The sequence below is a fragment of the Streptomonospora halophila genome, from assembly GCF_039542725.1.
Taxonomy (GTDB): domain Bacteria; phylum Actinomycetota; class Actinomycetes; order Streptosporangiales; family Streptosporangiaceae; genus Streptomonospora; species Streptomonospora halophila.
Genome location: NZ_BAABIK010000034.1, coordinates 1 through 53,334, shown reverse-complemented (window position 1 = coordinate 53,334; position 53,334 = coordinate 1). Strand labels below are relative to the sequence as shown.

Annotated in this window: 48 protein-coding genes and 1 pseudogene; 24 read left to right on the top strand and 25 right to left on the bottom strand. The window is 73.4% G+C overall.

Features of this window, described 5'->3' with window-relative positions; all coding sequences use genetic code 11:
• Window positions 1-909, bottom strand: a 909-nt coding sequence (locus ABEA15_RS22405; RefSeq protein ID WP_345558822.1) for a DUF2637 domain-containing protein, incomplete at its 3' end; no start/stop codon positions are given.
• Between the two features lie 521 nt (window positions 910-1,430).
• Here ABEA15_RS22405 and ABEA15_RS22400 point away from each other — a divergent pair.
• From ABEA15_RS22400 to ABEA15_RS22315, 18 genes are all read left to right on the top strand, one after another.
• On the top strand, window positions 1,431-2,333 hold the full coding sequence (locus tag ABEA15_RS22400; RefSeq protein WP_344141367.1) for a LysR family transcriptional regulator: 903 nt from the start codon (window positions 1,431-1,433) through the stop codon (window positions 2,331-2,333).
• Between the two features lie 88 nt (window positions 2,334-2,421).
• A complete protein-coding gene (locus ABEA15_RS22395; protein WP_344141497.1) occupies window positions 2,422-3,393 on the top strand; it encodes a bile acid:sodium symporter family protein in 972 nt (323 codons plus the stop codon).
• Window positions 3,394-3,534: 141 nt separating this feature from the next.
• On the top strand, window positions 3,535-3,930 hold the full coding sequence (locus tag ABEA15_RS22390; RefSeq protein WP_344141366.1) for a hypothetical protein: 396 nt from the start codon (window positions 3,535-3,537) through the stop codon (window positions 3,928-3,930).
• A 704-nt stretch (window positions 3,931-4,634) separates the two neighbouring features.
• Window positions 4,635-7,340 (top strand): lantibiotic dehydratase, encoded by a 2,706-nt coding sequence (locus tag ABEA15_RS22385; RefSeq protein WP_345558819.1) that lies wholly within the window; start codon window positions 4,635-4,637, stop codon window positions 7,338-7,340.
• Complete coding sequence (locus tag ABEA15_RS22380; protein WP_344141362.1) at window positions 7,340-8,515, top strand: hypothetical protein; 1,176 nt, start codon at window positions 7,340-7,342, stop codon at window positions 8,513-8,515. The genes ABEA15_RS22385 and ABEA15_RS22380 overlap by 1 nt, the downstream gene beginning before the upstream one ends.
• Window positions 8,512-10,320, top strand: coding sequence for a hypothetical protein (locus ABEA15_RS22375; RefSeq protein WP_345558817.1), 1,809 nt, complete (start codon window positions 8,512-8,514; stop codon window positions 10,318-10,320). Before ABEA15_RS22380 ends, ABEA15_RS22375 begins: the two co-directional genes overlap by 4 nt.
• Entirely contained in the window at window positions 10,310-12,268 is a 1,959-nt protein-coding gene (locus ABEA15_RS22370; RefSeq protein ID WP_345558815.1) for a TOMM precursor leader peptide-binding protein, read from the top strand. The genes ABEA15_RS22375 and ABEA15_RS22370 overlap by 11 nt, the downstream gene beginning before the upstream one ends.
• 11 nt (window positions 12,269-12,279) lie before the next feature.
• Window positions 12,280-13,770 carry a hypothetical protein gene (locus ABEA15_RS22365; RefSeq protein ID WP_345558813.1) on the top strand — a complete coding sequence of 497 codons (1,491 nt, stop codon included), beginning with the start codon at window positions 12,280-12,282 and terminating at the stop codon, window positions 13,768-13,770.
• Window positions 13,767-15,608 carry a thiopeptide-type bacteriocin biosynthesis protein gene (locus ABEA15_RS22360; protein WP_345558811.1) on the top strand — a complete coding sequence of 614 codons (1,842 nt, stop codon included), beginning with the start codon at window positions 13,767-13,769 and terminating at the stop codon, window positions 15,606-15,608. Before ABEA15_RS22365 ends, ABEA15_RS22360 begins: the two co-directional genes overlap by 4 nt.
• The gene (locus ABEA15_RS22355; RefSeq protein WP_344141354.1) at window positions 15,605-16,603 is read left to right on the top strand and encodes an ABC transporter ATP-binding protein; all 999 of its coding nucleotides are present in this window, start codon (window positions 15,605-15,607) and stop codon (window positions 16,601-16,603) included. Before ABEA15_RS22360 ends, ABEA15_RS22355 begins: the two co-directional genes overlap by 4 nt.
• Window positions 16,604-16,607: 4 nt before the next feature.
• Entirely contained in the window at window positions 16,608-17,426 is an 819-nt protein-coding gene (locus ABEA15_RS22350) for an ABC transporter permease (protein WP_344141353.1), read from the top strand.
• Between the two features lie 99 nt (window positions 17,427-17,525).
• Entirely contained in the window at window positions 17,526-18,263 is a 738-nt protein-coding gene (locus ABEA15_RS22345) for a hypothetical protein (protein WP_345558809.1), read from the top strand.
• Window positions 18,260-20,275, top strand: a complete 2,016-nt coding sequence (locus ABEA15_RS22340; RefSeq protein WP_345558807.1) for a hypothetical protein — start codon at window positions 18,260-18,262, stop codon at window positions 20,273-20,275. The genes ABEA15_RS22345 and ABEA15_RS22340 overlap by 4 nt, the downstream gene beginning before the upstream one ends.
• Window positions 20,272-21,558, top strand: a complete 1,287-nt coding sequence (locus tag ABEA15_RS22335) for an aminotransferase family protein (RefSeq protein WP_344141348.1) — start codon at window positions 20,272-20,274, stop codon at window positions 21,556-21,558. The genes ABEA15_RS22340 and ABEA15_RS22335 overlap by 4 nt, the downstream gene beginning before the upstream one ends.
• Window positions 21,555-22,859, top strand: coding sequence for an iron-containing alcohol dehydrogenase (locus tag ABEA15_RS22330; protein ID WP_345558805.1), 1,305 nt, complete (start codon window positions 21,555-21,557; stop codon window positions 22,857-22,859). The genes ABEA15_RS22335 and ABEA15_RS22330 overlap by 4 nt, the downstream gene beginning before the upstream one ends.
• A gap of 5 nt (window positions 22,860-22,864) precedes the next feature.
• Complete coding sequence (locus tag ABEA15_RS22325) at window positions 22,865-23,053, top strand: thiazolylpeptide-type bacteriocin (protein WP_344141344.1); 189 nt, start codon at window positions 22,865-22,867, stop codon at window positions 23,051-23,053.
• A 96-nt stretch (window positions 23,054-23,149) separates the two neighbouring features.
• Window positions 23,150-23,338 (top strand): thiazolylpeptide-type bacteriocin, encoded by a 189-nt coding sequence (locus ABEA15_RS22320; protein WP_344141343.1) that lies wholly within the window; start codon window positions 23,150-23,152, stop codon window positions 23,336-23,338.
• Window positions 23,339-23,435: 97 nt separating this feature from the next.
• Window positions 23,436-23,624, top strand: coding sequence for a thiazolylpeptide-type bacteriocin (locus tag ABEA15_RS22315; protein WP_344141342.1), 189 nt, complete (start codon window positions 23,436-23,438; stop codon window positions 23,622-23,624).
• 119 nt (window positions 23,625-23,743) lie between these two features.
• Here ABEA15_RS22315 and ABEA15_RS22310 read toward each other — a convergent pair whose 3' ends face one another.
• From ABEA15_RS22310 to ABEA15_RS22290, 5 genes are all read right to left on the bottom strand, one after another.
• Window positions 23,744-24,391 (bottom strand): response regulator, encoded by a 648-nt coding sequence (locus tag ABEA15_RS22310; RefSeq protein WP_344141341.1) that lies wholly within the window; start codon window positions 24,389-24,391, stop codon window positions 23,744-23,746.
• 585 nt (window positions 24,392-24,976) lie between these two features.
• Window positions 24,977-25,723 (bottom strand): ABC transporter permease, encoded by a 747-nt coding sequence (locus ABEA15_RS22305; protein WP_345558803.1) that lies wholly within the window; start codon window positions 25,721-25,723, stop codon window positions 24,977-24,979.
• The gene (locus ABEA15_RS22300; protein WP_345558802.1) at window positions 25,720-26,661 is read right to left on the bottom strand and encodes an ABC transporter ATP-binding protein; all 942 of its coding nucleotides are present in this window, start codon (window positions 26,659-26,661) and stop codon (window positions 25,720-25,722) included. The genes ABEA15_RS22305 and ABEA15_RS22300 overlap by 4 nt, the downstream gene beginning before the upstream one ends.
• Entirely contained in the window at window positions 26,658-27,005 is a 348-nt protein-coding gene (locus ABEA15_RS22295) for a transcriptional regulator (protein WP_345558801.1), read from the bottom strand. Before ABEA15_RS22295 ends, ABEA15_RS22300 begins: the two co-directional genes overlap by 4 nt.
• 23 nt (window positions 27,006-27,028) lie before the next feature.
• Window positions 27,029-27,682, bottom strand: coding sequence for a hypothetical protein (locus ABEA15_RS22290; protein ID WP_344141335.1), 654 nt, complete (start codon window positions 27,680-27,682; stop codon window positions 27,029-27,031).
• A gap of 190 nt (window positions 27,683-27,872) precedes the next feature.
• Here ABEA15_RS22290 and ABEA15_RS22285 point away from each other — a divergent pair, with 190 nt between their 5' ends.
• On the top strand, window positions 27,873-28,043 hold the full coding sequence (locus ABEA15_RS22285) for a hypothetical protein (RefSeq protein ID WP_344141334.1): 171 nt from the start codon (window positions 27,873-27,875) through the stop codon (window positions 28,041-28,043).
• Window positions 28,044-28,134: 91 nt separating this feature from the next.
• Here the strand turns inward: ABEA15_RS22285 and ABEA15_RS22280 are convergent, their stop codons facing one another.
• From ABEA15_RS22280 to ABEA15_RS22270, 3 genes are all read right to left on the bottom strand, one after another.
• Entirely contained in the window at window positions 28,135-29,430 is a 1,296-nt protein-coding gene (locus tag ABEA15_RS22280; protein WP_345558800.1) for a glycoside hydrolase family 6 protein, read from the bottom strand.
• Between the two features lie 238 nt (window positions 29,431-29,668).
• Window positions 29,669-30,400 (bottom strand): nucleoside/nucleotide kinase family protein, encoded by a 732-nt coding sequence (locus ABEA15_RS22275; RefSeq protein ID WP_345558826.1) that lies wholly within the window; start codon window positions 30,398-30,400, stop codon window positions 29,669-29,671.
• Between the two features lie 62 nt (window positions 30,401-30,462).
• Window positions 30,463-31,152 (bottom strand): LysE family translocator, encoded by a 690-nt coding sequence (locus ABEA15_RS22270; RefSeq protein WP_345558799.1) that lies wholly within the window; start codon window positions 31,150-31,152, stop codon window positions 30,463-30,465.
• A 286-nt stretch (window positions 31,153-31,438) separates the two neighbouring features.
• Between ABEA15_RS22270 and ABEA15_RS22265 the strand changes: the two genes are divergently transcribed.
• The 3 genes from ABEA15_RS22265 (at window position 31,439) to ABEA15_RS22255 (ending at window position 35,032) form a co-directional block, all read left to right on the top strand.
• Window positions 31,439-32,488: a LacI family DNA-binding transcriptional regulator gene (locus ABEA15_RS22265; RefSeq protein WP_345558798.1), complete on the top strand. Its 1,050-nt coding sequence runs from the start codon at window positions 31,439-31,441 to the stop codon at window positions 32,486-32,488.
• A 562-nt stretch (window positions 32,489-33,050) separates the two neighbouring features.
• Window positions 33,051-33,962: a 5-dehydro-4-deoxyglucarate dehydratase gene (locus tag ABEA15_RS22260; protein ID WP_345558797.1), complete on the top strand. Its 912-nt coding sequence runs from the start codon at window positions 33,051-33,053 to the stop codon at window positions 33,960-33,962.
• Window positions 33,962-35,032 carry a mandelate racemase/muconate lactonizing enzyme family protein gene (locus ABEA15_RS22255; RefSeq protein ID WP_345558796.1) on the top strand — a complete coding sequence of 357 codons (1,071 nt, stop codon included), beginning with the start codon at window positions 33,962-33,964 and terminating at the stop codon, window positions 35,030-35,032. Before ABEA15_RS22260 ends, ABEA15_RS22255 begins: the two co-directional genes overlap by 1 nt.
• 88 nt (window positions 35,033-35,120) lie before the next feature.
• Here the strand turns inward: ABEA15_RS22255 and ABEA15_RS22250 are convergent, their stop codons facing one another.
• From ABEA15_RS22250 to ABEA15_RS22185, 14 genes and pseudogenes are all read right to left on the bottom strand, one after another.
• Window positions 35,121-35,612, bottom strand: coding sequence for an N-acetylmuramoyl-L-alanine amidase (locus ABEA15_RS22250; RefSeq protein WP_344141325.1), 492 nt, complete (start codon window positions 35,610-35,612; stop codon window positions 35,121-35,123).
• Window positions 35,613-35,845: 233 nt separating this feature from the next.
• Window positions 35,846-36,706, bottom strand: coding sequence for an SAM-dependent methyltransferase (locus tag ABEA15_RS22245; RefSeq protein ID WP_345558795.1), 861 nt, complete (start codon window positions 36,704-36,706; stop codon window positions 35,846-35,848).
• 592 nt (window positions 36,707-37,298) lie between these two features.
• A complete protein-coding gene (locus ABEA15_RS22240; RefSeq protein WP_345558794.1) occupies window positions 37,299-37,772 on the bottom strand; it encodes a nitroreductase family deazaflavin-dependent oxidoreductase in 474 nt (157 codons plus the stop codon).
• A gap of 73 nt (window positions 37,773-37,845) precedes the next feature.
• Window positions 37,846-38,256 carry a VOC family protein gene (locus tag ABEA15_RS22235; RefSeq protein ID WP_345558793.1) on the bottom strand — a complete coding sequence of 137 codons (411 nt, stop codon included), beginning with the start codon at window positions 38,254-38,256 and terminating at the stop codon, window positions 37,846-37,848.
• A gap of 91 nt (window positions 38,257-38,347) precedes the next feature.
• A complete protein-coding gene (locus ABEA15_RS22230) occupies window positions 38,348-38,632 on the bottom strand; it encodes a hypothetical protein (RefSeq protein ID WP_345558792.1) in 285 nt (94 codons plus the stop codon).
• Window positions 38,633-38,673: 41 nt separating this feature from the next.
• On the bottom strand, window positions 38,674-39,495 hold the full coding sequence (locus ABEA15_RS22225; RefSeq protein WP_345558790.1) for an SAM-dependent methyltransferase: 822 nt from the start codon (window positions 39,493-39,495) through the stop codon (window positions 38,674-38,676).
• A 258-nt stretch (window positions 39,496-39,753) separates the two neighbouring features.
• Entirely contained in the window at window positions 39,754-40,410 is a 657-nt protein-coding gene (locus ABEA15_RS22220; protein ID WP_345558788.1) for a hypothetical protein, read from the bottom strand.
• A gap of 270 nt (window positions 40,411-40,680) precedes the next feature.
• The gene (guaD, locus tag ABEA15_RS22215) at window positions 40,681-42,987 is read right to left on the bottom strand and encodes a guanine deaminase (protein ID WP_345558786.1); all 2,307 of its coding nucleotides are present in this window, start codon (window positions 42,985-42,987) and stop codon (window positions 40,681-40,683) included.
• A 346-nt stretch (window positions 42,988-43,333) separates the two neighbouring features.
• Window positions 43,334-43,996 (bottom strand): glycosyltransferase family 2 protein, encoded by a 663-nt coding sequence (locus ABEA15_RS22210; protein ID WP_345558784.1) that lies wholly within the window; start codon window positions 43,994-43,996, stop codon window positions 43,334-43,336.
• Entirely contained in the window at window positions 43,993-44,175 is a 183-nt protein-coding gene (locus ABEA15_RS22205; RefSeq protein ID WP_345558828.1) for a hypothetical protein, read from the bottom strand. The genes ABEA15_RS22210 and ABEA15_RS22205 overlap by 4 nt, the downstream gene beginning before the upstream one ends.
• A 1,106-nt stretch (window positions 44,176-45,281) precedes the next feature.
• Window positions 45,282-45,512, bottom strand: a pseudogene (locus tag ABEA15_RS22200) (PadR family transcriptional regulator); the annotation flags it as partial.
• A 113-nt stretch (window positions 45,513-45,625) separates the two neighbouring features.
• Window positions 45,626-46,666, bottom strand: coding sequence for a YihY/virulence factor BrkB family protein (locus ABEA15_RS22195; protein ID WP_345558782.1), 1,041 nt, complete (start codon window positions 46,664-46,666; stop codon window positions 45,626-45,628).
• 354 nt (window positions 46,667-47,020) lie between these two features.
• Window positions 47,021-47,281: an RDD family protein gene (locus ABEA15_RS22190; protein ID WP_345558824.1), complete on the bottom strand. Its 261-nt coding sequence runs from the start codon at window positions 47,279-47,281 to the stop codon at window positions 47,021-47,023.
• A 62-nt stretch (window positions 47,282-47,343) separates the two neighbouring features.
• Window positions 47,344-47,769 carry a VOC family protein gene (locus ABEA15_RS22185; protein WP_344141493.1) on the bottom strand — a complete coding sequence of 142 codons (426 nt, stop codon included), beginning with the start codon at window positions 47,767-47,769 and terminating at the stop codon, window positions 47,344-47,346.
• Window positions 47,770-49,092: 1,323 nt separating this feature from the next.
• On the opposite strand from ABEA15_RS22185, the gene ABEA15_RS22180 reads away from it, so the two are divergent.
• Entirely contained in the window at window positions 49,093-49,851 is a 759-nt protein-coding gene (locus ABEA15_RS22180; protein WP_425579435.1) for a DUF2637 domain-containing protein, read from the top strand.
• Window positions 49,852-50,018: 167 nt separating this feature from the next.
• Window positions 50,019-50,501 carry a hypothetical protein gene (locus tag ABEA15_RS22175; RefSeq protein ID WP_345558778.1) on the top strand — a complete coding sequence of 161 codons (483 nt, stop codon included), beginning with the start codon at window positions 50,019-50,021 and terminating at the stop codon, window positions 50,499-50,501.
• A 22-nt stretch (window positions 50,502-50,523) separates the two neighbouring features.
• Here ABEA15_RS22175 and ABEA15_RS22170 read toward each other — a convergent pair whose 3' ends face one another.
• Window positions 50,524-50,715 carry a hypothetical protein gene (locus ABEA15_RS22170; RefSeq protein WP_345558776.1) on the bottom strand — a complete coding sequence of 64 codons (192 nt, stop codon included), beginning with the start codon at window positions 50,713-50,715 and terminating at the stop codon, window positions 50,524-50,526.
• Between the two features lie 131 nt (window positions 50,716-50,846).
• Window positions 50,847-52,967, bottom strand: coding sequence for a hypothetical protein (locus ABEA15_RS22165; protein ID WP_345558774.1), 2,121 nt, complete (start codon window positions 52,965-52,967; stop codon window positions 50,847-50,849).
• Between the last annotated feature and the right edge of the window lie 367 nt (window positions 52,968-53,334).

Below are 53,334 nucleotides of genomic sequence, written 5' to 3'. Positions count from 1 at the left end.
CGACGGCGGCGCCGGCGCCGGCGCCGGCGCCGGCGCCGGCGCCGGCGGCTCGCCCAGCAGCGCGCGGGCCTCCTCGGCGGTCATGGCCACCCGCGAGGCCGTCATCGCGCGGATGATGCGGAAGGCGGTGGGCAGGTCGTAGCCGTTGTCCAGCATCCACTTCAGGTGGCGCGGGGTGGCGCGCCGCCACCGGCGCGCGTACTGCTCGCGCAGCATCGCGTAGGCGAGCTGGCGCTGCTGCTCCCGCTCCAGGGCGTCGGGGTAGGAGGTGATGCCCGACCCGAGCATGAGGCGGGCGACCTTGAGGGTCGAGAGGGGATGGGCGATCCAGCGCCCGGCGGGGATGCGGTCGGCGGCCTTGCCGTGGGCGAGCCCGGCCAGGTGGCGCACCCAGGCGGCCACGCCCTCGGCGATGAGGATGATGACCACCGGCGGCCCGGCGTGGCCCAGGTAGGAGGAGGTGGTCCCCTCGCCCTGCGAGACGTTGAGCACGATGGTGATCGCCGAGAGCCCGTAGGCCGACCAGCGGTTGAGCGGGTGGCGGCGGCCCTGCCACTCCATGACCAGGTCCATCGCCAGGAAGTAGACGATGACGGCGTCGATGCCCAGCGGGAACAGGAACCGCAGGTCGCCGTCGTTGATCGCGGTGAGCTGGGTGTCCTCCAGCCAGGTCGCCGACTCGTACAGCGCGGCGTAGCTCATCGTGAACGCGACGGTGATGAGCAGCAGTGCGGCGGTCGCGATGAGGGCGGTGGCCACGAGGTAGCCGGTGTGCAGGCCGGAGCTGGCGTCGGTGCGGGGGCCGCGCCGCGCGAGCAGGGCGCGCAGGCCGGAGATCGCGACGACCACCAGCACCAGCGCGGCCGCGGCGATCACCCACCACGGCACGTGGGATATCCACGCAGGCATCAGGTCTCAACTCCCGAATCAGGGCACACAGCACTGAACCCACGCGAGTCTGGCAGAGTCGAGTCTCGTTCACGTGACCGTGCGGCCACAGCGGGCCGTCCGCGCTGTGCGCGCGATGTGGTCGGGGCGGCCGATCCGGCGCCGTCCCCGGTGGTCTGCGGTGCGTGCGGCGGCGCTGCCTGCGAACCCGCCCGGAGCGCCGCGAGGGCGAGCGGAGGGCGCGCCGCGGAGGGGCCGGACGGGCCGCCGCCCGCTGCGTCGGGGCGCGTCCGCCCGGTTTCCGCGACAGCATAGCCAGCCCGCCCCGGCGGACCCGGCGGCGGGGCGGGTCCGCCGCACCTGTGCGGCCCGGACCCGGCGGTGAGCAGGACCGCCGCGAACCCGCCGTGCGCCGCCGCAGCGGTGGCGGCGCGTCCGAGCGGGGCGGGCGGGTCCCGCGGCAGGCGCGGGGCCGGGTCCGGACAGAATCCAGTCGTTAGGACGACTTCATCAGGGATGCTCGTCCTATTAGACTCGCTTACATGCTCAGTGTCGACCGCCTGCGCATCCTGCACGCGATCGCGGCTAACGGCTCCCTCAACGGCGCCGCCGAGGCCCTGCACGTCACGAGCTCGGCGGTCTCCCAGCAGCTGTCGAAGCTGGAGCGCGAGGTCGGCCAGTCGCTGGTGGAGCGCAACGGGCGCGGCGTGCGGCTCACCGAGGCCGCTCAGATCCTCGTCGAGCACACCGGCCGGATCCTCTCGCTGGTGCAGCAGGCCGAGGCGGCGGTGGAGTCCCACCGCGGCGAGATCAGCGGCGCGCTGGAGGTCTCCTCGTTCGCCTCGGGCGCCCGCGGACTGGTCACGCCGGCCCTGGGCATGCTGGGCCGGGAGCACCCGAAGCTGCGTGTGCATTTGAGCGAGCTCGAACCGGACGACAGCATCCCCGCGGTGGTGCGCGGCGACTCCGACCTCGCGCTGGCCGTCGACTGGGACGGCTCGCCCATCGCCCTCCCCAAGACCCTGGTCAAGACCCCGATCATGGTGGACACGGCCGACGTCGCACTGCCGGTGAACCACCCTCTGGCCCACCGCGACCTGCTGGAGCTGGACGAGGTCGTCGGCGAGCCGTGGATCAGCTGGGGCAAGGGCTCCATCTGCCACGACTGGCTGGACGGCATGCTGCGTGCCCGCGGCGCAGAGCCCACCATCGCCCACAGCGTCCAGGAGCACCAGACCAAGCTGGCCATGATCGCCTCCGGCCTGGGCACCGCGGTGATGCCGCGGCTCGGACTGGGCCCGGTGCCCGAAGGAGTGCGGCTGGTGCCCGTGCAGCCCGCGCTGGTCCGCCAGGTGTTCGCCTTCTGGCGCAAGGACGCCGCCCGGCGCCCCGCCATCACCGCCGCTGTGCGCACCCTGCGCGGGGTCGCCGCCGCCCACGGCTGAGGCCGCGGCCCCGTGGGACGCGCCCGCTGCGGCCGCCCGCGCCGCCCCGCCCGCGCACGCGCACGCCGGAGGTGCTGGAATGTCCGCCATGAGAACTCTGGCCAAGGCCGCCGCGTTCGCGGGACGCTGGTTCGGCCTGCTCATCCTCGCGAGCGCGCTGCTGGGCCTGCTCGTACCGGACCAGGCGGCCCGGCTCACCCCGTGGATCAGTGCGCTGCTCGGGATCATCATGTTCGGCATGGGCCTCACGCTGCGGCTCGCCGACTTCAAGGTCGTGCTCACCCGGCCGCGGGCGGTGGTCCTCGGCCTGGTCGCGCAGTTCACCGTGATGCCGGTGGTCGGCTGGGCACTGGCCGAGCTGCTGCAGCTGCCCCCGCTGCTGCTGGTCGGCATGGTACTCGTCGGCGCGGCGCCCGGGGGAACGGCCTCCAACGTCATCGTCTACCTGGCGCGCGGCGACGTCGCGCTGTCGGTGGCGATGACGTCGGTCTCCACCCTGCTCGCCCCCTTCGTGACTCCGCTGCTGGTGCTGTGGCTCGCCGGTTCGACGCTGCCCGTCGATGCGGGCGACCTGCTGGTCTCGATCCTGCAGGTGGTCCTCGTGCCCGTGGTGCTGGGCATCGTCGTGCGTGCGCTGTTCGCCCGGGCGGTGGGCAGGGTGCTGCCCGTGCTGCCGCTGGTCTCGGTTGCGGGGATCATGATCGTGGTGTTCGCGGTGGTGGGCGCCAACGCCCAGGCGCTGCTGTCCACCGGGGCTCTCGTCGTCCTCGCGGTGATCCTGCACAACCTGATCGGCCTGGCCCTGGGCTACGGGGCGGGCAAGGCGGTGCGGCTGCCCGAGTCGTCGCGGCGCGCCGCCTCGATCGAGGTCGGCATGCAGAACTCCGGCCTGTCCGCCGCGCTGGCCACGGCGCACTTCGAACCGCTGGCCGCCCTGCCGGCGGCGCTGTTCTCCGTGTGGCACAACATCTCCGGCGCCATGCTCGCCTCCTTCTGGGCGCGACGCGAAGCGGGCACCGGCGGATCCGCGCGAGCGGCCTCGGGCTCCAGCGGGGGATAGCCGCGTGCTGCGCGCGCGGCACCGCGCGCGCAGCACGCACGGTCCGCTCGGCCGCGCCGGCGCGCGCACGGGGTGAGTAGCATTCGCTGTTGTGCCGCCGGACGAGCCCGGCGGCGATCGCCCGGCCCGGGAGGCAGCAGCATGGTCCAGTCCCCGTCGGCTTCGCCCTACCTGTGGGCGCTGCGCGTCGCCGCCCTGGCGCAGATGGCGCTGATCGCGCTGGAGTTCGCCACGGCGGGGCAGTTGGTGATGGAGGAGATGTCCGCTCTCGGGCTGCACGCCGGCACGGCACTCGCGGTGCATGTCGCCGGGGGTGTGCAGCTTGCGGCAGCGGTACTGCTCGTTCGCCCGGGCGGCGGCCCCTCCTGGCCGGCGGTACTCAGCGCACTCGCCTTCGGCGCCGGGTTCGCCCAGGCCTATTTCGGCAGCCACATGATGCTGGGTCTGCACGTCCCCACGGCCCTGCTGCTGGTCGTCCTGGTGATGACCGTCGCGGTGGCCGCGTGGCTGCCTTCGCTGCGGTACGCCGGGAAGTGAGTTTCGGTCCGCGCATTCTCGTGTGCGGCGCCGTTCTCGTGAATTCCTGACCGATCGGTCGATAAAAGCGCGGCCGCGGTCGGACGAGCGTGTTTCCTGAGGGGCGGCGGGGAAGAGCGCCGGAGGACTCGCGTCCCGGAAGGCCGGACCGCCCGGCACGCCGCCGGAATGGCGGCCGCGTACGACCGCAGCCCCGCAGCCGACAGGCCGGGGCCGCGGGCTGCGCAGGAGCGGGCCGCGGTGCTCCACGCGGCGGGCGCGGGAGCGCGCGGGCGGCGCCGGCCACCCGCCGTTTTCGCGACTGCCTCTGAAAATGCACGTCGCATTCCGTCTCCAGATGTGTTCTAATATGCTTTCGCGGCCGAGTCGGCCCCTCGCCCGGTGCGGTTCGCCAGTGGAATCCGGATTCCTGAATCTGCCGAGCCGCCGCATTGTCCGCCGAATACGGGATTCGCCCCGAGCCCGTCGGAGCGACGGATGGGCCGGCCTTCCCGGGGTGTGTCTACGCAGCGTAACCGCCGAAGTGGCATCGCTTCAGCATGGAATCGATTGTGCACGCTGCGTGAGTCGGTTGCGGAGAACCCGCAACGGTGCTGCGGGGTATCCCGATGACTCCGGGCGCCCGCCGCCACAATGATTGAGAACGGCTGATCGCTTATCGACGAGAGGGCATCACCGTTGTGTCGGAACGGGCGCTAGACGTCGTGGCAGAAGAATTCCCACGATTCTCCGAATTCCATGGCTTCCATGTCGGGCCGCATCCGCTGCTCCGCGTCAACCTCACCGAGGCCGCGGACCTGTGGTCCCAGCGGGGCCGCGACGACAGCGGGCTCCTAGCGGAGCTCGACGGGCTCCATCGGGAGCAGGCCGCCGCGGCGCCCCTGCTGAGCGACCTGCTGTACGACATCGCCGGCAGGGTGGACCGCGCCCGGCGCCAGGCCGTGGTGCTTCCGCTGCGGCGGGCCATCCACAACGGTCGGATGCCCAAGGCCCCCGTCGACACCTCGGTGTTCGCCGAGGCCGCCGGCGGCGACGCGGTCCGGGAATGGCTGGACCGCCAGGAGCGGATCGAGAAGCTGCGCCGCGAACTGCACGCCGGCTACGAGGAGACGCTCGACGAGGAGCGCCGGCGGCTCGCCGCCGTGCTGCACGACGGCTACCTCGGCCGCTCGCTCGCCGTCTCCAGCCCGCTCCTGCCCGAGGTCGCCGACCGCTACCGCACGGGCGGATGGGCCCGGCCCGGCAAGAAGACGCGCAAGGCCGAGGCGAGCCTGCTGCGCTACGCCATGCGGGCGGCCGCCAAGACCAGCCCCTACAGCCAGTACACCGCCGTCGAGTTCCTCACCGCGGAGGCCGAGCCCGCCTCCGAGCTGCGGATCGCCTCGGCCGTGCAGACCAACCAGGCGTTCCTGCGGCGCGTCGAGGCCGGCATCGCGCGGCTGCCCTCCGCCCGCGACCGGCTGACGCTGCACCCCTCGGCCGGCCTGCGGCACGTCGACGGCCAGCTCGTGGCCGTCGGCGACCGCGACCAGCTCGGCGAGGAGGCCGCCGCCGTCGCCGAGCGCTACGGCGAGGCCCAGGTCACCACCCCCGCCAAGCCCGCCGTCATGGCGCTGCTGAGTTGGCTGGAGAAGCGCCCGGACGCGAGCGCCACGTTCGCCGAGCTGGCCGCGGTCATCGAGCAGGCGGTCCCCGGCGCCGACGCCGCCGCCGCGGCGTCGTTCATCGAGCGCCTGCGCGGCGGCGGCGTGCTCGCCGCGGCGCCGCTGGTGGACGAGCACGCGCCGGACCCGCTGGAGCGGCTGTGCTCCTGGCTGGCCGGATGCGACCGAGACGCCCCCGGCGGCGGGACGGCCGCGGACGTGGGCGACCACCTCGACCGGATCGTCCGCGCCCAGCGCGACTTCGCCACAGCCGAACCCGATCGGCGCGTCGCCCTGCTGCGCTCCTCCCGCGCCGACAGCGAGGCCGCGCTCGGCCTCCTCGGCGACGACGTGGCCCGGCGCGCCGCGCCCGAACCGCTCTGGTTCGAGGACTGCCGGCTGGCCGACCCCGTCACCGCGGGCACCGCGGACTTCTCCGCGGTCCTGCGGGAATGCCGCGACCTCATGGGCATCCTGGAGATCTTCGACGAGCAGCACGTCTTCAGCCGGGTACTCAGCAAGCGCTTCACCGCCCAGTACGGAACCGGCGGCGAGTGCCCCGACCTGGACGCCCTGGGCGAGCTGTACCTGCCCGCCTACGGCGACGCGCTGCAGATCACCGAGGGTTTCGAGCACGAGCTGATCGAGACCGACCCCGTCATCGGCGAGCTGGTGGCCCTGCGCCGCTCCGTGCTCACCCCGCTGGTCGCCGACCTGCGCGCGGCCTCCTCCGCCGGCACCGCCGCGCCCGTGGAGATCGCGCCGGAGGTGCTGGAGCGGGTGCGGCGCGAGGTCCCCGCGTGGGTGCGCGACTACTCCTCCTCCTACAGCGTCTTCCTGCAGCCCCTGGGCGGGCGCCCGGCCACCGGCGCGGTGCTGAACAAGATCTACAACGGCTGGGGCAACTACCTCTCCCGCTTCCTCACCCACGCCCCCGCCGAGATCGCCGACGCGGTGCGGGCCACCCTCCGCGCGCACTACCCCGACACCGACACGGTGGCCGAGCTGCGCCCCGTCCAGGGGTTCAACGCCAACGTGCACCCGCTGCTCGCCGAAACCGAGCTCGACTTCGACCGCCGCGGCGGCGGCGACCGCATCCCCCTGGAGCGGCTGAGCATCCGCCACGACCCCCGCAGCGACCGCGTCCAGCTCTGGGACACCGCCACGGGCCGCCGCGTCCACCCGCTGTACCTCGGCTTCCTCATCCCCTACTACCTGCCGTCGCGGCTGGTTCCCCTCACCGCCATCGCCGGAAGCGGGTCAGTGATGTTCGAACCCCAGGTCAGCGCCGACCGCGCCGCGGCCGCCGACCGCGGCGGCGTCCGCCACTACCCCCGCGTCGCCTTCGGCGGCCTGACGCTGGCGCGCGCCCGCTGGCACGTGCCCGCCGAGTCGATCCCCCGATCGAGGCCCGACGAGGGGGCCGCCGACTACTTCGTGCGGCTGAACGAGTGGCGCGCCGCGGCGGGCCTGCCCGACGAGGTCTTCCTGCACCCGCCCGCGCCCGAGCTCGACCCGGGCAAGGTCAACGACTACTTCAACTCCTACCTGGGCAACCGCAAGCCCCAGTACGTGGCCCTGCTCAGCCGCCTGCACGTGCGCCACCTGGAGCGGCTCCTCGTGGAGCAGCCCGGCGCCGAGATCGTGTTCGAGGAGGCGCTGCCCGCCCCCTCCCAGGCGCTCCCGATCGCCCAAGGCCGCCACACCGCCGAACTCGTCGCCGAGTTCTACCGCCCCGCCCGTCCCCCTCGGAAGGACGCCCACTGATGCCGCTGACCCGCGCCAGCCTGGCGATCGCCTACCACGCACCCGCCAAACGCGGTTTCGTGCGCGCGGTGCTGCTCCCGGCCGCGCGCCGCGTCCGCGCGGAGGAGGGGGTCAGCCACGTGCACCTGGCCCGGCACTGGCGCTTCGGCCCGCACATCCAGCTCGTCGCGACCGGCCCGGACCACGCGCGGCTGGTGGAGGCGCTGAACACCGAGCGGCCGCGTCTTGAGGCGGGCATCGCCGAGCACCCCTCCACCTACCGGCTGGACCACGAGCACTACCTGGCGCTGTCGGCGCACCTGGGCGAGACCGAGCTGGTGCCCCCGCCCTACGAGCCGATCTGGCCCGACAACAGCGTCCAGCTGTTCGACGAGCCGCTCGCGCCCGGGCTGATCGAGCACCCCGACGCGCTCGACCTGCGCGACGCGTTCTGCGAGGCCCTGCTGGAGCCGCTCGCGAGCGTGCTGGAGCGCGAGGCGGAGGACCCCGCCCAGCGGCTGGCGGGCGCCAGCGAGCTGATGGTGCTGCTGGCCGCCACCTACCCCGACGCCGGGCTCTCCCACGGCTACCTCTCCTACAAGTCGCACCTCGACGACTACATGCAGGACTACGACCGCGACGGCTCCACCCGCGCCGACTTCGCCGGCCGCTACGAGCGGGTCGCCCCCGCCTTCGAGAACCTGGTTGCCGACCTCGTCGCGGCGCCGACCCGGCCCTGCGCCTACAGCGGCGGCGATCCGGCGCTGGCCGCCTGGTCGAAGCGGCTGTCGCAGCTGTGGGAGAGGGCACTGGAGCTGGCCGCGACCAAGGCCGTCGACCCGCTGCTGCACGAGGGCTACACCCGGCGCGCCACCGAGATGAACGACCACCTGCGGCGCAAGTGGGAGGTGGGCGACGACCGCGAGTACAGCGAGTTCCACGCCGCCCTGCGCCGCTACACCTACGACGACCCCGCGGCAGGACGCGACTTCGCCTCCTACCGCTTCATGGTCAACCTGCTCTACACCCAGTTGCTGGTCGTCGACGTCTCGCCGGCCGAGCGGCTGTTCCTCTGCCACGCCGTGAGCGAGGCGGTGCAGTCCACCACCGGAGTCTCCTGGCGCGACGTGCTCAAGCCCGGCGAGGGCGGCGCCGGGCAGGACGCCTCCGCCGCGGCCGAGGCGGTGGCCGAATGAGCGCCGGCGGCACCGCCACCACCCGGCTGCGCCCGGCCGTGCACGTCGCGCCGGTCGGCGGCGGCCTGCTGTTCGTGGGCTGGCAGAAGAGCCTGGTCGTCCAGGGATCGGAGTCGCTGGGCGTGCTGTGGGAGGCGCTGTTCCCGCACCTGCACCGCGGCGTGGAGGTGGAGAGCCTGATCGCCGCGCTGCCGCAGAACGCCCGGCCGACCGCGCGCAAGCTGCTCGACGAATTGGAGGGCAACGGCTTCCTGCTCGACGAGGGCGCCGACGCCCCCGAGGAACGTGGCGTGCCGGAGCACCCCCACCACCGGCGCACCCTGGAGTTCCTCGGCTCGGCGGCCGCCGACCCCGTCGCGGCGCTGGCCCGGCTGCGCAGCGCGTCCGTGTGCGTGTCCGGCGGCGGACCGGTCGCGCTGGCCGCCGCCCGCGAGCTGGTGCGGCTGGGGGCGGGCCGAGTCCTCCTCGCCGGAGAGCGGGCCGACGCCGAGCTGACCGCGGCGGCCGAGGAGTACGGAACCGAGATCGCCTACGGCACCGGCGAGGAGGCGGCGGTCCGCATCCGCGTCGGCGTCCCCGGGGCCGGTGCGGACGACGCCTGGTCGGGGGTGCCCGAGGCGGGCGTGGCCGAGCTGGGCTCGTGCGCCGCCGTCAGTCCGCTGCGCACCGGCGCCGACGAGCCCGGCCTGGGCGTCCTGCTGCGCAGGCTCGCCGGGCACGGCACCCCGACCGCTCCCGCCCCGCTGCCGGAGGTCGCCGCGCGGCTGGCCGGCGGGCTCGCCGCCCTGCAGGCCTTCTACCACCTCACCGGGGTCTCCACCGAGTACGACGGCATGGCCTATGTGGTCGGCGCCGAACGGCTCCAGGTCACCACCCACCCGCTATGGCCCTCCGGCGGCCGCCGCGCCGAACCGCTCGCGAGCACCCCGCCGGTCGCGGCCGAGCCCGAGCGCCTGAACGACCTGTGCGACGAACGCACCGGAGTCTGCGCCCCCGCCCTGCCCGGCGACCTGGAGCAGACCCCCTTCGCGCTGGCCGAGGCGGCCGGCTCCGGCGCGGCGCCGCCCGCGCTCGGCTGGGCCCACACGGGCTCGGCGGCCCGCTACCGCGCCGTCCTGGAGTCCGCGCGCCACCTCGCCGGATCGGCGCCCGCCCTCCTGTGGGCGGTGGAGGCCGCCGACGCCGCGGCCCCGGCGCGCCCTGCGGCGCACGCCGTCAGCGCGGCCGGCGCCGACACCGCGGGCATGCTCGTGCACGGGCTCCAGCGCCTTCTGGCCCGGTTCGCCGCCGACACCGAGCAGCGCGGCGCCCGCCTGGTCGAGGACCGGCCGGCCGGCCCCGTCGAACGCGGATCCTCACCGGAGACCGACGCCGCGCTGGACCGGGCGGTCGTCCTCGGGCACACCGGGTTCACCGCCTGCGTCCTGCGGCCCGCCGGCGCACCCGGGCTGCTCGCTCTGGCCGAGGTCGCCGACACGGCGACCGGCCGCGTCCTCGCCTACGCCGCTCGCCCCGACAGCGGTGCCGCCGTCGCCGCGGCGCTCGACCACGCAGTGGCCGTGCTCCAGGCCGGCGGCGTGCGCGAGGCCGTGGGCCAGGAGGCCGAGACTCCGCCTTCCGGCGGCGGGGCGCCGCCCTCACCCCCGTTCGACGCCGAACCGGTGCTCGCCGCACTGTGCCTTCCCGGCGAGGCGCCGCTCGCCGGCCGGTGGCGCGGCGAGCCCGCGCTGGACGCGCTCGGCGCCATCGGCTGGCTGGCCATCGCGCCCGCCCACGACGACGAGGGGGTCCGCGATGACCGCTGAGCCCACCACCGCGCCCCCGACCGTCCGGCTGCTGGGCGAGGGCCTGCTCTACGACACGCTCTGCGCCCGGCTGGGCGGCCCCGCCGGCGGCGACGGCCCCGGCGGCCCGCTGGACGTGCCCGCCGAGCCCGGCGAGGTCGTGGTGCTGGGCCGCGAGGGCTGGGAGCCCGAGCGCGACCTGGCGGAGCAGACCGCCGTGCGCTCGCGCGGCGCCCTGCTGCTGCCCGTGCGGGTGATCGGCGACCTGGGCGTCGTGGGGCCGTGGGTGCGCCCGGGCACGCGCGGCTGCCAGGTCTGCGCCGAACGCCGCCGCCGGCTGTGGCGCAAGCAGGACTTCACCCGCGAACCCCTGGAGGGGGCGCTACCGGCGCTGCCGCTGACCGCGTCGCACCTGGACCACCTCGCCTCCCTGGCCTCCCACGCGCTGAGCACCGGCCTGCTCGGCGAGCACGAGCTGTACGCGGCCCGCGGCGACCTGGCGGGGCAGGTGCACCGCGCCAACCCGCTGCCGGGCTGCCCCGGCTGCTGCGACCTGCCCGACGACTCCGCCGAGGCCGCCCGCCTGGAGCTGCGCAGCCGCCCCCAGTCCGACCCGGAGGCCTTCCGCACCCGCCCCGACGGCCTGCCCGGCAGCGCGCTGCGCGCGAGGCTGCACGACTGGCGCTACGGCCCGGTCGGCCACGTCTTCCGCGCCGACAACTCCGCCGGGGCCCTGGTCAGCGCGGAGCTCGCGCTCACCGGCGGCGAGTCGGGCGAGGGCGGATACGGCCGCGCCGCCACCTACCCCGCCGCCGAGTCGGTCGCCCTCTACGAGGCCGCCGAGCGCCTCGCCTCGGCCACCCCGCACGGCAAGCGCACCGTCGTGCACGGCAGCCAGAACGCGCTCCCCGACGCCGTGGACCTGCGCGAGCTGGGGCTGCACGACCCCGCCTACTACGACCACCCGCTCTTCCGGTTCCAGCCCTACGACCCCGACGCCGCCACCGAGTGGGTGTGGGGCTGGCGGACGGGCGCCCAGCACCCCGTGCTGGTGCCCGAGCACGTCGCCTACTGGCACGTCGACCGGTGGCGGCGCACCTCCCGCGGCGCCCGGTTCCTCTACGAGAGCTCCAACGGCGCCGCGATCGGGAGCAACATCGAGGAGGCGGTCCTCTACGGGCTGCTGGAGGTCGTCGAGCGCGACTCCTTCCTGCTGTGCTGGTACACCCGCCGCCCCGCCCGCCGGCTGGAGGCCGACGACGAGGTGCCGCAGCTGCGCGGCATGCGGGCGACCCTGCGCAGCCTCGGCTACCGCCTGCACCTGTTCGACATCGCCAGCGAGATCGGCGTCCCCGCGGTGCTGAGCGTCGTGGTGCGCGACGACGACGCCGGCCCCGTGGCCTTCTTCGCCGCCGGCGCGCACTGCGACCCGCGCCGTGCGGCCGCGGCGGCCGCCAGCGAGGCCGTGACCAACGCGGTCGTGCGCGTGCGCACCCCCGCCGAGGAGCGCGCCGAGTTCGAGGACGACGCCCGCGCCCTGCTGGAGGACCCCACCCGCACCCAGACACTGCGCGAGCACACCGTGCTCTACAACCTGCCCGAGACGCGCCCGTGGTGGTCGTTCCTGGACACCGGGGCGCCCGGCGTCACACTGGCCGAGGCTTACGGCGACTGGCGCACCCGATGGCAGCGCGACGACCTCACCGACGTGCTGCGCGAGGTGCTGCGGGCCTGCGGAGCCGCCGGGCTGGACCCGATCGTCGTCGACCAGACCGACCGGTGCACCCCGCGGGCCCCCGCCACGGTCAAGGTCGTCGTCCCCCAGACGCTGCCGATGACCTTCGGGCACGTGCACCGCCGCACCGAGGGCCTGCGCCGGCTCACCGACGCCCCCGTCGCGCTGGGCTACCGCACGCCCGAGGACCCCGCCCCCGACCTCGCGGCGCTCCCGCCGCACCCGTTTCCCTGAGGAGGCCGGCCATGACCGCACCGACCGGCCACCCCGCACCGGCCCCCGGCACCGACCGCGGCTGGGACGACGATCGGCTGCTCGCCTTCGCCGAGCTGCAGGCCCGCCCCATGCGGCTGGGCATCGACACCGACGGCGACGACCGCGCCCCCGTGCCGGTGCGCCCGCCCGCAGGCGCTGACGCGGACGTCGCGCTGCCCGGCGGGCTGCACCGGGACATCGGCGAGGCCGCCTACCCCCGCGGCCGCGCCGCGGACGGCCTGCCGGCCCACCGCCGCGTGTTCGGGGTGCTGGCCGCGAGCGGGGTGCAGCGCTTCGAGGTGCGCAGTGCCGTCAACCCGCACCGCGGCTACCCGGCCGCGCACTGCTTCTTCGCCGCGCAGACCTTCCTGCTCAGCGGCGGGGCCGCCTGGCACTTCGACACTGCCGGGCACCGGCTGCGCGCGGTCGGCGGCGCCGCCGACCCCGCCCAGGCGCCGACGCCCGAGGCGATCGACGCCGCCGGCGGAGCCGTGCTGGCCGTGCTGTGCCACCCCCGCAGCATCCCCTCCCGCTACCGCGAGCTGCGCTGGGCGCTGGCGCTGTGCGAAGCCGGACACCTCGCCGAGCTGCTGGTGCAACTGGCCCGCGCTTACGGGCTCCCGGTGCGGGTGTGCCGGGATTTCCCCGACCGCGCGGTGATCGCGGCGATCGGCGGCGGCGCGGAGTGGATGCCCGCCTGCCTGGTCGAGCTCGGCGCCGCGCGTGCCGCCGACGCGCTGCCGGTCGCCGAGGCCGCCGAACCGGCCGCAGAGCCCGCGCCCGGGGATCCCGTGCTCGCCGTGGACCGCCGCGCCTGGAGCGGCGCTCCGCCGTCCCCGGCCGACCGCACGCGGCCCGAGCCGCGGGCCGGCGCTGGCACCGGGCGGAGCTGGTCCCGGGTCGTCTTCGAGCGCTCCTCCGGGCACGGCAACAAGGGCTTCACCGCCAGCCCCGTCCCGCTGGCGGAAGCCGCGCTCGACGACGCGGCCGCGGCGCTGGCCGACGCCCTGGGCGGCCAGCGCGGACTCGGCGCGGGCGGGATACGCACGCTGCTGCTGGCCGACCGCGTCGCCGGCCGCGCGCGCGGCCTCTACGAGATCGACCGCACCGGCCGGACGCACCCGCTGGAAGCGGAGCCCGCCCCCGGGCTGGGCGCCGTTCAGCGCGCCTTCAGCTACCCGCTGACGCAGATGTCGGTCACCAGCTGCGCGGCCGCCCTCGTGTTCACCATGGACCAGCGCGCCCAGCTGGCCTCCGGCGGTGCGCGCCGCCTGCGCACCGCGCAACTGGACCTGGGTGCCGCCGCGCAGGCCGCCGGGCTCGCGCTCAGCGCGCACGGCGCGTTCCTGCGGCCCGCGCGCAGCTTCGACCCCGACCTGCTCGCCGCCGACCTGCGGCTGCCAGACGACCAGCTGCCCGGCTACATCGCCCTGGTGGGCGTCAGCCGGTTCACCGACCTGCTCTTGGACGTGCGCCCATGACCGCAGACCAGCACCCCGCCGCGCAGGCGGAGTCCCGGCCGGACGCCGCGGCCTCCGCGCCCCCCGAGTCCGCTTCCTCCGCCGACACGCCGCGCAAGTGGCGCGCCGTCCACGCCTACTGCCACCGCGGCAGGTCGGGCACCGACGCGCTGCTGGTCGAGGCGGTGGGTCCCGCAGTGCGCGACCTGCGTCGCCGCGGGCTCGTCCGCAACTGGTTCTTCATCCGCTACTGGCACGGCGGGCCGCACGTGCGGGTGCGCCTGGGCGGGCCCGACGGCGCCGCCCTCGACCAGGCGGCGGCCGAGCTGCGCGAGCGCCTGGCCGCCCACCTCGCCGGCGGCGGCCCCACCGAGGACCTGGACCCGGAGTCGTTCTACGCGGCCTTCGCGCTCGGGCCCGAGGAGATCGCCGAGATGGGCTGGCACGCCGACGGCACCGTCGTCGAGGCCGTCTACGAGCCCGAGACCGAACGCTACGGCGGGGACGAGGCCATCGGGCTCGCCGAGGACCTGTTCGAGGTCTCCAGCTCCCTGGCACTGGCCGTCATCGCCAACACCCCCGCAGAGCAGGCGCGCATCGGCGTCGCCCTGGACCTGCTGCTGGCCTTCTGCCGGGGGCTGTTCGAGCGCACCGCCGACACCGTGCGCTGGCTGCGCGAGTACGCGGTGATGTGGCGCTACCTGGACTCGGTGGTGGCGCGCCGCTCGGCGGGCATGCGCGCCGCCGCCGAGGCCACCTTCCTCGCCGAGTCGGAACGGCTCGTCGCCCGGCGCGACCAGGGACAGGGCCAGGGCGGGGGCGCGGCCGCGGTCGCGCAGTGGTCCACCGCGGTCGCCCGCACGGCCGACTGGCTGCGCCGCCGCGAGGAGCGCCTGACGGGCTCGGCCGACGCGGTCATGGTCTCCCAGCTGCACATGCTCGCCAACCGCCTCGGGCTGAACGCCTCCGACGAGGTCTACCTGGCGTGGCTGGCGTCCCTGACGGTCGCCGCGCCCGGCGAGCGGCCCGACTACTTCGCCGATGGCGCCGACGCGCCCGACCGCGCCTACCACGAGCAGGCCAAGTTCCGCCCCGCCGTGTTCGACGCGCAGCGCCCCTCGCCCGGCGCCCCGCTGGAGCGGCGGCTGGACTTCGCCAGCGGCGACCCGGTGGCGCTTCCCCTTCCCGAGCAGGACGAGCTGGCCCGTCCGCTGCACGAGGTGATCAGCGCCCGCCGCAGCCGCCGCGCCGGCCTGTCGGGACGGCTCGGCCGGGCCGACCTCGGAGCGCTGCTGGGCTACGGCGCCGGCTACGTCGGCAGCGAGCCCGCCGAGGTCGACGGCCGGCACCTGGAGCGGGGTGTGCGCGCCCACCCCAGCGCGGGGATGTCCTACCCGGTCGTGGTGCGCGCCGCCGTCTACGACGTCAACGGGCTGCGCCCCGCCGTCTACGAGTACCTGCCCCAGCAGCACAGCCTGCAGCAGGTCGGCCAGCTCTCCCCGCAGGAGGCGCTGATCGACAGCTCGCCGTTCTTCCTCGGCGACGACCCGCGCATCGACGTGGCCGACGCGCCCGCCGTGCTGTTCCTGGCCGCCGACATCACCGCCATGCGCCACCGCTACGGCCTGCGCGCCCACCGCTTCGCGATGCTCGAAATCGGCCATGTCGCGCAGAACACGGTGCTGGTGGCGACCGCGCTGGGCCTGCCCGCCGCCCTGGTCGGCGGGTTCTTCGACGACGCCGCCTGCGAGCTGGTGCAGTTCGACGGCTACGACGAGCTTCTGGGCTACATGGTCCCCCTCGGAGCCCGCCCCGACCGAGCGACGCAGCACAACCACACGGAAGGTGCCATGCAATGATCCCGCAGACAGAGCAGGAACCGCGGGCGGCCGCGGAGCCGGACGGCGGCGACGCCATCACCGTCGCCGGGGTCTCCAAGTCCTTCGGCCCGGTGCGCGCGCTGCGCGACGTGGACTTCTCGGTGCGCCGCGGCGAGATCTTCGGCCTGCTCGGCCCCAACGGCGCCGGCAAGACCACGCTGGTGGAGATCCTGGAGGGCCACGGCGTACCCGACCGGGGATCGGTACGCGTGCTGGGCCTGGACCCCCGCAAAGCCGGCGCGCGGCTGCGCGACCGCCTGGGCATCGTGCCGCAGCAGGCCAGCTTCGAGCTGTATCTGACCGTGCGCGAGCACCTGCTGGCCTTCGGCGGCTACTACCGCTCCAGCCTCCCGGTGGACGAGCTGATCGACCTGGTCGGGCTCGGCGAGAAGCGCCGCTCGCTGGTGGGGCGGCTCTCGGGCGGCCAGCAGCGGCGGCTGGACCTGGCGCTGGCGCTGGTGGGCGACCCCGACGTCATCTTCCTGGACGAGCCCACCACCGGGTTCGACGTCGAGGCCCGCGACCGGGCGTGGCGGGTCGTGGAGGCGCTGCGCGCCGCCGGCAAGACGATCGTGCTGACCACGCACAACATGGACGAGGCGCAGAAGCTCGTCGACCGGGTCGCGGTCCTCTACGACGGCTCGCCGGCGGCCATCGGCACCCCCGCTGAGCTGCTCGCCGACCAGGGCAGCCGGATCGGGTTCCGGGCCGGCGCCATCACACCCGCGGACCTGCCGGAAAGGCTGGCCGGGCTCGCGCGCGCCGAGGACGGCCGGATCGTGCTGGTGGCCCAGGACGCCGCCGAGGCGCTGCACGAGCTCACCGGCTGGGCGCGCGCGAACGACCACACGCTGCCCGACCTGGAGGTCAGCCGCCCCGACATCGAGGACCTCTACCTCTCCATCGTCGGCGCGCAGACCACCCGCCGCGATACCGCCCTCACCGCCCCGACCGGCGCACACACCACGGAGTAGGACCATGACCGCTGCCTCACTCGAACCGCGGCCGACGGTGCCCGCCGGGGTGCCCAACCCCAGCCGCAACTGGCCGGCGCTGCTGCTGCACGACATGCGCTATGGGATCACCAGCGCCGTCCGCACCCCGTTCCCGCTGGCGACGGCGCTGTTCCTGCCCCTGTTCTTCAACGTCATGTTCAACCTGCTGCAGGACGGCCAGACCGTCGGCGGCATACCGAACGTCAGCGCGACCACGGCCACCATCGTGGTGTTCGTCGTGACCACGTCGGGCTACTTCAACATGGCCATCGGCGTGACCGTGGCGCGCGAGAAGGGCGTGCTCAAACGGGTCCGACAGACGCCGATGCCCAAGACGCTGCACCTGATGAGCCGCATCGGCGTCTCCACGGTGATGGCCGCGGGATCGGTCCTGCTGATGGTCGCGATCTCGATGGCGGCGTTCGGCCTGGAGATCCGCCCGCTGGCGGTGCCCGGCCTCGTCCTGGGCTTCTTCGTCTGCTGCTTCACCTCGGCGGTGCTGGGCATGGGGCTGAGCCGCTTCATCCCCACCCTTGAGGGCGGCGTGGTGATCGGCACCGCGACACTCTTCCCGCTGCTGTTCCTCTCGGGCGTCTTCTTCCCGCTGGCCCTGCCCGAGCCGCTGCAGACCGTCGTCGACCTGCTGCCGTTCGCGCCGATGGCCACCCTGGTGCGGACCTCGTTCGACCCCGGCGCCACCGGCCTCGCGCTGGACCTGCCCGCGCTGGCCGTGGTCGCGGCCTGGGGCGCGGTGGGCCTGCTGGCGACCCTGAAGCTGCTGCGCTGGGAGCCGCGCCGCTGAGCCCGCCCGGTCCGCCGATCCCGAGGAGTCCCGGCGCGGCCCCCTCGGACCCCGCGTAGTCCGCGGCCACCGGGGAGCGCCCACAGAGAGGAGGAGCCGATGGAGGCGATCCAGGCGGTCGGAGCGGCCACCCAGTGGCTGCTGGCCCCCTTCGCGCGCGTCGGCGCGCCGTGGCTCGGCGGCGCCTCGTGGGGTCTCGCCGTCCTGCTGGTGGGCGCGTCCTGGCGGCTGCCGCTGTGGCCGCTGCTGGTGCGGGCGCAGGCGGCGCGGATCGTGCGCACACGCCTGCTCGCCGCGTTCGCCGCGGAGGAGGCGCCGCCGGACCGCGCCCTGGCGGCGGCCCGCGCGGAGGCCGAGTTGCGCGAGCGCGGCCTGCGCCGACCCGCCGAGGTGGCCGTCGGCCGCGCCGCCGCCGTGCTCCAGATCGCCGCGGTGCTGCTCGTCATCGTGTGGAGCCGTACCGGCGAGGCCGCGCCTTCGGCCGCCTTCGCCGGGCTGGACAGCCTGGCCGCGCCACCCGCCGCCTCGTGGCCGGGCGGCGCGGTCTGGGCGCTGGTGCTGTGCGCCACTGCCACCGCCTCGGGGATCGTCACCCAGCGCGCCGCCGGCTCGGCCGACGAACGGCAGCGCTTCTTCGCCACCCGGATCGCACCGGTGATCTTCCTGGGCCTGGGCCTGTTCCTGCCCGCGGCCACCGTCGTGGCCTTCGCCGCGGCCATGGTGCTCGCCCTGGCCACCGCGCTCGCCGCGGCGCGGACACCGGCCGTGCGCGCTCTCGGACCCGCCCGCCCCGGCGAGCCGGAGCAGGCCCCCGCGGCCGAAGGGGGGACGCCATGACACCGCAGCAGCGCACCGCCGTGCGCGCCGTTCGCCTGCACGCCGACGCCGACGGGCGGATCGGACCGGCTACCGACCTGGCCACCGCCGAGTGCCTGGCCGGCCAGGCCGCCGCGGGTGCCCGCGTCCATCTGCACACCGCCGCATTCACCGGCCCCCTGACCGAATGGGCGCACACGCTGGGGCGCGGAGCGCCCGGCGGGGTCGTGCTCGCCGCCGACGCGCCGGCCCGGCCCCTGGCCGACCTGCTGGCCGACCGGTTGACCGGCTGCCCGGCGGTCGTCTGCGGTCCCGACGAGCTTGCCGGCGCGCTCGCCCGCGTCACCGGGGCCTCGCCCGCGCCCGGTGCCTCCCCCTATGCCGCGCGCGTCCTCACCCCCGCCCAGGCGGGCCTCGCGGGTGTGCGGGCGCGCGCCGGGGACACGCTCGCCGACCTGGAGCTGCTGGCCCGCCGTGCGACCCGGCCGACCGAGGTCGCGCTGCGCCCCGTCTCCGCCGGGGACGGCACCTGGGCACCGGAGGGTGATCTGGTCGCCGGGCTCGGCGGCCTCGCCGACCGGCTGGCCCGTGCCCGCCTGGTGCCGCGGCCCCGGTTGAGTCCCGCGGAGCTGACCCCGGCGGCGGCCGAGGCGCTGGCCGCCGCGGGGATCACCCGGGCGACCCTTGCCGCGACCGCGCGGGCGGGGGAGGAGCACCGCCTGCGCGCGGCGTTCAGCGCGGCGAGCGCGGCCGGGCTGACCTGCGCCGTGGAGTTCACGGTGCCCGGCGTCGGAGGGGAGTCCGGTCGGCGTCCGGACGCCCTCGGGGCCGCCGCCGAACAGGTCGCGCGCCTGCTGCGGGCCTGCCCCGACGCGGTCCCCGACGCCTCCGCCGCGCTGCTGGCCGGGCTGCCCACCCTCGCCGCGTTCGCGGGCGTCCCGCCGCACGCCGCGGCGGCCGCCGAACTGCGCCGCCACCGCCGGACGCTGCGCGCGTTCGCACACCGGGCCCTGGTCGGCGGCTACGGCGCCACCGCCATCAGCGCCGGCGCCCACGATCTGTGGTGGGAGCACTCCGAGCCCGTCGCCGCCCACGCCGGGTGGGCGGCCGACGTGGTCGCCGCGGGCGGTACCGTCCTCACTCCCGCGGAGGGGGCGGGCACCGTCGCGCACGCGCCGGCGGTGCCCGCCGACGCGGCGGGGCCGGTCCGCGGCTACGCGGAGGCAGACCCCCGCGAGCCGGGCCCCGGGGTACTGCTGATCCGCACCGAGGCCGACCGCGACGCGCTGCTCGCCGACGCCGACGCGGCCCGGCGCCGCGGTGCGCTCCCCGCGCGGCTGTTCGACCCGGCCCCGATGCTCGCCGGGCTGTGCCGCCTGGGCCGGGAGGGCTGCCCGGCCGAGCGCGGCCGCCGACTCTACGTCGACCCCCGGGGGCGGGTGCGCGGAGGCCCCCACGGCCCGGTGCTGGGCAAGGTCGGCGAGCCGCTGGAGGAGCTGCGGGCCGCCCTGCGCGAGCGCCCCACCACCGGTTGCGCCTGCCGGCCGCCGGGATGGGAGCCGACGTCACCCCGCCCCTGGCTGGACCGGGTGCTGGACGCGGCGCGCTCCGTGGCGGCACTGCGCGCGGCCGACGCGCGCGGTGAGCATCCCGCTCCCGCGCCCACCCGGTCGGGCGGCGACGGCACGCTCGCCGTCAGCGGCCTGGGCGGCGCCCTCGGCCACACCGCCGCGCCCGCGCCCCGCTGGCCCGCAGGGCTGGTGCTGCTGCGCGACGGCGGCGCCCACCTGCTGCACCACGGCCCCTCGGGCACCTGGGCGAGCCTCCCCGCGCCGCTGGCCGTGCTCGTCGAGGTGCATCTGGACCTCGGCGCCGCGGCCGCCGACCACCTCGCCCGCCATCACGCCATGTCCGCCGAGGCGGCGGCCGCGGCTCTGGAGCGCGCCGCGGCGGCGCTCGCGCGGCTGACACCTTCGCCCACGCACGCGACGACGCCCGATACCAGCAGCACGGACGGAGGCGACCAGCCATGATCCCCCAGGACGGCGCGGCCGCGGACTACCCGCTGTGGCACCCGATGACGCCCATGGCCGCCTACCTGAAGGCGCCGGTGACCATCGCCGGAGGCTCCGGCGCCCGCCTCTACGACGACGAGGGAACCGAGTACCTGAGCGCCAACGCCGGCCTGTGGAACATCCACTGCGGGTTCGACGAGCCGCGCATCCAGGAGGCGGTCCGCGAGCAGCTGGAGGTGCTGACCTACAGCACGCTCTTCCGCTTCGCCCACGAGCCCGCGCTGCGGCTGGCCCGCCGCCTGGTCGACATCGCACCGGCGCCCGGGCTGACCCGCGTCTTCTACGGGACCTCCGGCGCCAGCGGCGTCGACGCCGCGCTCAAGCTGGCCCGCCGCTACCAGCGCCTTACCGGGCGCGGGGAGCGCACCGCCGTCGGCGCGCTGGCCGACTCCTACCACGGAACCCTCTACGGTGCGCTGTCGGTGACCGGCGAGGACCTGGACCAGGACGAGTACGGGGTGGACCGCAGCGCGGTCGTGCACGTGCCCACTCCGCTGGACGCCGCGACCGCCGCCGCCGCGCTGGAGCGGCTGGACGAAGCGGCCGACGGGCTCGCGGCGGTGATCGTCGAGCCGATCCTGGGATCGGCCGGCGTCCTCGTGCCCCACCCCGACTTCTTCCGCGGCCTGAGCGAGCTGTGCCGCTCCCGCGACATCCTGCTCATCGCCGACGAGGTCGCCACCGGCTTCGGCCGCACCGGCACGATGTTCTGCTCTGAGCAGTTCGGCCTGGAGCCTGACGCGGTGGTGCTGTCCAAGGGCATCAACAGCGGGTACCTGCCGCTGTCGGCGGTCCTCGTCCACGAGCGCGTCTGGGCCGCGTTCCAGGAGCGGGAGGCGGCCCTGCTCACCGGCGAGACCCAGGCGGGCAACCCGCTGGCCTGCGCCGCCGCGCTGGCGACGTTGGACGTGATCGAGGAGGACAAGCTCGTGCCCCGCGCCGCCCGGCTGGGCGCCGAGCTGTCCGCGGCCCTGAGCGAGGTCCTGCCGCGCGCCCGCGGCCAGGCCCGCGAACCGGTGGGGCGCGGCCTCATGCTCGGCGTGCACCTGGAGGGCAGCGGCACCGGGCCCGGCATGGACGAGGTCAGCATGGTCGTCGAGCGGTTCCGCTCCCTGGGCGTGATCGTGCACCCCTCCGAGCGCGGGTTCGCCCTGCTGCCGCCGCTGGTGGTCACCGAGGACGACGTGCGCACGATCGCCGAGGCCGCCGGACGCGTCTTCGACGAGCTGGACCTGCGATGAGTGCGGCGCCGAGCGGCTTCGTCTGGCAGGTGCCCACGCGCACCGTGTGCGGCGCGGGCGCCCTGGACGGCCTCGGCCCGGAGACCGCCGCCCTGGGCGGCGCGGTCGCCGCTGTCGTGGACGCCCGCGCGGCGCGGCTTCCCGCGGCCGCGGCCGCGCTCGCCGGCCTGGCCGCCCACGGTGTGGCACCGGTGGCGGTCCACGAGGTCGCCGGACCGCCCACCGTGGACTCGGTGCGCGGACTGGCGCAGGAGCTGGGGCGCACCGGGGCGGACGCGGTGCTGGCGCTCGGCGGCGGCAGCACCATGGACACGGCCAAGGCCGCGGCCCTGGCCGCCACCAACCCCGGGCTGCTCGACGACCCGCGGTGGGCCGTGCACGGAGTCGTCGAGCTGGACGCTCCGGGGGGCGGCCGCGCCCGGCCCGGCCTGCCGACGCTGCTGGTCCCCAGCACCGCCGCGACCGGCTCGGAGCTGAACAGCGTCGCCGCGCTGCGCCACTCCGGCCGCAAGCGGCTGCTGGTCTCCGGGCTGCTCGCACCCGCCACCGCGCTCATCGACCCCGCGCTCACCGCGGCCCTGCCCGCCGCGCGGCTGGTGGAGGGCGGCGTCGAGACCCTGTGCCGCATCGTCTGCCCCTACCTGGCCTCCGGTGCCGCGCTGGGCACCACAGACGCGCTGGCCGAAGCCCTGGCCGCACACTGCCTGCGCACGGTCTCCGCCGCGTGCGGCGCGGCCGCGTCCGACGCATCCGAGCCGGCACGCGCCGACCTCGCGTGGCTGGTGTCGGTCTCGGCGACGCAGCTGCCGGGGCTCGGCCGGGAGCCGTGGGGCCACGTGCTGTGGTACCTGCAGGACGCCGTGGCCGACCTCGCGGGAACCGGCAAGGGGCCGGCGATGGCGGCGCTGCTGCCCGCCTACCTCGCCGAGGCCGCCGCGGGCGGGATCGGGGCCCGCTGGGCGGCCCCCGGACGGCTCGCCCGGCTGGCCGGTGCGCTCGCGCCGGAGCTCGGCCCGGACGCGCACGCGGACCTTCCGGCCGCACTCGCCCGCCGGCTGGCGGAGTGGAACCTGCCCGCCGACCTGGCCGGACTGGGCCTGGACGGCGCCGCCGCCGAGCGGGCCGCCGCGGAGACCCACCGCGCGTGGGGTCGCACGGGCCTTCTCGACGGTGTCGGCCGCGGCGAACTTGCCGGCTTCTACCACCGCGCCCGCCCCGCGCCGGGCGCCTCCCAGACCCCGGCCGGGGGCACCGCTCCCGGCCGGTCGCCAGATACGCCCGCTATCCAGGAAGGGAGGTGAATTCCATGGACAAGTCTCTGACCGTCGACTTCGGTGACCTGGACCTGGGCGACCTGTCGTTCGACTCGGTCGAGGTCGCGACGGTGCGCGACGCGGTCGCGCTGCCCGAGACCGGTGCATCCTCCGCGTCCAGCTCGTGCGACTCCTGCTCGTGCTGCGTCGGGTGCTCCTGCTGCTCGGTCTGCTCCACCTGAGTGGGGTGACCCGTGGTCCCCGGAGTGTGTCCCCCGTCCGGGGACCACGGCCGATCGCCTTCCCATCCGCTTGTGCAAGAGAACGGAGAAACAATCGTGGACAAGACTCTCACGGTCGACTTCGGTGACCTGGACCTGGGCGACCTGTCGTTCGACTCGGTCGAGGTGGCCACGGTGCGCGACGCGGTCGCGCTGCCCGAGACCGGGGCGTCCTCCGGCTCCAGCTCGTGCGACTCCTGCTCGTGCTGCGTCGGGTGCTCCTGCTGCTCGGTCTGCTCCACCTGACCCCTCCGTCGCCGCGGCTCGCGGAGCCTTCGCGCTCACGCGGGCCGCGGCCCCCATCCCCCTTCACCGGTCCCCGTGCGGGGAGGAGGTGAGAACCATGGACGAGTCTGTGACCGTCGACTTCGGTGACCTGGACCTGGGCGACCTGTCGTTCGACTCGGTCGAGGTCGCGACGGTGCGCGACGCGGTCGCGCTGCCCGAGACCGGCGCCTCGTCGGGCTCAAGCTCGTGTGAGTCCTGCTCCTGCTGCGCGGTGTGCTCGTGCTGCTCGGTCTGCTCCACCTAGCGGCGCCTGCCGTGCCCGCCGGACCGGCGGCCTCGCGGAGGTAGCGGCGGCGCCGGGTCTCCCGGAACCCCGGCCGGGGTTCCGGGAGACCCGCTCTTGCCGGGCCCGCCTCGGCGCGTTCAGGACGGCGTCGGCAGGTCGGGGCAGCTCAGGAGTAAGAAGCCCCGGTCGCGGGCGTAGGCGAACAGCTCGGCCCGTGTCTGCAGGCCCAGCTTGTCCCGCAGGGCGGCGCGGTCGCCCTCGATGGTGCGCGAGCTGACGTGCAGCATCGAGGCGGCCGTGTCGATGGTGTGCCCGCTGGCCAGCAGCCGGATCACCTCGCGCTCCCGGGCCGTGGTGCAGTCGTCGGGGCCGGAGGCGAGCTTGCAGCCGATGCTGTGGTGCAGGTAGAGGTCGTCGTCGGCCACCGTGCGCAGCGCGGTGAACAGCTCGTCGACGCTGGACGTCTTGGGCAGGTAGGCGCGCACACCGCAGCGCATCGTCTCGCGGACCACTTCGGTCTCCTCGTGCCGGGTGATCACCACGACACGCGTGTGCGTGCTCGCCCGGGAGATCTCGTCGAAGGGGTGCACGCCCTGGAAGCAGAGGTCGGTCAGGAGGATGTCCTGCCGCGCTCCGCGTGCGGTCCGGTTGATGCCGGCCGGGCAGCTGACCTCGGCGACGACCTCGAACCCGTCGTCGGGCGCGAGAATGCCGCGCCATGCGGCGCGGCCCAGGGAATAGTGGTCGGCGACGGTCAGGGTGATGGGGTTGGGGGATCCGCGCATCGGAAGCGTCAATTCGCGCGTGCGGCCGGGTCACCTCCCAGGTGCGCGGGGGGTCTGCGGCGGTACCGCTGTTCCGACCGAGCCGAATCGGCCGTCATCGCACCGGTTTCTGGATTCGCCCGCGTTACGCACACGCTAGGACCCTTTCGCTCGCTCGATTTCCGCCCTGGGGCGGGGCCCCACGGGCGATCGGGTTTGCGGTCACCTGAGGTGACTGTGAAAGCGGCTGCGCAGGTGGTTCCCGCCGCAACTGCCGCCGATCCTGCTGCGCGACAGCTCGGTCAGGGCTCACCGCACACATCGGTACATCCGGGGCGTCTGATGTGCCGAATATGAATTCAATTGTTTTCAGTACAACGTCGGGGGGTCGCCCACTCCTTGTCTGCTTAACGCCGTATTCACTATGCGTTCGTTTTGTGCTGGCGGTTGTTGCTCCTGGTGAGGGGCGAATGCCGCCGTGCAGGGCACTACCGTACGTCTCAAATGGGGCAAATGCAATAAGAGGGACGAATGATGCTGGTCATGGGGCAAGGGTGAAAGTTTTTCATGTTACGGAATTGCGCTGCTGATCGGGTGCCACCCACGTCAGCGGAAGCGTCGTCCCTCGTCACGCCGATAGGCCCACACCGCCAGCACCGCGGTGAGCGCCGTCCAGCCGGCCAGCACCACGATCGCCGTCTGCGACAGCGCGGTGCCGTCGGTCACCGCCCACACCGACAGCTCTCTGGCCGCGCGCGTGGGCAGCGCGTGCGAAGCGGTGTCCAGCCAGGCGGGGAAGGTATCGGGGGGCAGGAACAGCCCGCCGGCGAAGGCCATGGGGAACATCACCGCCTGGGCCGCCGGGAGCGCGCCCTTGATCGACATGCTGAAACCGATCGCGAACCCGCCGAAGAGGAACGGCAGGCAGCCGAACAGGATCACGGGCAGCGCCAGTGCCGCCGAGGTCGCAGGCAGCGTCGCCTCCGTCAGCAGCGGGGCCAGCACCGCGACCGGGATCACGGCCAGCAGGACGTAGGCGAACCCGTTCATCAGCCGCCCGGCCATGCGCGGCACCGGGCCCGCCGGCAGGGTCCGCAGGTAGGGGTCCCAAGCGCGGGCGCGCTCCTCGGCCACGCCCACGCCGAAGTTGAGCAGGCAGGCGTTCATCACGGCGAACACGGTGATCTGCGCCGTCGCCAGCGTGGCGGCCCGCGGGTCGTCGGCGATCGCGCCGTTGGGCACCACGAAGAACATCATCAGCACGGTCGGGAAGGCGACGTTGAAGCCCAGCGCGATGGGTACGCGGGCGGTCTCCAGGAACAGCAGGCGGGCGTGCTGCACGGCCAGGGTCATCGGGACACCTCCGCGGTTCCGGCGGCGGGCTCGGGGGTCGGGTCGCCGGCGGAGCCGTCGTCCGGGACGGCCTCCGCCTCGATCTCCAGGAACGCCTCTTCGAGGCTGGGCCGGTGGATGTCCAGCCCGGTGAAGGAGGCGCCGCTGCGCACGAGCGCGCGCACGAGCGAGTCGGTGTCCTCGGTGTAGAGGACTTGGCGGTCGCCGCGGCGCTCCCGGCCCACAACGCCCTCCAGCTCGGGGACCTCGTCGGCCTCGAAGCTGATGGACCTGCGCGAGGCCGCCTCGGTGACCTCCTGCGGCGTGCCGTCGGCGACCACGCGGCCGTGCTTGAGCACGACGATGCGCTCCGAGAGCGCCTCCATCTCCTCCATGTAGTGGCTCGTCAGCAGGATCGTCCCGCCGTTGCCGATGTAGGAGCGGATGCCCTCCCAGACGGCGCGGCGGGCCGAGACGTCGAGCCCGGTCGTGGGCTCGTCCAGCAGCACGAGTTCGGGGCGGCCCAAGAACGCCAGGCCGACCGCGAGGCGGCGCTGCTGGCCTCCGGAGAGGCTGCCGGTCTGGCGCTTCTCCAGGCCGATGAGGCCGAAGCGCTCCAGCAGGTCGGAGGCCGGCAGGGGATCGGGGTAGTGCCGGGAGACGAAGTCGATCACCTCGCGCACCCGCAGCGTCTCCGGCAGGCCGGTCTGCTGGGGGGTCATGCCCAGGGCGCGGCGGCGCCGGGGGTCCTGGGGGGAGCCGCCGAACAGTTCGACCTCGCCTTGGGTGGGCCGGCGCAGCCCGCACACCAGGTTGATCAGGGTGGACTTGCCCGCGCCGTTGGGGCCGAGCAGGCCCAGGACGGCTCCGGGGCCGATGTCGAGGCTGACGCGGTCGAGCGCCAGCGCTGTCCCGTAGAGGCGGGACACGTTGTGCAGCCGGGCGAGGGGAGGTGTCACGGGGCGCCTCCGGGGGGCCTCTCGGTGGTGGCTGATGCGGGGCCGTTGGCGCTCAGCATGGTCTGCAGCGCCTGGACGTACTCCTCCAGCGCGTGCCGCCCTTGGGCGGTCAAGGAGAAGTAGGTGATCGGACTCCGGCGTTCGTAGGTCTTGACGCTTCGGACGTACTCGGCCTCCTCCAGCTTGCGCACGTGCACGGACAGGTTGCCCGAGGTCATCTCGAGGATCTCGCGCAGCCGGGCGAACGCGAGCTGGTCACCGGGAGGCAGCGCCTGCAGGGTGACCATCACCCGCAGCCGCCCCTGCGCGTGGATCACGGGGTTGAGTTCCGGCAGAGGGTTCATCGTCGGTCCCCCAACGGACTCGGCTACGCCCGCCGTGCGCGGGCGGCACGGCGGACGGTGAGCAGAGCCGCGGCGGCGAGGAACCCGCCGCCGCCTCCGATGGAGAGCACGAGGTAGGCGTGCGGCATCCCGACGACCAGCCCCAGCGCGTCGGCGGCCAGGATCCACCCGCCCAGACCGAAGCGCAGCCGCTCGTGCTCCCAGGCGGCCGAGACCATCGAGACCAGCCCGATGACCAGCAGCGAGAGTCCGGCGAACGCGAGCCAGACCAGCGGCTCGGGCGCACCGCCGCGGTACAGGCTCCACGCGCAGACCCCGACGACGGCGAACCCGGCCACATAGGCCCATCCGATCCGCGCCCCGGCGAGCGCGGAGGGCCCGCGCAGGCCGCGGTTGAGGCGGATGTCGTGGCGCGTCGTGACGACCAGCGCCGCCAGGAGCGCCAGGAACATGGCCGCCCCCGCGATCGCGGGATGAACGCCGGACAGCACCGCCCGCTGCAGGTAGAGGCAGCCGTAGCCGGTGAGCAGGGCGAGGCCCCACACCGCATAGAGCAGCCGCCAGTCCGGGGCCAGTTCGCTTTCGGCGGTGTCGCGCTGCCGCTCGATGAGTTCACGCGACGCGGCCGGATCGAACAGCGCGTCCTCGGCGGGACGCCCGTCGTCCTCTGCTGTCATCACGCCGTCTCCCCGATCTCGCGTTCTATGGTGCCAACTACTTTGTAACACAAACTCGTTGGCCGCACCAGGACCGGGATGCGGGCGGGGAGCGGAGGCCGCCGATCGCGGACGTACGCTGCGCTCGCACCGGTGTGAGCCGCGGTCGGCCGGGTAGCGGGCAGCCGCCGTAGATCGCCGAGGAGTTCCCATGACGATGCCCGAAGAGTCCGGCAAGAAGACCGAGGACACCGACCAGGCGCTCCCTGACGAGCGCGACCGCGGCGAGCGCGGGCCCGACACCCGCCGCGAGATGGAGGCCGAGCTTCAGGACGCGATGGAGCAGGCCGACACCGACCGCGAGGACTTCGAGGAGAGCTGAGCCCCGGCGCGCCGCGACCGCCTGTGGGGAGGGCGCGTCCGCGCCCTCCCCACAGGGTCGACGTCTCCGTTGCCTGCGGTCGGCGTCCGGGTCAGCTCGCCGTGCAGGTCAGCTCGGGCGCCCCGTTGGCGCCGCTGTGCGTGCCGGTGAAACCGAACTCGGTGCTCTGGCCTGCGCTCAGGCTGCCGTTGTGGCTCACGTTCTCGGCGGTGTAGGCGCCGCCGCTGCCCGCGACCTCGGCGTTCCACGCCTGCTCGACGCTCTGGCCGTCCGGGAAGTCGATGGCGACCTCCCAGCCGCTGATGTCGGAGCCCGCCGTTACCGTCACACTGGCCTGGAAGCCGCTGGACCACTCGTTGGAGACGGCGTACTCGGCCTCGCAGCCGTCACCCGGCTCGGGCGTGGGCTCGGGGTCGGGATCCGGCTCCGGATCGGCGCCCGCGGCCACCGCCATGTCGTAGGCGAGCTGGGGGACGAACTCGCCGGCTCCGGCGGCGCAGCCGTCGGCCTCGCCCGGCAGCTTCACCCACAGGAACGCGTCGATCGTCGCGTTGCCGGTGTCGGTCGTGCTCTCGGTGCCGATGGCCCGGCCCTCGGGGTCGCACCACTCCGAGCCCAGCGGGCCGTTGCCGTTGCGGCTGGTGTCGACGACGGCGCGCAGCCCGGAGTGCCCGGTGGCGGAGATGACCTGCTCGGCGTAGGAGACCTCGTCGCCGGTCCGGTTGTAGTTGGACACGTTGGTGGCGATGCCGTGTGCGCTGCCGGCGACGTCGGCGCCGTTGAGCCGCGAGGCGATCTCGCCGGGCGAGTGCCACTGGGAGTGGCCGGCGTCCATGTACACGCGGGCCTGGGAGGACCCGGCCATGAGCGCCTTGCCCGCGTAGGCCATGGAGTCCATGACCTGGCCCTGCTGGCCCTGGTCCATGCAGTTGCTCATCAGCGAGAGCACGTCCGGCTCCAGCACGATCGTGGCCGGGCGGCCGTTCAGCCCGGCGGCGACCTGGTCGACCCAGTTGCGGTAGGAGGCGTGGTCCGGCGCGCCGCCCCCGCTGTGGTTGCTGCAGTCGCGGTTGGGGATGTTGTAGACGACCATGATCGGGATCTTCCCGGCCGCCTGTGCCGCCCCGACCAGGGCGTCCACCCGGCCCTGGACCTCACCGGGGTTGTGCCGGGTGAACCAGGTGGCCTGCGGGACGTCGGCGATGCGGTTGGCGATGACGTCGGCGCGCGAGTCCTGGGGATTGTCCCGGACCCACTGGGCCGAGGCCATGTCCGGGTTGACGTAGAACTGCGACTCGGCGGCCGAAGCGGGAGTCGGGCCGGCTGCCACCGCAGCAGCCAGGACGAGCGCGGCGCCGGCGATCGGGCGCAAAAATTCTCGGAACATGCACGAAGTCCTTTGTCGTTGCAGCGGCCCCCGTGGACAGTGGAACGCCCACGCCGATGGGAGCGCTCCCAATCTCGCTGGACTCTAAATCAGAGAACGCGTTATGTAAAGAGAAGGAAACGTCCCGTCATCGGCCGCACGCCCGGTGCGCTGCACGCCCGGGCCCGCCTCGGCGCCGCAGGCGCGGGCGGCCTCCACAGGGGCCGCAGCGGGATCGGGCCGGTCCGCACCGCTGTCTCTAGGCTCCGTCTCGCCAGGAGTCGGCAACCGGTCCGCCGGCGGTTCCTTCCGACGGCCTCCTCCCGCCCGGGCCGGCGGCCTTGCGCCGCAGCGGCTCCGCGTCGCCCAGGCGGACGACGCGGGAGCAGTTCCGGCGGGTGGCCTTGACGAGCTCCCCGTTGGCGCGGTCGCTGCGCCGCACCCACGCGCGCGCCTCATCGAGGCTGCGGCCTCCGGTGAGCTGGCGTTCGACCAGGCGCGCCTCTCGGGTCTCGTCGTCGGCCTCGACGTACCAGAGGTCGGTCAGCAGCGCCCGGACCTCCCGCCACAGCGGCGCGTCCTCGGCGAGGTAGTTGCCCTCGGTCACGATCAGCCGGACGCCCGGCTCGACGGCCAGGCGGGCGGCGATGGGTTCGTCGGCGGCGCGGTCGAAGTCGGGTGCGTAGACCGGCGCGTCGGCCACGGCGTGCAGGCGCCGCAGCAGCGCGAGGTATCCGTGTACGTCGAAGGTGTCGGGAGCGCCCTTGCGGTCGCGGCGGCCGAGCCGGTCCAGCTGGGCGTTGGACAGGTGGAACCCGTCCATGGGCAGGTAGGCGGCGGTGTCGGGGCCCAGCTCCGCGCGCACCTCGTCGACCAGGTACCGCGCCAGCGCCGACTTGCCCGCTCCCGGCGCGCCCGCCAGGCCGAGGAACGCCCGCGACGGGGCCCGGTCCGCCAGCGCCGCGGTCTCGGCGGCCAAGTCCTCCAGCAGCATGGCACCCACCCTAGGCAGAGCGTCCTCAACCGGGCACCGCCCGGCGGTGGGGCGGCCGGTCAGCGCGGCGTCAGCAGCATCCGCCCGGCGAGCGCCAGCAGCACGGTTCCGGTGGCGGCCTCCAGCCGGCGCCGGATCGCGGGGCGCCGGAACCAGGCCCCCGCCCGCGCCACGCCCGCGGCCAGCGACAGGTAGATCGCGGTCTCCACGGTGACCTGGACGAGCGCCAGCACCGACGTCGTGGCGAGCACCGGCCGGCCCGGCGGGATGAACTGCGGATAGAAGGCGAACATGAAGACCGCCGCCTTGGGGTTGGCGAGCTGGACGAACAGGCCTTCGGAGAACGCCTTGGCGGCCGCGAACCGGGGAGCCGCCCGTCGGTCGTCGGCCGCCGCGCCGCCGGCCTCCCCCGGCCCGCCGTGTTCGGTGTCCGTGCCGTCGTCGGCCGCCCGCCGGGAGCGCACGGCCGAGGCCCATGCGCGGATGCCCAGGAAGGCCAGGAACGACGCGCCGGCGATCTGCAGTACGAGGTAGGCGGTGCCGGAGGCGGCGACCAGGGCCGCGGCTCCGAGGCTCGCCGCGATCGCCCACAGGAAGAGCCCCGATTCCAGCCCGAGCACGGTCGCCACGCTCGCGCCGAACCCGCGCAGTGCGGCCCGCCGGACGATCAGCGCCATAGCCGGTCCCGGCGAAACCGAGATCAGTACGACGGCGGCCAGGAACGCCGGGAGGACCGCAATGATGTCCATGGTCGCCGTCTCCCATCGCGAGCGGGCAAGCGGGTGCAGCCCGATGGTCGGGGGCTGCACGTCGGCGGGCAAGCGCCTGACCGGTTGCGGACACCTGTGTCGGGGCTCCCGGCCGCGGGCGCCGTGCCCGGCCGTGTGCCGCGGCATCGGCGGTGCCCGGCGCCGGCGCTGACGGGCTTTCGGCGCACCGCCGGTGACCCCGGTCCCTCCAGTATGCTGGCGGGAGAAATCGGTTTCCCGGGGGGTGCGGCGGCGAAGGCGCGGCACGACGGAATCGGGGTCGACGTTGGACGAGGCCGCAGGACCCGTCGCCGGGCCGGCGGAGACCGGCGCCGGGCAGCGCCGGCGCGGTCAGACCGTCACCATCCGCGACGTGGCCAGGGCGGCGGGGGTCTCGCCGGCGACGGTGTCGCGGGTCATGAACAACCGGGAGACGGTGGCCCCGGACCTCGCCCGGCGCGTCCAGCAGACGGCGGCGTCCCTGGGCTACCGCCCCAGCGCCGTCGCCCAAGGGCTCGCCCGGGGGCGCACCGGCCTCGTCGCGATCACGGTGCCCGACCTGGGCAACCCCATGTTCCAGTCGGTCCTGCGCGGCCTCAGCCGGGCCGCCGGGCGGGACGGCTACCGGCTGCTGGTCACCGACAGCCACGAACTGCCGCTCGAGGAGCTGGTGCTCGCCCAGGAGAGCAGGCTCCGGGCCGACGGCCTGGTGCTGTGCTCACCGCGCAGCCACGACCGCGAGCTGGCGGAACTGGCGCACACCATCGAGCCGTTCGTGCTGGTCAACCGGAACGTCGAGGGCGTGGGCGCGCCCACCGTCGCGGTCGACTACGCCTCGGGTGTGCGCGCAGTGTGCGCCCATCTGGGCTGGCTGGGGCACAGCCGGGTCGCCTACCTGGAGGGTCCGCGGGCGAGCGTCCCCAACCGGGAGCGCCGGGAGACGCTGGAGGCGGCGGCCGAGGGCCGCTTCGCCCTGCACGTCGTCGAGTGCGGCTCGATGCTCGAGGACGGCTTCGAAGCCGCCGACCGGGCCCTGGCGACGGGTGCCACGGCGATCGTCGGCTACAACGACCTGGTCGCGCTGGGGGCGCAGGGCAAGCTGGACGAGATCGGTGTGCGGGTCCCCGACCAGGTCAGCGTGGTCGGCTTCGACGACATCCCGCTGTCCCGCTACACGGCACCGCGCCTGACCACCGTCGCCGTACCGCAGGAGGACCTGGGGCGCGAGGCGTGGCAGCGCCTCGGCGCCATGCTGCGCGGCGAGGCGCCGCCGGCCGACGTGTGTTTCACCCCGCGCCTCGAGGTCCGCCAGAGCACCGGGCCCGCGCTCCGCTGACCCGCGCTTCTGCGCAGGGAGGCCGCTCCTCCGGCCGCCGCCTTCCGAGGGCGGGTCTGCCGCGGGCACGCCGTGCGCGCCGGCGGTCCTTCCGTTCCGCCGCCGTGGCGGCCCTCGTGCGGGGTTGACACGCACGTCACGGTCAGTAGGTTGGAAACCGGTTTCCGGCGAGGTGTAGAGCCGCCGTGTGACAGCGGGTGATGATCGGAGTCGAGGTGCCGGATGCGACACCGCCCGCCGCTGCGGCGGAGGAGGACGGGAAGGGCGCCGCCGAGCGGGGCGGCGGCACGATTCGCGGGCGCTGGGAGCGCGGGGCCGCCGCGGAGTCCGCGGTCCTGTCCGTCGGGCGGGAGCAGGCGGTGCCCGACGGGCGGACGCGCGTCGCCGCCGCAGACGGCGCGCTCGCCGGTGCGCCGCTGAGCGGCCCGCTTCCGCACCGTACAAAAGGCCCCGGGAAGGCCGCCGCCTTGGCGGCGCACGCCCCGCCCGGTCCGCGCCCGCGCCGCATGCGGCCCACCGAACCCGACCGAACCCGCCCGCGCCGCACGATTCGAGGAGCGACATGAAACTGGACGGCATCCTGTTCTTCCCGGTCACGCCGTTCGACCGAAGCGGGGCCGTGGACCACGCGGCCCTGGCCGACCACATCGGAACCCGGCTGGACCACGGTCCCGGCGCAGTCTTCGCCGCCTGCGGGACCGGCGAGATCCACGCACTGTCGACCGCGGAGCAGGAGGCGGTCGTGCGCACAGCCGTCGGCGCAGCGGGCGGCCGCGCGCCGGTCGTCGCCGGTGCCGGAGGCAGCCTGGGCACCGCCGTCGAGCAGGTCGCGGCGGCCCGCGCCGCCGGAGCCGACGGCGTCCTGCTGCTCCCGCCCTACCTCGTCGGTGCACCGCAGCAGGGGATGGTCGACTACGTCCGGGCAGTCGCCGAGTCCGCCGACCTCCCGGTGATCGTCTACCAGCGCTCCACCATGGCGCTCGCCCCCGCGTCCGCCGCCGAGGTCGCGGCGCTGCCCAACGTCGTGGGGATCAAGGACGGGATGGGCGACCTCGACCGCATGCGGCAGAACGTGATGGCCGTGCGGGCGCGGGTCGGCGGCGACTTCCTGTTCTTCAACGGGCTGCCGACCGCCGAACTGACGGTGCACGCCTACCAGGGGATCGGCGTCGACCTGTACTCCTCGGCGGCGTTCGCGTTCGTGCCGGAGGTCGCCACGGCGTTCTACCGGGCGTGGCGCGCCGGCGACCCGCTCGCCGAGCGGCTCCTCGACGAGTTCTACCGCCCGCTGGCCGCCATCCGCGACCGCACGCCGGGCTATGCGGTCGCGCTGGTCAAGACCGGCCTGCGGCTCCGCGGCACCGACTGCGGCCCGGTGCGCGCGCCCTTCGTCGACCCCTCGGCCGCCGACACCGCGGAACTGGAGCGGCTCGTGGAGCACGGGCTCGCGGCCGTCGCGGAGGGGGCCCGCTGATGCGCATCGCGGGCGTCGAGGCCTCCGTGCGGCGGTTCCCGCTGCAGGACACCTGGGACGGCGGCGTCTCCCACCACGACCTCGTCGTCGTCACGGTCACCACGGACAGCGGAGCCGAGGGCAGCGGGTTCGGCTGGACACCGCGCGTGGGCGGCGAGGCGGTGCGCGCGGTCGTGGAGCACGACTGCGCGCCGGTGCTGGTGGGGCGCGACCCAGCCCCGGCGCCGCGCTGGGAACAGCTGTACACGCACCTGCACGAGGCCGGCCCCGGCGGTATCAGCGCCATGGCCCTCGCCGCGGTCGACATCGCGCTGTGGGACCTGCGTGCCCGCGCCCTCGGGCTGAGCCTGGTCGACCTCATCGGCCGCCGCCGCGACAGCGTCCCCTGCTACGGCAGCGGGGTGAACCTGGACCGCGGGCTGGAGGAGCTGCTGGACCAGGTGCGCCGGTTCACCGCCGCCGGCCACAGTGCCGTCAAGATGAAGGTGGGCTCGGCCGACCTCGAACGCGACGTCGAGCGTGTCGCCCGCGTGCGCGAGCTCCTGGGGCCGTACGGCCGGCTGATGATCGACGCCAACCAGCGCTGGGACCTGCCCGGCGCCGTCCGCGCGATGGGGACGCTGGCCGGGTTCGACCCGTACTGGATCGAGGAGCCGCTGCCGGCCGACGACCTGCAGGCCCACGCGCGGCTGCGCGCGGCCACCGCCGTCCCCTTCGCGATCGGCGAGAACCTGCGCACCGTCCGCTCCTTCCGCGACGCTCTGGTACGCGGCGTCTGCGACGTCGCCCAGCCCAACGTCGTGCGCGTCGGCGGGATCACCCCGTTCCTGCGCATCGCCGACCTGGCCGCCGCCTTCAGCGTCCCCGTGGCGCCCCACCTGCTGCCGGACCTTTCCGTCCAGCTGGCGCAGTGCGTGCCCGCCGTGTCCATGGTCGAGGACGTCGAACGGGCGTCCTTCGCCGACCTCGGCGCCTTGGCGCGGCCCTCCGGCGTGTCCGTGGGCGCGGCGGGCGGCACCAGCGACACTCCGCCGGGGCACGGGCTGGTGTTCGCGCAGCCGGAGGGGTGACCGGCGCGCCCGCCACGCGCGGCGCCTGAGCCCGCGCGGCCGCCGGGGCAGGTCCGCCGGTGCTCGCCTTCGCCCGTGCGCAGGCCGGTCAGGGAATCCGGTCTCCTCCGGGCCCCTCTGCGGGCATGCCGTCGTGGACCCAGGCGTGCAGGTGGTCGCCGGGGCAGGTGGTGCTGTTGACGTCGCGGTGGCCCTTGGCCGCCAGCCGCCGCCCCGCGCGGTCGCACGCCTCGTCGTAGAGCGCGCGGATGGCGGCCTTCGCGGCGGAGGTGGGGTCGTTCTGGCCGATGTAGCAGATGCCGATCCCGCTGGTGTTGTGGCCGAGGGCGTGGGCACCGGCCACCAGCCATCCGCGCCCTTCGTAGGCGCTGCCGGCGTCGTCGACGAGGAAGTTGTAGCCGATGTCGGACCACCCGCGGCCGTCCATGTGGAAGTCCTGGATGGAGCGGACCGTCTGCATGGCGGGCTCCGCTGAGTGGTGGACGACGACCTCGGTGCGGGCGTCCCACGAGACGCTGCTCCGATCGCGCGGGGCGCGGGCGCCCCACGCGGACCTGGCGATGATGTGGACCTGTGGCATGCGTCGACCCTGGCATTTCGCGGTGGCGGTGTGCAGACGGTCGTTCCCGGTCCCCGGTCTGCGGTCTGCGGCCGCGGGTTCGCGGCCGCAGGCCTGCGTCTCGGCCGCCCGGCCCGCCGCAGTGCCGGCGTCCCGATGCCGCGCTCCCTCGCCGCCCGGCGCAGCGGCCGGGCGGCCGCGCAGGGGTGAGCGCCGCGGGCCCCCGCCCCGGCGCGGCCGCCGGCGCGCGGCGGTCAGACGAAGGCGACCCCGGCGTGCTCCCAGATGAGGACCTCCGCGTCGGCCGGGCGGCGCTGGGGTTCGACCCCCGGCACGCGCCACGTCGAGCAGTCGACGGCGACCGCGGGGAAGTCCCCGCTCGGCGACGGGGAGACCAGCCGCATCCCCTCGAACGCCCGGGACGCCTCGTCGGGAGTGCGCACCCGGCCCCAGTAGGCGCCGGAGGAGTGCACGCGGTCGGTGAAGGACCGAGCGGCCTCCTCGTCGTCGGAGACGATGTGACTGTAGACCAGGCACGAGCCGGGCGCCAGCCGGTCGAAGTAGGCGCGCACGACGCCGAACGGGTCCCTGTCGTCGGGGAGGCAGTGCAGCAGCGACACCAGCATGACGCAGACCGGCTCGGTGAAGTCGATGATGCGTTCGGTGTCGGCGTCGCCGAGCACCCGGTCGACGTCGCACAGGTCGGAGGTGATCACGGTCGTCGACTCGTTCTCGGCGAGCAGCGCCCGGCCGTGGGCCAGGACGATCGGGTCGTTGTCGACGTAGACCACGCCGGCGCCGGGGTGGTGGCGCTGCGCGATCTCGTGGGTGTTCTCCATGGTCGGCAGGCCGGAGCCGAGGTCGATGTACTGGCGCACGCCCGAGCGCGCGACGTGGTCGACGGCGCGCGACAGGTAGTCGCGGTTGGCGCGGGCCATGGCGAAGGTCCCCGGGACCAGGTCCTCGAGTGCGATGGCCGCCTCGCGGTCGATCTCGAAGTTGTCCTTGCCGCCGATACCGGCGTCGTACATCCGCGCGATGGAGGGGCGGGACAGGTCGATCCCCGGGAGAGAAGGCGGGACCGTGTCGGAGGTGGCGAAGTCGCTGTCGTGCATGCGGTGGTCTCCGAGTTCAGGGGCCGAGAGCGGAACGGGCGCTCGCTGACGTCGTCGGGGGTGTGAACCCGGTGCCGTGTGGGGGCGCGGCACCGCCGGGGCGGCCAGTCTATCCGTGATCGCAGCCCCACGAACGGTGATCGGCGGATCGGGACGGCCCGCGGACACGGGGATCGGCGTGGCGGACCCGGCGCTCGGCGGCGGTCCGCGAGGGCCGCGTCCACGCCCCGCCGTCCGGCGGGCCGCCGCTGCTCCTGCTCGCGGGCCGGCCCCGGACGCGCTACGGCGCGGGACCCGTTCGCGCTGCTCGGCGACCAGGCCGCGGACGCGGTCCCGGCTCTGCGGGGTCAGCGCCGCCGACCGGGCGGCCGGCTGCGCGATCAGGCGGCCGCCCGGTACAGCAAGGTCGGCGACGCGCTCGAAAACGACCTCCGGGAACGCCTCCACAGCGCGGGCCGGATCGCCCGGCCAACCGCCGGGCGCCTGCTCGAACCGCTCTCCGCCGGCCCGGCCGGCGCGGGCTTCACCGCTCCCGCGCCCCCCGGGTCCGCCGGGACCGGGATGCCCGCCGGAGGCCGCGCTGAGCGGGCGGTCAGCGGAGGACGAGCCGGACGACCGGGTACTCGCGGTCGGACTTGGCCTGGTACTTGCCGTAGCGGGGCTGGGCCTCGGTGATGCGCTGCCACGCCTGCTCGCGGTCGGCGCCCCTCAGCCGGTGCGGCACCACCGGTACGGCGCCGCGGCCGGGCAGTTCGACCGACGCGCGCTCGGGGTGCGCCATCAGGTTGGCGTGCCAGTCGGGGTGCCGGCTACCGCCGCCCGAGGCGACGACCAGCCAGCCGTCCTCGTCGTCGGCGAACCACGCCAGCGGGGTCTCCCGCGGCTGCTCGCTGCGGCGGCCCACCGTGTTCAGTACGAGCACGTCCATGCCCATGAATGCGCCGCGGCCTCCCCGGACCTTGCGGCTCATCCGGGCGTTCATCTTCTGCTGCACCCACCGCGACACCGGTCCGGGGGTTCCGGGCTTGCGCTCGCTGCGGCTTCCTGCCTGCTGGTTCCGTGCCATGGGACTACCTCCGGTCGGTCCGTCCGCCCCGCGGCGCCTGTACGCCCGCGGGACGGACTCGAACAGTGGGGCGCTACGCGCGGATCGGCTGCTGGATCCGCACCGTGTTGCCCGAGGGGTCGCGAAACGCGGAGTCGCGAACGCCCCAGGGCCGGTCGATGGGCTCTTGCAGGACTTCGGCGCCCGACGCCTGCACCTGCTCGAAAGCCGAGTCGAAGTCGTCGGTGCTGAAGACGAGCATCGGCAGAACGCCGTTGGCGAGCAGTTCCCCCAGGGCGTCGCCGTCGGCCTCGGAGCGGCCGGCGTGCGGTACCGAGAGCACGTATTCGAGGTCCGGCTGAACCGGGCTGCCGAGGGTGACCCAGCGGGACTGGCCGGCCCCCACGTCCTTGTGCAGTTCCAGGCCGAGCGCGTCGCGGTAGAAGCCGAGCGACTCGTCCACATCGGAGACGGTGATCTGGCAGTACTGGAGTGCGATCTTCATGCTGACAACGCTAGACAGGGGCGGTGCGCAGCGCTTCTCGATTCCTGACCGGTCCGGCGCCCGGCCGTCCGGCCGGGACCGAGCGGCCCGCTCACCGCTCGCGCGGCCACCAGATGGCGGGCGGCTCGGTCTCCTCCGGTTCCGGGGGCGTGGGCGAGCGGTGGTAGCGGATCAGCACCGCGGTGCCCCAGACCACGGGCATCGCGCTGTAGACGATCGGCAGCCAGGTGACGGCCTCGACGGTCTCACCGGCGAGCAGCAGACTCAGGGCGGTGGCCGTGTGCAGCAGCACGACGCCCAAGGCCAGGACGACCACGACCCAGACCCAGGCGTACTGCGCGCGGGTGGTGATGGTGTGTCGCCGTCGCGCCGCCATCCGGCCCTCCGCATCTGGGGCGATGCTCCCGGGCTCCGCTGTCAGGGCTTGCGCGCCACTCCGCCGTATTGGTCCATCCCCCGCCGAGTGCCGACTTCGATGGGGTCGGGGCGCCACAGGGGGCACGGGACCACGCCGGGTTCGACCAGCTCAAGACCGTCGAAGCGGGCGGCGATGGCGTCCGGGCTGCGCAGCAGGTAGGGCACGGCGCCCTGCTCGTTGCCGCGCGCGACGGCCTCGTTGTAGGCCGGGCTGGTATCGGTGCCGTCGTAGACCGCCAGGTAGCTGCCGGACGGAAGGGCGTCCACGAGCCGGTGCACGATCGGCAGCACGTCGCCGTCGGGGATGTGCCCCAGGATTCCCATGAGCATGAGCCCGATGGGCCGGTCGAAGTCCAGGGTCGCGGCGGCGCGCTGCAAGATGGTGTCGGGCTCGCGCAGGTCGGCGTCGATGTAGTCGGTGGCGCCCTCCGGGGAGCCGACGAGCAGTGCGCGGGCGTGCGCTAGCACCAGCGGGTCGTTGTCCACGTAGACCACCCGGGACTCCGGCGCGATCCCCTGGGCCACCTCGTGGGTGTTGTTGACGGTGGGCATCCCGGTTCCGATGTCGAGGAACTGGCGGATCCCCGCTTCGCCGGCCAGGTGGGACACGACGCGGACCAGGAACTCGCGGCTGGTGCGCGCGAGGTCCACGATCTCCGGGAAGGAGGCGCGCACCTGGTCGCCCACTTCGCGGTCGATCGGGTAGTGGTCCTTGCCGCCCATCCAGTAGTTCCAGATCCGCGCCGAGTGGGCGACCGTGGTGTCGAGCTGCGCCGGGTTGCCGGACTCGGCGGGGGAGGGCCGGGAGGAGCCGTCTGTCATGGGTACCTGCCTCGGTCGGCGGTCTAGGGCCATCCCATGCGACGGGGCCTTCGACGCGGCCGCGTCCGAAAGCCCGCCCTCGGCTGGGATCCGTCGACTCCGAGAGTAGGCAACTCCGCCGCGCCGCGCACACGCGGGGGCGCACCGGCGATCCGGTCGGCGCGTGCACACCACGCGGGGGCCGACCGCGCCGCGCGCCGCCGGCGGCGTCACTCGCAGCGGGCCCGCGGCGCCGAGCCGATCGCGAACGGCGGCCGGTCACAGCTCGGCCGCGAGTGCGTCCATGTAGGCGGTGAACGCCTCGTAGGCGGGCTCCCGGTAGTCCTCCAGGTCGCCTCCGTCCGAGCCCGGCACGAAGAACTGGATCCTGTGCTCGATCCACGACTGCGGCAGCTCGGCGACGAAGACGAACTCGTACCAGTGCCCCTCTTCGAGGCCGTCGAGCCCTGCCGCAGCGTCCGGCCAGCCTTCCGGAGGCACCGGGAGGAAGTCCGACCGGGCGTCGGTCAGGTAGTCCGCGGCCGGTGGGCCCGTCTCGTACGGTTCGTGCCCGGCCACGCCCAGGGCCGCTTCGTTCGCGAACTGGAGCGCCAGGTCGTCGCGGGCGGCGTGGCCGAACTCCAGCGCGGCCGGCCAGTCGGCCGGCTCGATGTGGCAGCCCGCCCAGAACTCGCCTGACTCGCCTCTGGCGTCGATGTACTCCAGCTCGCCGTCGTGCGGCATCGCCGACTGGTCGATCAGCAGGTCGCAGACCGTGTCGAGTGCGATCGGCGGTGTCGGCTCCACGCCCTGGACGGGCGCCTGGGAGGTCTCCTCCGCGGCCGACGGCGAGGGCCGGGCGTCGCCCGGTTGCGCACCGCCGCATCCGGCCAGGACGAGCAGGCCCACCGCCGCGCCGGCCAACAGCCCCCTCATCCGCCGCTCAGCTCCGTCCCGTGCCCGCCCGGTTCCTACGTTCCGCGCCTCATGGTCCCCCACCGCCCGGGAACCCGCCAGGGATCCGGCCGCCGCGGCGGCGCGAACGAGCCGCGGAACCCCGCGAGCCCTCGTGCGGCGAGCAGGCCCCGGCCCGGCGACGCAGCTCGGGGCCTGCCCCGCTGTCTTCGGCCGCCGCCGGTGCGGGGATCGGCATCGGCGGCGGCCGCGGGCCGCGGCGCCGGCTGGGACGGATGCTCCGCCGACGGTTCAGGTGGCGAAGTGGGCCGCGTAGAGCAGCCCCTCGTAGGCGGTCAGTCCCAGCCCGTACATCGTGGACGGGTTGATGCGCGGATTCGGCTCCGGGGTGGTCCAGACCCGGACGTCGGGTCCCAGCTCGGCGGTCCAGTTGCGCAGCTCGTTGCCCACCCACTGGTTGCCGGAGGCGTACAGCAGCCCGTTGTAGGGCGCGAGCGCGGGGCGGGCCGTGTCGATCGTGCCGGACAGGACCCTGTGCTCCTCCCACGAGCCGTTCGCGGAGTCGTAGGAGGTCCATCGCAGGTCCCGGTACCGGCCGTCCGACGCCTGGCCGGGGGAGTACATCACGTACAGCCGCCCGGCGAAGGGCGCCGCGGCCACCGGATCGTAGCCGGTCCGCCAGAGCCGCTCCCACGCGCTCCACCGGTCGAGCTCGGCGTCGTAGGCGGCCCAGTGGAGGTGGCCGTCGGGCTCGCGGTCGCGCAGGAACACGTACAGCAGTCCGTGGTAGGCGGCCATGGCCGGTGGCTGGTTGCTATGGGGTGCGGTGTCGAGGCGCTGGGGGCGGCTCCACTCGCCGGTCTCGGCGTCGTAGGCGAGCAGGTAGGGCGCCCGGGTAGACGAGACGTAGCCGCAGTACAGCTTGCCGCTGTAGGCCGCCGCGGCCGGTTTGGTGCCGCCCTGGGGACCGAGGGCGACGGGTGCGCTCCACTCCGTCCCGGTGAACGTCGTCCATTGGAGCTTGTCCGTCGGGGAGTTGTAGAGGCAGTGGAGGCCGCCGGCGTAGGCGTCGACGGCGGGGGCGAGGTGTCCGTCGAACGAGGTGTGCCGGTCGTGCAGCCACTCGCCGCTCTCCCAGTCGTAGCGGCTCCAGGCGAGGGTGCGGTTCGTCATCCTCGGCTGCGGAGCGGGTTCGGTGTCGCGCTTGTAGGACAGCCGCCCCGCCACGTAGGTCTCCGCCACGGCCTGGTCGCCGCCCAGGATGGACAGCGCGAACAGCACGTCGGTGATCTCGCGGCTGTCCCTGGTGCGCCGAGCCAGCAGCGGGGTGGCCTTCGGGTCGAGAACGGCGATGTCGGCCTCGTAGCCGGGCTCCAGGGAACCGATCCTGTCGTCCATGCCCAGTGCCGCGGCGCCGCCCCGGGTGGCCAGGTAGAACATTCGCACCGCGTCGAGGGGGTAGTCGCCGAGGGCGGCCACCTTGTACGCCTCGTTCATCGTGCTCAAGGGCGAGAAGCTCGTCCCGCCGCCCACATCGGTGCCCAGGCCCACGGTGATCGGCCGCCGCGGGTTCTTGGCATGGCGGAGCTGGAAGCCTCCGCTGCCCAGGAACAGGTTCGAGGTGGGGCAGTGGGCGATCGCCGCGCCGGTGGCGCTGCAGGTGTCCATCTCGCCGGCCGTCAGGTGGACGCCGTGCGCCAGCACCGCGCGAGCGCCGAGCAGGCCGTAGTGGTGGTAGACGTCGAGGTAGCCCGACCGCTCCGGGAAGAGCCCGCGCACCTGGTAGACCTCGTCGGGGTTCTCCGAGACGTGCGTGTGCATGAGCAGGCCCTCGGAGCTCTTCCACAGCTCCCCGGCGGTCTGGAGCAGGTCCCCGGTGCAGGAAACGGCGAACCGGGGCGTGACGGCGTAGACGCCGCGGGTGCCCGGAGCCTCGTGCCAGCGCTCGATCAGTCGCCGGGACTGCTCGTAGGCCTCCTCCGGGGACCGGTCGAGCAGTTCCTCGGGGGCGTTGCGGTCCATGAGCACCTTTCCGGCCGCGACCCGCATTCCGCGCCGGTTGGTCTCCTCGAACAGCGCGTCGACCGATTCCGGGTGGCTCGTGCAGAAGACGAGGGCGGTGGTGGTGCCGTTCCGCAGCAGCTGGTCGCAGAAGAGGTGTGCGATCTCGGCGGCGTAGGAGCGGTCGGAGAATTTCGCCTCCTCCGGGTACACGTACTTCTGCAGCCACTCGATCAGCTTCTCCCCGAAGGCGCCGATCATCGCGGTCTGGGAGTAGTGCACATGGGTGTCGACGAAACCGGGCGTGATGATCCTGTCGCGGTGGTCGACGGGGGTGACGTTCGGCGGCAGGTGCCGCTTGACGTCCTCGTAGGGCCCGCAGTGCTGGATCCTCCCGTCCGCGCAGATGAGGAGGCCGTCGCTCTCGTAGCGCATAGCGTGCTCGCCGGCGACGAGGAAGGGGTCGTCGCGGAACCACAGCAGTCGGCCCCGCAGCGCGACGGTCGATTCGGGGGCGGTCCTGTCGGGGCTCTCCGGGTTGCCGCAACGGGAGTCGTCGAGTTCGTGGGCGGTATCGGGGATGTCCGAACGGGCCAACTGTCACCTCCACAAGAGTCCGTCGTCCGCAGGGGAGACGGCACGGAGCGGTTCCTGAGGGCGGGATCCTGAGCATCCCGGAACGCGCAATCCAGTTATCCCAAAACAAGGTGGCAAATAATCGGCGCACTGCGATTCGGTCATTGTTTTGGAGGGCTGGAATATGGATATGCGTTCTCCTGGCTGTTTTTCATCTTTTTTGTCGCCGGAGTCGGCATAGCAGGAAAATGATGTTTTGGTGGGTTTGGCGGTAGAATGCGATTCCGGCGTGGGCCGCACCGGCGCCCGGCATTACCGCGGCGGCCGCGGCGGATCCCCGGCGGCATGCCGCGCGCCGCCGGCGGCGTCACTCGGAGCGGGCCCGCGCGAGCGCGGTCAGCCGGTCGGCGAAGCCGCCCGGGGCGCGGGCGTCCTCGCGGGCCGAGGTGGCCACCGGCAGGTCTGCGGGGCGGCGGATGCTGTGGCCGCGGAGGTGCAGGGCGGTGACCAGCGCGTGGTCCTCGGCGTGGGGGAGCGCTCCGAAGCCCCCGGAGTCGACGTAGGCCGAGGCACGAACCCCGAGGTTGGCGCCGTGCACGTGCGGGTGCTCGCGGTCGCTGAAGCTGTAGGCCTCGGCGAACGCCGTCGCCAGGCCGGGCGGGCGCATCGACCAGTCGTCGACGGTGACCGTGCCCGCCACCGCGTCCCATCCGGCGTCGGCGTAGCGGAGGTGCTCGGCCAGCCAGTGGCGGGGGACGGTGCTGTCGGCGTCGGTGGTGGCCAGCCACACGCTGCGGGGCCGCTCCCCGCACGTGCATTCCAGGGCGGCGCGCATGCCGACCGCCCGCGCCGCTCCGACGCGGGAGAGTTCGGCCGTCGCGTCGGTGCACGCGTCGGCGACCACGACCAGGTGGCACCGCTGCGCGGAGAGGCCGCACGCCGCGAGGGACGCGGCGGCCGCACGCACACAGCGTCCGATCGTCGCGGCCTCCTCGTGGGCCGGGACGACCACGGCCGCCGCCCGGATCACCCAAGGCCTTCCCGCTCGGCGGGTGAGGGCGCCCCACCCGGCCCGGCGGTGTAGACGTCGATCAGAAAGTCCGCCTCGATGTGCGCGGCGGCGTGCGCGAGCCTGCCGTGCTCGGCGAGCGCGCGGTGCGCTTCGTCGCCGGAGCGGGCGTGGTCGGGTGCCGGATGCCGCCAGTGCACCGCGACCAGGTCCCCGCCCGGGAGCAGTGAACCTGTGGCCCAGGCGCCGGTCCCCGTCCCCCACCAGCGCGCTGATCAACCCGTGGGTGGCATACCCGCGCACCGGAGCAGAACCGCTTGACGCCGCTCAGCCGCCACCCGGCGGCCCCGGCGTCCGGCTGCGCGTGCACGTCGGGGCCCGGCGGATGGGCCGCCCACACCCCCCACACGCTGCCCGGCTCGGGAACCGGGCCGCCGAGTTCGGCCAACACGGCTACAGCGTCGCAGTGCCCCTCCGCCAGGCGCGCCAGAGCCAGGTCGCGGCGCCCCAGGTCGCGCAGCGCCGCCCAGCGCCGCCACGTGTTCCCGGATCCGGGCAGCGGAAGATCCAGGCGCCCGTCGTCGATCTCGCGCACCAGCCGGTCGGCGACCCCGAGGGGGCGCCCCCGCCCATCGCGCGGCTCGTCGGTATCCGCTCCGGCATGCGAACGCCGCGTCCCCTGCGCCCCGGACCCGGCCATCGCTGCTCCTGCGCTGCCTGCGTGTTCCACCCGGTCACCTCTGCCCCTCGGGTCCGAGGGCAAACGCCGTCGCGTAACCGCTGGTAACAGCGCCACCGCCGGTATCCGCTCGTGCGAGCGGAGCGGTCTCCAGCAGGCGGGCCGTTCGCTCGCAGACGAGGCGGGCGAGCTGGTCGTCACCTGCCAGGGCCGACGGTGCGACCGGACGGGAGTCGCTGAAGAACCCGCCGTTGGGCTCGGGAGCCGTATCGGCAGCGGCCAGCGCCAGCGGAGTCCGCAACCCCCCTCGACGGTGCGGGACCAGGGGCGTCCGTCATCGGGCACCACCTGGACTCGGCCGGCGAGCCACGACCTTTCCGCCTCGAGGAGGCTCAGCGAATAGGAGAACCCCTCGCGCGCCGGCGGCGGGAGGGGAGCCTGCCCCTGCTGCGATTCGCGGACAGCGGTGCTGCGGTCCTCGACCTGCGCGAGCCTAGTGCGCAGCGCCTGGGCGTACTCGTGCTCCGAGAGGAGCGGGAGGTTGGCGACGCCGATCAGAAGCGGGTGCGCTACCGGGCGCGGTTCCTCGATGAGAGCGAGCGCGTTGAGCCTCGCGGCCTCGCATCCGGCAGGGGTGGCCTGGAAGACGCGGCGCGACTTCGCCGCAGAGGGCGCCTCGGGCACCTGGACCAGGCCGCGCCTCTCCAGCTTGGTGAGCACGTAGTAGATCGACGAGAAGCCGATGTCCGTCCACTGCCGGATGCCTCGGCGCTCGATCACCTGCCCCAGGTCGTAGCCGTGCCGAGGACGTTCGACGAGCAGACCCGGGACGGTCAGCTCAGCGCGGGTCAGTTCCACGTCGGTATTCTGGTACTAGAATGTTACGGCGGGAAGCCCCTACCGCGGGTGGCCCGGCCGACATCGAGCAGTTGTTCAGCCATGGTGGCTGCGAGTGCGGAGGGCCGTGTGTCTCAGCGGCGGCCGTGCTTCGACGGCCCGCTGGATGACGACGTTCCGCTGTGCCGGCCGCCCGCGGCGCCGCTGGGCCCACGTTCCTTCTTGGGCACGTCGCGCATCTCGACGAAGGGCTCCTCGCCCTCGGGCCGCCCTGCCGCAAGTGCCCTGCCGCGTTCGATCTCGGCGTTGAACTCCTCGCCGAGCAGGATCGCGATGTTGGTGATCCACAGCCATACGAGGAAGATGACCACCGCCGCCATGCTGCCGTAGGTGTTGCTGTAGGAGGCGAAGTTCGCGACGTAGAACGCGAACGCGCCCGAGGCCAGCAGCCAGATCACGACGGCCAGCACACTGCCCCCACTGACCCAGCGGAACCCCCGCTTGGCGTTCGGGGAGGCCCAGTAGAGCAGGGCGATCATGAATACGACGACAAGGAGCAGCACCGGCCACTTCGCGATGCGCCATGCCAAGACGGCGACGGGCCCCAGGCCCAGCAGCCGCCCGGCCTGCTCGGCGAGGCCGCCGGTGACGACGACCGCCACCGCAGCCGCGGTCAGCAGGATCACCATGAGCAGCGTGACCCCGACCCGGATCGGCAGGGTCTTGTAGATGGGGCGCCCCTCGGGGACGTCGTAGACGACGTTGGAGGCGCGCATGAAGGCCGCGATGTATCCGGAGGCGGACCACAGCGCGACGGCCAGGCCGATCAACCCGAATATCCCGGCCGAGGCCCGGTTGCGCTGCATGTTCTCGATGATCGTGGTGAGGAAGCCGGCCACATCGGCGGGTGCCGCGGAGAGGCCGTCGGTCAGCGCTTGCGTCGCCGACTGCCCGGCGAACCCCAGGAGCGAGACCAGGACCAGGATCGCGGGAAAGATCGACAGGAGCCCGTAGTAGGTCAGCGCGGCGGCGAGATCGGTCAGGTTGTCTCTGCGGAACTCGCCGAAGGTGCGCCGCAGAGCCCCGATCCACGAGCGCTTGGGCAGTTCGGTCGGCGCCGACGCCTCCGGGCTCGCGGGCGCGTCCTGGGAATTCCGGTGGTGGCTTCCGGCCATCGTCGGTCCCCCTATCCGGTTTGCGTGGGCGGCCCCACCGCCCCCTACGACGCTGCCGCAGCCCGCCCGACCCGGCGCGGCCGGTCCTCGCCGGAACGCGGACCGCTACGGCGGGGCGGGCGCTTGCGGCACTCGCCGTCCAGCGCTTCGGCCTAGGCGGCGGCTCTGCGAGGCGGTCCTCCCCGTCCCGACGAGGTCGGCGGGACCGTCCCGCGCGCGGGCACGCCTCGGCGCGGCTTCGCCGACCCGGATTCCGCTACCCCGAGACTGCATCGGCAACCGTCTGTAAGCGGAGGTCGGGAGGCGGACGGAGAGGCTGCCGAACGGCCCGAGGCCTCTGCCGGGATGCGGGGATTACGGGTGCGTCGGCGGGTTGCCTGTGATCACCCGGGTGCCGGAGGCGCGATCCTGCAGGCTGCGGAAGGTGCGCTCGTCGTTGTACGCCATGACGATGCTGACGACGTGGCCGATCATGCAGGTCAGGTAGAGCGCGACGAAGACCCCTTCGCGGCTGGCCGCCTGCTTCCCGGAGGGGGCCTCGCCTGTGGCGCGGGAGACGACGCGGATGCCGACGATCCGCTTGCCCAGGCTCTGGCCGCGGCGGGCGGTGGGCAGCCAGCGTTAGAGGAAAACGCCGCCGAACGCCACCAGGATCCCCGCGCCGAACGCGACGGCCTTCAGCTGAGCTGCTCGGCCAGTCCGACGATGATGCCCTCGGGGCCGCGGACGTAGCAGAGCCGATAGCTGTCCTCGAACCGCTCCAGCTCGCCCACGAGTTCGGCGCCGTGGGCGCGCAGGCGGGCGATCACATCCTCGATGTCGTCGACCGCGAACATGATGCGGCGGATGCCCAGCGTGTTCGCCGGCGCGTCCTTCGGCTCGGGGCTGATGGCCTGCGGCCGGTGGAACTTCGCCAGCTCTACCCGTCCGTGGCCGTCCGGGGTCCGCAGCATGGCGATGTCCTGCCGGACGTCTTCGAGCCCGATGACGCGTTCCGCCCAGCGCCCTTCGAGCGGCACCTTGCCTTCCAACTCCATGCCCAGTTCGACGAAGAACGCAACAACGGCTTCAAGATCGTCGACCACGATGAGTACGTTGTCCATCCGCTGGATCGCCACGCTGGACCTCCTTCGCTCGGTGCGGCCACGGTGGCCGCATCCACCTCTGAGACGGAGCCGATAAGCCGTTCTCCACATCCCGGGCCGCATGGCTGCTCCGAGGATTCCCATGCTGTTAGGACCATCGAGTCTCAGCGAGCAGCCCGCCGCACAGCTCGGACTTCGAAGGCATGTCCCGGTGTCCGCGTCGCGGCCCCGGCGCCGGGCCATATAAGTCGTCCGGGGGGTTGGGGCCGTGCGTCCGCAGGACCATTTCGGCAAGCGGGTCCGCAGATACTCGCCGGGCCGCCCGGATCCACCGCGCTGCGCGCGCCTGCGCCGGTCCGGTGAGGAGAGTCCCGCGCACGTTCCCGGGGGCACTGCCGCAGGCCGCATATCCGTGTACCGGGTCCTCGGCCACGACTCTTGCCGCTGCGCAGAGTTCCATCACATCGGCCGCAACACTCCTCGGAAGGGGCTCTGGATCCCTCGCGCGCTGTACGGCGCCGGGCCCCACCCGTCGGAGCCGCCCGATGACCAAGGGATTTTTGGCGGTGCCGACTGCGCACGCTGCGTGCAGACTCGGCACTCAGAACTTCAGCACACATTCAGCACAGCGGTAGCCCACCGGCTCCGCCGCATACAGCCGTACACAACAACGAAGACCCCGAGCCGGATTTCCCTGCTCAGGGCCTTCGTTCAGGTCTGTGACCTGCGGCGCGCTCGGGAGGATTCGAACCCCCAACCTTCTGATCCGTAGGGGGATCCCTTATCCAAATGTTTTCGCTGGTCAGAGCGTATCTGAGTTTGGGGTTCCTCGGTTCTTCAGCACGTATTCGACACAGCCACCAGAAGCCCTCTCGCAGCAACCTGCGGATTGACTGCGCTGCGTCATCATTGCGCTTTCCCTCGCAGGGCGACCAAGGATGAACGGCATTCGATGCCCGTGAATATCGGGCTCACAGCTCGTACCCTGACAGCTCCGCAGCTCAGGGCAGCTCCGTCAGAGGCTAGACGAGTAGGCGTCCATGGCCATCCGTAGCGGCACACGCGGTCGGAGGAGAGCCCGGCTGCGGGCCGCCGTCGCCGAATGCATAGGGAATCGCCGTCCATGAAGAGCCTTCGCAACTCCACCCCGTTGCAGCAGTGCGCAGGTGCGGACTCGGCAGTGCAACCTCCCGATCCGAGCAGCCAGGAAGCATCACCCCCGCCGGTCCCGTTTGCCCGCCGGTATTGCCGAGTGCCATCGCGGCGCCGAGACGGGAATGGTGGTGATGCGGCATGAGGTCGCCGCGTTGGCCCCACTGGATCACGATCACCGCCGTTGTCGTGCTGGCGCTCAACGCCGCGACGGTGTCCTTCGCCCACATGTTCGAGTTGGCGCTGCGCCACGGGGAGCCGACGTGGCGAGCGGCGCAGTTCCCGATCTCCGTGGACGGGATGATCATCGCGTCCTCCATGGCGCTGCTCAACGACGCCCGCCAAGGACGCCGCGGCGGAGTGTTGCCGTGGACGCTGCTGATCATCGGCAGTGCGGCCTCCCTCGCCGCCAACATCGCGGTGGCCGATCCCACGATGTGGTCGCGGGTGATCCACGCGTGGCCCTCGGCCGCGCTGATCGGTTCCTACGAACTGCTGATGCGGCAATTCCGCGCGGATACACGGGCTCAGCACCATACGGACCCCGCCATGTCCGCAGCAGACCAGGGACTCGGAAGTGCAACGGCCGCGGAGCAGCAGACGTCTGCGACGGCAACGCCGCATGACGGCGCACAGGAGGCGAAGGCTCGGCACCTGCAGGTAGTGGAGACCGAGCCCGGCTCGAACCCGGGCGAGTTCGGTGATATCGCGAGGGCCGACCGGGGCCCGCCGCTGATCCAGCACCAGGCGTGGACCTGGGCATTGAGGCATCGCCGGACCGACGGAACGCTGCCGACCGGCAAGGAGATCGCCGCAGCGTTCGGCCGTCGAGAACGATGGGGGCGGATGGTCAAGCAGTTCGGTGAAGCGGGCGGCCTGGGCAATGAGCATGTAGCGGCGGAGCATGTCGGCGAGCCCAGCCTCTCGTCCGCGGGTGCCGGCCCGTGACGGCATCGGTCCGAGTCGGCCCCCTCTCCACCATCTCAGTAGGGCAAGTGACCCGAGGAATCCCATGCGGACCGATCGACGATCGATGCGTCCGCGCTGCGGTATCCGTTAGCCGGTGTGGGGTACGCGGTCTTGGGCAGCACCGCCCGAAAATGCGAGATCGGATCGTGGCCTCAAGTGACGTCCCAGGCGACCCAGGAGACCACCCAGTCCCGTTCTCGCTGAGGCAGCGGCTCACCCTTAAAGGCCGCGTCCATGGCATCGGCGGCCTCACGCATGTATTGCTCGGCTCGCTGGTCGTGGATCGCCTGGCACTCAACGTAGAGAACACCGTTAGACGGGTGCGTTCGAACTTGATGACCTGTTCACTTGCGGACCAGGGTCCGGACCGCTTTTCGGAGGGCATCTTGTTGGTCGCCGGGCAAAGCGTGAATCTCGACAAAACCTCGCTGGTCCACGACCACGTCAGCCGCAACCTGTGCCACGAGGGTCAGGCGGGAGTCGGGGGCGGGCTTGGGGAAGTGCCGGTCGATGAGAGCGAGACAGCGGCGGCATGTCGGAGCGAAGGCAACCTCGCCGTGTCGGCCGATGGCACCACCGTCACCACCAACCATGATCGCCCACTGGCGTCCGCAATGGGTGGTCTGTGACCATCGCGGCTCAAGCAAGGCCTCACGGTCGTACGGCTACCGTGTTGGCGCGATGGTCGCTGTCGAAGTAGAAGTCCCACACGGCCTCCCGGCCAATGTCCGGTTCTTGCGCTGCGGCGGTCAGGTGGACCGCAACGCCGCCGCTGGTTGTTGTGAGCAGCATCACCATCCCGTTGATGTCGATGACATTGGGGCCGTATCGCTCGAAGGACATGGGATCACTCTCGCTCGTTGCGGGACTTCTGCCAGTCTCGCCCCCGTGACCACCAGATCTCGGTCTTCATCCGGGATTGACCGAGTCGGTGCCCGGAACTGCGCAGACGTAGCCGTGCGGGGCCGCGAATTTCAGGGCTTGTTCGCCCACTGCAAGAAGCGTGCAAGACGACCAGGCTTTCGAGTCTCTCCCATCACCATGTCTTTCTCGTTCCGGAAGTAGTTGATCACCGGACCCGGGTGATGAAAGAACTGATCTCTCTCGTGGTCCGGGATCCCGTCGGCAACCCACTCGTACCTGATTCCAATGGGGCCAATGTAAGCGGCCATGACACAGGACGTAAACCTCGTCATGTCGCGGGATACCGAGGGTACTGTTGGGCTGATCGACATACCTTGACCATAGGATTTATTGACGGAGTCAGTGGAAATGATCACCATATGAGCATCGGACATGTCCTCTGCGCCGTCCATGAAATCGCGCAGCGACTGCGGCACGGGGAAGCGGTCCCTGACCATTCGGCACCCGAAGTGCTTGGCATGGTATCGGGCCAGATCTAAGGACTTCTTCCGCCATCGGGTGCCGTACACCTCTCCCAGGTCAATTCCAGGCATGATTCGCAGTAGGTGCGTCTCGACGTACTGCGCATAGGTGTCGTAGGCGTTATCGAAAGGCTGGGAAGCGTCATTGTTGCACGGTGCGCACATCGACTTGGGGAACTTGATCACATCGTAGCGGTCCCGTTTGAGTCCGCTCTTTCCCCGGATTTCGCGCCGTTGTTCTCCGTCTCCCCAAACCAGTGCCTGGCCATCGCCCATCAGGCGGGCCAGGTTGGTGCGTTTGAACTTGTGTTCTCCGGTGGTGGCCGACCGTGTCTGGCACCACCAGCACATCGTGCTCTCGGGGGTCAGGAGATGGGCGTAATCTGCCGGGTCGGCGAATTCGATTCCTTCGAAGTCGTCGCCAAATGTAGTCATGGCTGCCTCGGTTATGTCGTCCCGGTCGGCGTTGTAGGCCGTTAGGCCGACAGAGAACAGGTCCTGGTCGGTTGCCATGCCCAAAGCTGTGTGCCACACGGCGTCGGGCAAGGGGCTCTGGGGGGTGAGGTAGTCGAAGGCCCTCCATCGGTGGCCGTCGTGGTCGACGGGCACCAGCAATCCAGCCAGCCCGCTTCGCTGACGGGTGGCCCATGCCCAGGCCTGATCGGCTTCCTCCGGCAGGGGCGGCGGGTCGGGTAGGTAGGCGCCGTGGGCGGCATGAAGCTGCTCTCGGGTCAGTCCGCTCGACAGCCCGGCCGCGGCCAGGCCCACGGCAGCGGCAACCAACGCGTAGCCACGGGGGTGGCCGCTGTCGGGGCCGCTAAGCCAGATCGGCTCCAGCAAGGGGCCCGCCGCCAACTGCTCGGCCACCCCGAACCGCTCATCAGCTGCGGCTCGGATCAGACGCTCATCGCCACTGATACGCGCATGCTCGCGCTCCTGCGGGTTCCACCGGCGTTCGACCACGACGGCCGGGGTCTTGAGCACCGCATACCCGAACCCCTCCGAGGAAGAGGCTTGATCGGTGGTGCTCGGGCGCAGGGCCTCCAGTTGGTCCCGTCGTATGGTGGAGGCCACCACCGCCCCGGCCCCGCCGAGTTCGGCGACCAGTGCCGGAGTCAGCCCCGAGGCGCCCAAGTGGCGGTCCAAGTCGTCCAACCAAACCACCCAGCCCCGCGGTGCCTGCGCGGCCCTCTCCTGGAGCCAGGCGGGCAGGGGCCGCAGGTCGGCGTCCTCGGGCGGGGCCACCAGCATCCGGTCGGGCACTGTGCGGTCCAGCGCGGCGACCAGCGCGCGGGTTTTGCCCGCGGTCGAGGCCCCGGCCACCAGCACCAGCCCGCCACGCTGCGCCTCCGCGATTGCGGCCAGGCGCCGGTCGAGTTCGCCGTCCACATCCCTGACCACGTAGGGAGGCAGCCCTGCACCCTTGGAGCCGGGGAGAGCGTTGTGGGCGCCCAGTTCGCGCGCATCGCACTGGTGGACGGGCAGGGCCGTGCCCACCCACCCGGGCACCGGCATAGTAGGCAGGGAGTGCACGGTGACCGACCCGTGGATGACGCCGGCCTGGATCGAGGCCCCGTGGATGCCGCTCATCCGGTTGTCGACCATCGGGGTCACCGCCACCGGAATCGAGGAGGTGCGACGTGGCCGGGTCGCACCAGGGATGCGCCCAGAACCGCCAGCAAGGTCGCCGAAGAGACTGTGCGTATCCACGCCCGTGTTCGTCGCATACGACGATTCTGCCGTCCTCACAGCGGTCGCGGCCATGCCTTCCGGGATCGAAGGGCGAGACGCGGTAGGTGGCGAAGCGGGTGTTGATCTGGGAGAACCCGATGCGGGGCGCGCGTTCGGAGGGCCAAAGGGCCGGTGAGTCGGTGTACCGGTACGCGAGGCCAGGATCGACATTGGAGATGTGTCCGGAGGAGTAGTCGGTTTCCGCGGCATGCAAGCAAAGGGAGCGTTTAACTTTCAACTAACCCGCGGGCCTGGACATTCTCTCTGTACTGACATCGGTGGCGGGGGCAGTGAGCCTTTGCCAACCTGGTGTTCGGGCTGCTCGGAGGGTGTACGGCGTGGCGTG

What these genes read in the sequence shown, in the direction of transcription:
- ABEA15_RS22400 (WP_344141367.1), top strand. Translation starts at nt 1,431, where the DNA reads ATGCTCAGTGTCGACCGCCTGCGCATCCTGCACGCGATCGCGGCTAAC.
- ABEA15_RS22395 (WP_344141497.1), top strand. Translation starts at nt 2,422, where the DNA reads ATGAGAACTCTGGCCAAGGCCGCCGCGTTCGCGGGACGCTGGTTCGGC.
- ABEA15_RS22390 (WP_344141366.1), top strand. Translation starts at nt 3,535, where the DNA reads ATGGTCCAGTCCCCGTCGGCTTCGCCCTACCTGTGGGCGCTGCGCGTC.
- ABEA15_RS22380 (WP_344141362.1), top strand. Translation starts at nt 7,340, where the DNA reads ATGCCGCTGACCCGCGCCAGCCTGGCGATCGCCTACCACGCACCCGCC.
- ABEA15_RS22375 (WP_345558817.1), top strand. Translation starts at nt 8,512, where the DNA reads ATGAGCGCCGGCGGCACCGCCACCACCCGGCTGCGCCCGGCCGTGCAC.
- ABEA15_RS22370 (WP_345558815.1), top strand. Translation starts at nt 10,310, where the DNA reads ATGACCGCTGAGCCCACCACCGCGCCCCCGACCGTCCGGCTGCTGGGC.
- ABEA15_RS22365 (WP_345558813.1), top strand. Translation starts at nt 12,280, where the DNA reads ATGACCGCACCGACCGGCCACCCCGCACCGGCCCCCGGCACCGACCGC.
- ABEA15_RS22360 (WP_345558811.1), top strand. Translation starts at nt 13,767, where the DNA reads ATGACCGCAGACCAGCACCCCGCCGCGCAGGCGGAGTCCCGGCCGGAC.
- ABEA15_RS22355 (WP_344141354.1), top strand. Translation starts at nt 15,605, where the DNA reads ATGATCCCGCAGACAGAGCAGGAACCGCGGGCGGCCGCGGAGCCGGAC.
- ABEA15_RS22350 (WP_344141353.1), top strand. Translation starts at nt 16,608, where the DNA reads ATGACCGCTGCCTCACTCGAACCGCGGCCGACGGTGCCCGCCGGGGTG.
- ABEA15_RS22345 (WP_345558809.1), top strand. Translation starts at nt 17,526, where the DNA reads ATGGAGGCGATCCAGGCGGTCGGAGCGGCCACCCAGTGGCTGCTGGCC.
- ABEA15_RS22340 (WP_345558807.1), top strand. Translation starts at nt 18,260, where the DNA reads ATGACACCGCAGCAGCGCACCGCCGTGCGCGCCGTTCGCCTGCACGCC.
- ABEA15_RS22335 (WP_344141348.1), top strand. Translation starts at nt 20,272, where the DNA reads ATGATCCCCCAGGACGGCGCGGCCGCGGACTACCCGCTGTGGCACCCG.
- ABEA15_RS22330 (WP_345558805.1), top strand. Translation starts at nt 21,555, where the DNA reads ATGAGTGCGGCGCCGAGCGGCTTCGTCTGGCAGGTGCCCACGCGCACC.
- ABEA15_RS22325 (WP_344141344.1), top strand. Translation starts at nt 22,865, where the DNA reads ATGGACAAGTCTCTGACCGTCGACTTCGGTGACCTGGACCTGGGCGAC.
- ABEA15_RS22315 (WP_344141342.1), top strand. Translation starts at nt 23,436, where the DNA reads ATGGACGAGTCTGTGACCGTCGACTTCGGTGACCTGGACCTGGGCGAC.
- ABEA15_RS22310 (WP_344141341.1), bottom strand. Translation starts at nt 24,391, where the DNA reads ATGCGCGGATCCCCCAACCCCATCACCCTGACCGTCGCCGACCACTAT.
- ABEA15_RS22305 (WP_345558803.1), bottom strand. Translation starts at nt 25,723, where the DNA reads ATGACCCTGGCCGTGCAGCACGCCCGCCTGCTGTTCCTGGAGACCGCC.
- ABEA15_RS22295 (WP_345558801.1), bottom strand. Translation starts at nt 27,005, where the DNA reads ATGAACCCTCTGCCGGAACTCAACCCCGTGATCCACGCGCAGGGGCGG.
- ABEA15_RS22290 (WP_344141335.1), bottom strand. Translation starts at nt 27,682, where the DNA reads ATGACAGCAGAGGACGACGGGCGTCCCGCCGAGGACGCGCTGTTCGAT.
- ABEA15_RS22285 (WP_344141334.1), top strand. Translation starts at nt 27,873, where the DNA reads ATGACGATGCCCGAAGAGTCCGGCAAGAAGACCGAGGACACCGACCAG.
- ABEA15_RS22280 (WP_345558800.1), bottom strand. Translation starts at nt 29,430, where the DNA reads ATGTTCCGAGAATTTTTGCGCCCGATCGCCGGCGCCGCGCTCGTCCTG.
- ABEA15_RS22270 (WP_345558799.1), bottom strand. Translation starts at nt 31,152, where the DNA reads ATGGACATCATTGCGGTCCTCCCGGCGTTCCTGGCCGCCGTCGTACTG.
- ABEA15_RS22260 (WP_345558797.1), top strand. Translation starts at nt 33,051, where the DNA reads ATGAAACTGGACGGCATCCTGTTCTTCCCGGTCACGCCGTTCGACCGA.
- ABEA15_RS22255 (WP_345558796.1), top strand. Translation starts at nt 33,962, where the DNA reads ATGCGCATCGCGGGCGTCGAGGCCTCCGTGCGGCGGTTCCCGCTGCAG.
- ABEA15_RS22250 (WP_344141325.1), bottom strand. Translation starts at nt 35,612, where the DNA reads ATGCCACAGGTCCACATCATCGCCAGGTCCGCGTGGGGCGCCCGCGCC.
- ABEA15_RS22245 (WP_345558795.1), bottom strand. Translation starts at nt 36,706, where the DNA reads ATGCACGACAGCGACTTCGCCACCTCCGACACGGTCCCGCCTTCTCTC.
- ABEA15_RS22240 (WP_345558794.1), bottom strand. Translation starts at nt 37,772, where the DNA reads ATGGCACGGAACCAGCAGGCAGGAAGCCGCAGCGAGCGCAAGCCCGGA.
- ABEA15_RS22235 (WP_345558793.1), bottom strand. Translation starts at nt 38,256, where the DNA reads ATGAAGATCGCACTCCAGTACTGCCAGATCACCGTCTCCGATGTGGAC.
- ABEA15_RS22230 (WP_345558792.1), bottom strand. Translation starts at nt 38,632, where the DNA reads ATGGCGGCGCGACGGCGACACACCATCACCACCCGCGCGCAGTACGCC.
- ABEA15_RS22225 (WP_345558790.1), bottom strand. Translation starts at nt 39,495, where the DNA reads ATGACAGACGGCTCCTCCCGGCCCTCCCCCGCCGAGTCCGGCAACCCG.
- ABEA15_RS22220 (WP_345558788.1), bottom strand. Translation starts at nt 40,410, where the DNA reads ATGAGGGGGCTGTTGGCCGGCGCGGCGGTGGGCCTGCTCGTCCTGGCC.
- ABEA15_RS22195 (WP_345558782.1), bottom strand. Translation starts at nt 46,666, where the DNA reads ATGGCCGGAAGCCACCACCGGAATTCCCAGGACGCGCCCGCGAGCCCG.
- ABEA15_RS22185 (WP_344141493.1), bottom strand. Translation starts at nt 47,769, where the DNA reads ATGGACAACGTACTCATCGTGGTCGACGATCTTGAAGCCGTTGTTGCG.
- ABEA15_RS22170 (WP_345558776.1), bottom strand. Translation starts at nt 50,715, where the DNA reads ATGTCCTTCGAGCGATACGGCCCCAATGTCATCGACATCAACGGGATG.